This window comes from Yersinia ruckeri ATCC 29473 (genome assembly GCF_000754815.1).
Lineage (GTDB): Bacteria > Pseudomonadota > Gammaproteobacteria > Enterobacterales > Enterobacteriaceae > Yersinia > Yersinia ruckeri.
The window spans coordinates 3,957-61,015 of record NZ_KN150748.1 but is presented as its reverse complement, the minus strand read 5'-3'; the positions used below and the strand labels follow the sequence as shown (position 1 = coordinate 61,015).

Here is a 57,059-nt window from a genome sequence, read left to right as displayed (position 1 = left end):
GGCCGGACTAAGCCCATATCGAACTCATCATATCAATCGTTTTGGCCTTTCTGAGGTGAAAGAACGCTATCCAGTACCTGCCAGTTATGACATAAAATTCTGATAGAGCTTATGTGGTAAGGGCTAGAGGGCGATCTTACACATTTACGCATGAATCCTTACGCCTAGCCAGGCTCAGTGCATAAGCGAGATACCAGCGAACACACTGAGCGATAACATCAGTGGGGTAATGCAGGCGACGGAAGGCTTTTCGGATGAGAGACATGGGCAGGCAACATCGTAAAAAAAAACAGCATGTTACCTGACTACGCCTTAATGCGACAGAACCAACCGGGCAGTACTCGATCAGCGATCTGGCTGAATTATTTTCTGTTTCGCGGCCAACTGTTTATCGAACGCTTGCTCGTAAGGTAGTTGGGTAGGCGTGATTTAATGTAATTTCAGACTTAACAATCAAATTAACTACATTATTTTAGAGGTAAAAATGGATTCTCTCTTAGCGATTTTAGGTGGGGTTGGTTTAGGCGCTATTTTAAAATCAATTGTGGATTATTTTTTAAATAAAAAATCCGGAAGAAATAAAACTCAATATGCCGAAACATGTGATGCATATATCGGGATTCTTTTGGCGTTACATAAGATATCAGTCATAAAAAATCACGAGACATCTAAAGATTTCGGGCTTGCACACATGAAGGTCAAGCTATTTGGTTCAGACAAAGTTGCAAGTCTGATAAGTGAAGCTGTTTATACTGATGATGAAGCTAGGAAAAATGAAATCTTAGAGAAAGACATGATTGATGCGATGAAATATGATTTACGTAGTAAAAGGACGTAATCAAAATCCCTATCTAAAAGGTGACAAAATTTTGGCGGATTACGGCTTACAACCCTATTTCTTAAATACATTGGAAAAAGCTGGCTACCTTGTTCAGATAAGCGATCGTCAGGCTTGGAATGTGGATGTCGAGAAGTTGTAACGCTTCCAAAAAAATCTTATATAATTCAAATTGTAACCTCATATCAAAGTGGGGTTTGCAACCAAATTTGGTGTGGAGAAGGTGACTATGAGTAGACAACGGGTATCAAAAGGTAGTGTTATACCGAAAAAAGAATTCAAAATAGCAACTGTGCTATCTTCCCTTCCTGTTGGTTGTGATTTCGATTCTTTCTTTTCTGAGTTTAAACGTGTCTATCCGAAGGATTGGGAAAGAGTTAATAAGCGCTACCAGGAGCATGAGAGGTTAACAAAACCTGGTAAATCGCACCCGATGGCTCATCCTTTATCTTATATGCGAACTGCATTTCGTAGCTTCCAACAAAATTTAGTTAAAAATTCCATGTCAGCAGCAGATTACTTAGTTTCACTTGAAGAACCTAAAGATAAATATATAGAATCTGAGCCAACAGAAAAAGCAAGGAAAGAAATAATAAGAAATAAAAACATCGTATATTCATTTGAGAAAAGAATGCTGGCTGTTCATTTGCTTGGAAAATATAAATGTCAGCAGTGTATCGATACCCTGATTGATTTGATGAATAACGACCATATTTTTGATGTGAGAGAGTTAGCTTATGAAAAATTGATTCGGTTCGGGTTAGACGTCGGCCCTCAATTAAAAAAACCTTCACATCATACGGATCCTCAGATAATGCAAAAAATAGCATCGGTAGGTTTTTCCTCTGAGCAAGTGAAAACAAAAGAAGGGTGTGAGCGAGCAATCAACGAGTTCCGTAAAAAGTACCCTATTGAATACGACCTGTACACTCACTCAAAACGCAATCAGTTCAAGGCTTGGTTTAGAAAGCAGATCAGCTAACTCGGAGGGGGGGCACTATTTCCGTTCTCCAAACAGTCCCTTGGATGCGCTAGCAGTCGGGCTGAAATGGCGTAACGGAAATTTCGGCGGTTCCGGCGTAGAACCCCAGGATCAGGAGTGTGGTGATCTGATCCTAACTACGGCCAAAAGTTCGATTTATTCAACAACGCCGCGTGGAACCCCAATTATGTTGATTAATTGAATCCATTACTATCAATAAATGATTATTGGAGTAGTGACTGGTTAAGAATGCCGAGCAGTGCGCAGGCATTCCAGGAATGCGCCGAAGGCGCATAGAGGCGCCCTGAGAAGTTGACCAGAGCACAGTGGTTAATGGCGCCGTAGCCCGGCGCAGCCGGTTACGCTGTTGATAGGTTCCACCAATCCATCCCTTCCCCTACCAGACCATTTTTTTGAGGCTTGAGCTATGCGAGAGCCGTTATAACCCAGCTTACAGCAATGAAATTGTTTAATGGTCGGAGACAAAAGAAAGAATTAGCGATTGGAATTGATGTAGCCGGATTAATTTTTAGTTAAGGGGTTTGAAGCCTTACCGTACGAAAACGTACGGTAAGTACGTTTTTTGAAGGATGATGTCCGTTTGATGTGTACTTAAAACTGACAATACAGAAGGTTACGCTCTTAGCGTACGTTTCCGTTCCATTGGGCTTTGACCCCCGTTAATAGCTAATGGTTATGTGAAGTTCTTTTGCCCGGCTTTAGCCGGGAGCTACTTATTATTGTTCTTTATGCTGTATTGCCAATGAGTAATTTGCCCTGAGCGAAGCGAGGGGAGCTACTTTAGAGAGCAGGCTTTAGCCGCTCGAAAAGTACTCCTCTTTTTAGAGGCTTATTTTGTTCAGTAATAACGTTCGAAATTAATGATATTTATCTAACAGGTTACGAAATTAAGTACATCAATTCGAAGTTAATAGTACAAATATTCACCGTAATGAGAATTGCGTGACTGTCGATCATAAATTCGGGTGGATAATGAAAAATAGTCCGTTGAGTAGAGGTTAAATAACACTCAACTTCAGGGGTTCGGCCAACACAAAAACCGCGCAACGCACGGTAGGGTTCGGGATGGGGTCATCTTGGGGCTAGATTATGCCTGCTCGCTCAAGCAACAGGCGGTAGTAAGTTTCCGGGTCACTGTGGCTCAGTCCGGGTTGCTCTTTCTGTAAGGCCTGTTCTTGCATCACGACGTCTAATCTCGTGACTTTTGAACTGGTTGACCATTTTACATACGCATCATAATACGGAGTTTTGCGTTTATGCTTCGCTTTGGCCAGACTGCGGATATTTTGCTGTGTCTGGTCCAGAATAAGATCGAGACGCTGGGTATTATCACGCTCTATTTCAGCCAGTCGTCCTTCTAATAGAGCCACTTTTTCTTGCTTCTCTTTTGCCAGGTCAGGGCTGACAACCCAACGTTTGATTTGTTTCAAGCGATTCCGTAGAGAGGGTTTGTCATTTAGATCAATACCAATACGCTCAACACGCAGCAGGTGCCGTTCATACTTTTTACGTAAACTTTCAGTCAACCCGTTTTTAATCGCCCAGGTTTTGAACTGGCCAAGCCAATGACGGATCTCTTCAACGGCGATCCCCCGTGAAATGAAGAATTTTTCGGTCAGCCATAACCGCAACGGTTTATTCTGGCCACTGTCAGTATCTTTACCGTGTAGAACAATCACGTACCCGAGCTGTTCCTGTACTGACAAGGCATGTAATGGGCTGTCATAGGCTTTGCGGCCATTATCATAAACATGCAACATCCCCATCGCGGCCGCTATTTGCTCAAACGGAGCCATGATTTCAAACGGGTAGTCACTGTCTGGGTTGTAATCGCAATTGGCAGCCAGAGCCATTGACAACGCGGTCAATGCCTCACAGCTTTCAGAACGTGCTGAGATACGCATTGCCTTTGGCGTGAAGTAAGGGTCATTACGCTTGGTATATGGCACATAACCTTCCCGCCGCAGTTCAATGAGATCATGATTGCGGTGCCAATTATGGCTTTGCATACGCGCCACAACTTTAGCCGCCATGCCTCGAGGCACAGAGCAACACAACTGGGGTGTATAACGCCGATGAACTTTAGATTGTCCACGTCGCAAAGCGTTTGATTCGCCTCGCCGTGTACGTTTTAGAGGATCAGGATGTACCTGAATGGCCTGTTGGCTTTGACTATTCACCCCATCCTACACAGATGGCGGATGGGTATTGTTTTCTGAATTGCATGAGTTATAATCTCTCACAGGCCAGCGCCTGCTTTGTGACCCCCTGATATCTGCTCCCTTCCGCCAAGTTGCGAACAGATTTCGGGGGGTTTTTGCATTTAAGGCCCGCTGCTCTGGTACCTCTTACCCTAGACATTTAAGGATATGTCCCATCCAATATTCATTATGCCGCAAAAAAGCCACATAAGACTACATTCGCTTGCTGTTCAGCCCCTTACAGAACCATATCACCAGCATAAACTCTTGCAAATACTACTCGATTTTATACAGCTTGCAACTAGTGGATCGCGGGAAAACGATCCTCATCACTCAGTGAAATTTAAATAACGTTAAAAATCAATACTTAACACACCTTCTGATAAGGTTCTCTTTATTGAACGCAGAGAATTTATTTATCAACAATACTATTTCTAAGTATTCTAAATAAAAGGTCACTTATGGCCAAAATGAAAGACGTCGTTGAACAAGCCAGTGAGGGTGCTTTGGGGGTTAGTTCAAAAAAGAACCTAAACTTACAATATTGTCCAAAACCCTACCCCCTTTTTTTTCAACCTTTAATATTCATAAAATCCCCCTAAATGATTAACAATCGAACCTTGGGTAAATATTTATAAACGCTATCGAAGTTGCGTAACTGTCTAAAAATAATGTATTTCATTATGCCGGTTTATTCTAGTTTCCTTTTACTAATAGAGGAAAATTCATGTCCCGGAAGATAAATAAAAAAACCGCGCATAAAAATGAACTAGAAATACCAGTCATATTCAAGCTTTATATGGACAATCTGGACGAACCCTGCGGCATTAAAGATAAATACTCAATTTTTAGATATGCTAATAAGGCGTATCATGACCTACTAAACTTACCAAAAGGTTACAGCGTCATCGGTCGTAAGGATAACGACCTACCGGCACCAACATCTGAGTATGCTAGCTTGTTCCAAGCTCATGATCGTCTTGTAGAAAATACAGGAAAACGACGAAGCTCACTGGAGATACACCCTTTCGGTAGAGAGCAACAATTGAGCGCTTATTTCTTTGATAAAACACCTTTTCCCGATGCTTTCGGGAATATAGTCGGAACTTTTTTTCATGGACGTAAAGCAGAACATATCTCATTACGGTTTTACACATCAGAATGTCAACCTGAATCCTTATTACTCACACTTCCCAGTGATTTTTTTTCAGAAATAGAATGGATGATTATATTTTATTTACGTTCTCATTTATGCAGAAAGGAAATTGCAATGATATTGAATCGTTCTGAAGGATATATAAAAAATATAATCGCTATGATTTATGATAAAGCGGGGGTTACTAATACGCGGATGCTTATCGATTTTATTAGAGAAAAAGGCTGGCATCGATATGTGCCAGAACAACTTCTGACACATCATCACCGTATATTACCTTAGCAGAGGTCATCTAAAAAATTCTGCCTGTGCTCAGGTGTGAATCAGGGCATAACGAGCTATATTTTTGCGTGCAGCTGATGCGCAGTATTACCGGAGATGCAGAATGTATCTCCTTTTTTAACCAGGTAATGCCGTTTATTCTTCAACCCGCCCTCGACCAGATCGGCAAGGTAGATAACGCCTTCTCCATCCAGCATGGAAAACCATTCATCACCCATGCACATGCCAACTAATTTTTGTTCCTTGATCCATGCGAGTACCAAAGCTGTTCAGCGCAGTACCCTTTTGCAAAGACGCAATTCGGATGCCGGCAACAGGATCACAGATCCGCGCCACCAATCTCCTCATGAAAACCCTTTATAATATCAGTCCCTTATAAAAATTAGTAGTGCCGAGACGGCACTACTTTACCAACGCCTGTTCTCGTATGATTCACCAAGTTTAATCGATAATCGTCTCTTCTCCCCGCCAAGAGCAGAGATAAACGAACTCAGGCATATATATAGCAAGCCTGTTAACCAGTTGATTTGTTGATGAATTCTAAAAGACGCTCAACCATTTTCTTGGCTTCATCCAAGGATGTTTTGTACTTCCGAGCGTCGTCCTGAGCATCATAAAATGGATTTAAGACTGCATTATTTTTATGCCGATGGAACTGAAGGATAGCTTCCGCTACGTCGTCATCAATGGTGTAGAAATAGCTTTCCGGATAGTCCAGTGCTTTTGCAATACGGACTATAAAGTCGAAGGAGGGGGTATTGCGACCGACTTCGTAATTTGACAAGCGAGAATTGAGGCTTACACCTTCAATACCAACAAGCTCAGCTAGTTTTTCCTGTGATAATCCCGCGGCTTCACGAGCTGCCTTTAGTCGCTTGGGAACCATGTGACCTACCTCTTAGTGTCTTGGGATCATATAAAGCTCAGCAGTCACGACTATTAGAATTTGTAATATATTTACTTTCTTGTATTTTGACGTTATGATTTTTCCTGTACCCGTTCTACCGCCAAGAGAATGGAGTGCATCTGAACAAGAATAGACTGAGCGATGCCGCTGTCTGAACTGCAGAGAGCTGAGTGAGACAGCCACTGTTTCAGCGTTATCGCCCAGTGTATTCGGTCCCTGCCGGATACAATGAATGGCCCCTAAGGGGGATCGGTTCGGGCGAGAGCATGATGGATATTGAAGAACTTAACGGACAATCCTGGTACCTAGCGCAGTACATTACCGGTGGCAAAAACCGCGAAAAGCTTTTTGGCTGGCTTTGCGAGCAGCACATCACACCCTGGACGCCACTGACAGTTAGAACCATTCGGCGCACGGATAAAATCAACTGTATACGCAAGCGCATTTCACCTTTGTTCCCCGGTTATTTTTTCCTGAAAGCAAACCTGGCCACTCAGACCGTTGATAATATCCGCCGACATTCTGCCTTCTGTGGTTTTGTTATGAATGGTCCTCAAATTGCACCACTTCGCCCATTGATCGTGGAAGGTTTGATGAAATGTCATCCTGACCCCACTCTTAGCCCAGAGGCTCTGAATGAGCTGGAATCCGCGTCCCAGAAATGGCTCACAACAACACAGTACCAATATCTTCTCAGTATAGAGCAAGACTCCCGCCCGGTGTCGAGAGTGACTTTGTTAATGAAACTTGTCTTCGAACCTAGTTTGCTGGGGTTCTAATTACACTCCCGGCATTTAGCAGTTAACCCGGCCTTGTGTCGGGCTCTTTTCCCCAGATGCGTTACTACAACACTGGATGCCGGCAATGGTGTCTGAGCTGGTCCTGCCATGGACATCCCTGTCCCTTTACCGGCTGGTCATTTATGGTGTATTCCTTCTGTTGGAGGGTGATAAAAACACCATTGCCGGCATTCGATACACCAACTCAATTAAAAGGAGATAGCCTTTGTACTCCGCAGATAATACCGTTCACCATCTGCTCTGGTGCATTCTGGTTGCGCTACGTACCGCCGATCAGGAAAAAACCTTCACCTCGGAAATGGCTCGCAGACGTTTTATCGCGAACTGGCTAGATACGGCACGCGGTAATCCCAGTTTTCGTGGCATGAATGCCGAATTCACCACGCTGCGTCAGTTGTTGGAAACCAGTGATAAAGGCGTTCCGGTTGACTCAACCCTTAGCGTTCTACTGAGTCATGCCTCCGCGGTAGAACAATGCGACCTGTTCCGCTTTCGTTCCGCACTTAATATCCTGATGCAGAAAGGCTGGCACCTTGTTATTTGCCGGTTTCCAGAGAACATAACGACGGAACTAATGCAACGCCGGCAGGGCCGCCGTAAACATGCGCTTCAACTAACGTGTACGGAAAATGCATTCCAACCTGCAGGGAATATGGTACAGCCCATCACATTTCAACTTCTGTTAAATCGTACAACAGAGAACAGTGAAGATGCGGAAATGATATTCCATACAGAAGGATTTCAGGGCGTTGTGGCGAATGAAATGGAGTTGGATAACCGGCGTATCATCCGCACTCTGCACATCGGAACGCCCTCTATACCTGCCGGTGAATGGAGTCCCAGTAAGGACAATATTTGGCAACCACCGAAAAACTCAGCCCCCTTCAAGAAGGAGAGTTATCACTGAATAATAAGAGTTTCTCATTTGGTCTAAAGAAAAAACCAACATCAATACTGAGGAAAGTTCATATGTGTATCACCGTCACTGAAAAGGACCTGCGTGAATTCCATATCCGCAGGGCAGCACGGGTTATTCAGTTCAAACGAGCCTGTCGCCTAAGAGCAAGATCACCCGATAAAATGTCACTCAGTACGCTGTCCTCTCTGCGTAATTTAATCGATGAGACAGAGGAGCAAATCGCAGAATTTCAGCAAGACTATATCCGTTAGCCCTCCTCTCGTCACCCTAGCAATATCGTCCCCATATACATCAATCGATATGGCTATTCCATTACCTGATGAAACCTATGAAAATCATTCACACATCAATGCTGCTCCCCATTATATTGGGTGGCTGCAGCCTGCCGCATCGTCAACCGGCCAGCAGCGACGCCCTACAATTTGTGGATGTACAGATACAAACAAACACTCAAGTAATCTTATTGGCACAAGAAGCACTGAAGCAAGCCAGTGCTATGACACAACGGTCTCGTTCGCCAACCCCTATATCATCTTTTGGTATCAAATCATCTGCAGCACCACTGAATTCAGCACAGGATAATCCATCTTCAATTCGGGGATTAAAAAATGTGAAATCACTCGGGACTCCTGGGGCATTTACGCTTGTTAAGCGGAGCACACACAATCAATCTATTAACGCTGTTCTTCGCCAAATTATTCCACAGGGATGGTCGATTGAATATTCTGCAGACCTGAAAGGAATATCTCAGCAGCGGATTGATTTTGAAGCTAATGACCAATGGCCATTTGTTCTGGACAGATTCTTAATCCAACATCAATTAGTTGCATTGATAAACTGGCCAACACAGAGAGTCTCTATTGCACACTGGACAGCGGCATTTAATCCAGCCCTACTGGCTAAAACGGACAATAAATCAACACCGACAAAATCATCTTCACCGGTGTCACCGGGGCCACGCAACCCGTTCAGTGCATCACGCCAAGCAACAGAATCCACCGCACTCCCTAGAGGTAAAAGAACAACACCATCAGCCACGCCGGTATCGTCAATAACGCCGGCCATTAAGCCAGTGATAAAAACGGTAGCCAAGCCGAAAAACTGGCAGGCAGAGAAGGGTTCAACACTCAAAGACACCTTGTTCCTTTGGGCTGTCGGTGAAAAATGCGCTGTTCCTGGCATATCCAATTGGACCATTGCCTGGTTGACTTCGGTCAACTATCGCATTGATGCACCATTGCAGTTTGAAGGTGACTTCCGTGATGCATTGAATAGTTTGTTCACATTATATGGTGCGGCGAAAGTACCTCTGTACGCGGGGGTTCGTCAGCCTCAGTGTGTGATTTCCGTGGATGATAAGGAGGTGCGCTGATGATTTACTGGCTGCTCTCTATCTTTGTCGGATTGTTCGTCTGGAGTAATTATTCTCCCCATGATGAGGCCGGCATGCAATCTCAGGACAGCTCATTAAGTCAACGAACGATTCTGACAGTACGTTATATCAATGAAATCAATGACTGGCGCTATAACAATCCAGGACCAAAAGACGGTGTAATCCCAGACAGCAACTTTAGTTGGGTGTCTGTTCCTGGATTGCATCATGTACTGCAGACTGACCGGGTGTATGTCTACCAAATAGACCAACCAGGGTTAATGGCCGCCATGTTGGCTCAAAGTCGTCAGTCAGCGTTGGTCGGTAAAGTCGTCAGTCGCCGTTTGATTGACAGTCTCGGTAATGACATGCAGGTAAGCGTTCCTGCCACCATCCCTGATGGCAGTCTGGTATACCTCAACTAACTCCTATCTTAAGGCTTTCCATGAAAAAACAGCTTCCCCTTATTGGGCTGGCGGCGGTTCTGTGCCTACAGCTCAGTGGGTGTGCGCCCATTGAGCGTATCGATCAGCGCGATAATCAGGTTACAAAAGATGAGAAACAGGCAGATAAACACCTGAACACCCTAAAAAATGGTGCCGTAGTCCGTGATTTAACCTCGCAATGGATAAACCCTTATCCGTTGAATGCGTTGCCAGGTGGCAGCAATTCACTCCCGCCTTGTGCGGTGGCCATTAATCGTCCCGGCAGCATTACCCTGGCGGAGGTGAGCGCCTATGTCAGCAAGCGTTGTCATCTGCCAGTGGTCGTTACCCCGGACGCGCAAGCAATGCTGATCCCCTCTGGCGGCGGTAAAACTGAACAGTTGAGCGGCCCTGTCCCCCCGCCTGACCCCAATGGCATGATGCCGCTGTCCGCATTTGGGGGGGCTGCGATACGCCCTGCCGCCTTGCCTTCCAATGGTACCGCACTACGTGGATTGTTCTGGCAGGGGGAACTGAGCGGATTGCTCGATAACGTCACCACGCGCCTGGGGTTATCGTGGCGCCATGAGCAAGGGCGAATTGCTATTTTCTACCTAGATACCCGCACCTTCCCGGTAAACTTCATGGACAGTAAAGCTGGGTTTACGTCGAAGACAGTCAGCGGGACGACCTCCTCAATGGGAACGTCCGAAGGCGGATTGGGTGGTGACTCCAATACATCACAAACCACCGATATGGCAATCAAGTCCAGCCTGTATGAGGACGTGACCAATACCATCAAGTCAATGCTGACACCGGATACCGGCCGCATGAACCTCTCTGCAGGGGTTCTGACGGTGACGGATACCCCGCGCGTTCTGGAGAAAATCAGCCGTTATATCAATGAACGAAATGTTGAATTGAACCGACAAGTCGTGCTCAACGTTCAGGTCTACAGCGTAGAAAAACGGACTCAGGACCAACTGGGGATTGATTTGGACGCCGTGTTTAACAGTGGCAGTGTCGGACTGTCCCTCACCAATGCGTTTACCGGTTCGGCTTCCAATGTCCTGAGTGGTGGAGTTTCTATCCTGGACGGTAAAGGCAAAGGCTCCAAGGGCTTTATCAAAGCGTTGTCGGAACAGGCGAATGTCAGCGTGATGACTGAAGCCTCCAGTATGACCACCAATCTGTCAGCGGTACCCATTCAGGTCGCATTGCAACAGGACTACGCTTCGGGGGTCTCTACGCAGAATACTGCCAATGTCGGGTCAACCAGTACCATCACCAAATCGACGATTACCACCGGGTTCAACATGACCGTGTTGCCTTTCCTGGTGCCACAGTCACCAAAAATGCAGTTGCAGTTTGCCATTAACATCTCTGATGACCCGACCATGAGGACGTTCTCCAGTGGGGATACGTCCGTAGAATTGACGAAAACCCGCCTCAAAACGTTTACCCAGCGCGTCAATATGCAATCGGGGCAGACGCTGGTGCTGAGTGGTTATCAGTCATTGGGTAAGACCGTCGACCGTCAGGGTGTCGGCAGTTTCCGTTTCTGGGGACTCGGTGGTGGAGCCAACGGTGAAAATAACAAGACCATGTTGGTCATTCTTATCACCCCCGTCATTCTGGGGTAGCTCATCGTCCTTTAGTCTCCATCGCTATTTATCAAGCATATCGCCCATTCCCCCCTGTTTTTGCAAGGCCTACCATGAAAAGACAATTTTTCCGTTGTGTATTAACAACGTTACTCTCGTTACCCCTCGTCGCAACTGCGCAGACTTCCCTATCCCTCCCCAACAACGGGAAAAATGAGATGGACCGGCAGGTGGCTATCCATACACAGATACTGCGTGTTGAAGCGCCGAGTAATAACAAAAAAATTGACTGGAGTGCAGTCGTCAAGTCTCCCTTTACTGATACCCCCGCAGATGAGTTCAGTGGTGTTGCTATCGTGGACGAAAAACCAGGTGCTAAGGGGTTTATCAGCGCCTTGTCGACGCAAGCGACAGTCAGTGTCATCACGCAATCGACAACCTTGACCACCAATCAAGCAGTAGCTCCCTTCCAGTATCAACAAGAGTCAGGCAGTAACAATGAAGGGGTCAACATGACGGTATTACCATTATTGATGCCATCTTCTTCAAAAATGCAACTGCAGCTTAGCCTCAGTGGATATGACACCCAAATCCAACCTTTCTCCAGTGGGGGTAATACCGTGGAATTGACGAAAACCCACCTCAAAACGTTTACCCAACGCGTCAATATTCAGTCAGGGCAGACGTTGGTGTTGAGTGGAATGAGTAGCAATCAAGGAGAGCGCCATAAAACCCTCATTCTTATCACCCCGGTTATTTTGGAATAAATCATGACACGACAAACAACCCCCGGACGCTATAGCGTGCAAGTGGGAAAGGTCTGGTTGATTGCCGGACTCTACTGGCAATATTTGCCTCTGCGTGGGCGGCGCAGTATGCGCCTGAGAGCGCGGGCGGCAAAAGCCAGTCACTGGGCCGCCTTGCCGACAGAGGAGGGACAGGCTCAGGGCACACTACTCGGCACGGTCAACATAAATGATATAACAGGTCACAAACGTGGCCGTTTGCAGCAAGCCTCGATGGCACTGGCAGTTCTGCCTACGTTACCGGCTGATTGCTACGCCGTTTTTCTGTTACCGAATGGGCAATATTGGTTTGTGGCCATCAATAATGGCATGTTGTCTCCGTTTGGCGATATTGTTGGGAGTGAAACCGCAGTCCGCACAGCCGTGGACAATTTCCTGCAAATCACCGCGGTGCCGGACGGTGGTTGGACAGTCTATGCCCCAGCAGGTTTTTTCCCTGATACGGCAATACAAGCGCGAGAACTTATCCCGCAGCTCAGCAATACCTCAGGGTTACGTCGTGCCAGGCTCTATAAAACGCATGACACCCAAGCCATGTGGTTCTGGGGGGGGGCCATGGTGGCATTGTTGGGAGGGTATTTCGGGTATTCAATCTGGCAGACCCATCTGAATGACCAACGTATCGCTGTTGCACAGGCCGCACTGCTTGAAAAGCAGAACGTCCGCCAGCAGGCCCCCGCTGACAGCCTCAAGCCCTGGGGCAAGCAGCCCCTCTTCTCAGAAATGCTCAGTGGCTGCAGTACCGTGTGGAAATCTGCCCAGATATCCATTGCAGGTTGGGTATTCAATACGGCTGACTGTACGGTCAACGGCCGAATGGTGCTGCACTACACCTTGCCAAATGGCGGCACAGTGGGAGATTTCGCGGTGCGTTTGCCTGTGCTGTATGGCCAGGATATTCAGCCCGAATTCAATATTCCCGGTTCGGCTAATGATGCTTCCTTTATCTTGCCTGTCACACTGGTTAAGCCCGATCGGCCAGAAGACTTATTACCGGGGGACCAACAGATACAACATCTGACCAGTTATGCCCAACGCATCAATGCCCGTCTGCGTCTGAGTGCCGTAGACACGTCAACACAACTCACGCAGGGCGAAGCACAAAGCCTACCGTGGCGCACCTACAGCTTCGCATTCATTACGGATATCCCACCAGATCGGTTATTTGCACCGACACGTTTTAATAGCAGCGGTATTCGGGCATCAAGCATTGTGACCACGCTCAAAAATAATCGTCTGGAGTATACCATTGAGGGAGTTTTGTATGCCGAACGTTAAATTCAAGATTATCCCATGGGCGCTGTACTTGGCACTGACTGCGCCAAGTGTGTTCGCCGCCCCCGTTACTGATGTGCGCACCACCCCGACAGCAATCCCCGACACAGAAACCGTGGTGCCCGCGCCCGCATCCAGCGATATCCCGCCGACCACGGTCTTTACTCGAACGGAGGCTGGACGGGCACTCAACTTGGGGCAACTGGAATCTATTCAGGCTGAAACTGTGCTGTACGAAGCCCAATTGGCCCGAGCCAAAGCCCTGAACGAGCTGCAGAAGAACGGTTATGACCGCTCGCTGGATCAACCCTTCAATCCTGCCCCCCCGTCGCAGGATAACAGTAAAAAAGAGGTTAAAGGGGCCACAAAAGACGCGGTACTGCCACACGTCATCGAGATAACCGGCAACGGTAAGGTTTTTACAGCGTTACTGGCGCTCGGCAATGGTAATCAGGTGACCGTTCAAGTGGGGCAGCGTATCCCCGGAACGGATTTTGTTGTTAAACATGTCAGCATTAATGATGTGGTGGTCTCTGGTGCGGATCAGTCACTGGTGTCACTGTCTTTCGCGGGGTAAATCATGTCTTATGAACAAAAAGGGTCTGCCTACCTTCATCTTGATATCTCAAATTCCGCGCACCCCGTCCTGTCTATCTCCGATGCCCACAGTACCCATATATCGGTGCAATCGGAAATCGCCAGTGCGTTCAAAAAGTACCCCAGCCTGCGCATTGAACGTGTCCAGCTCGATGCACTAAAGGCTCTGCAACAAAGTCGTATCACCGAACACGCGGTCAACGGTGATTTTTCCGCCCAACAAGCAAAAGTGATCAGCTTCTTTAAACAGGCCAAGGAGAAAGGGGCCAGCGACATTCACTTGCTAATTGGCATGAACAACGTGACAACCGTGCAATTTCGGGTGCATGGCGATCTTGAAACCATTACCCAGTTAGAGCGGGCTGAGGGCATGACGTTAGCCTCGGCCATTGTGATGTCGATGTGCGATATGGCGGAGAAGAGCTTCAACCCTAACCGCTCTCAAGATGGCCGGGTACGCAAGGAGTTTTTACAAGGGCTGAGCCTCTTCGGTGCCCGTTATGCTCATGCCCCGTCAGAGTTTGGTCTGTATGTGGTCATGCGTATCTTGCCCGATGAGGGAAAATCGCCGCCCACACTGGATGAACTGGGGTATTTACCTGAGCAACAGGTCCTTATTCGTCGCATGGTGGCTCGACCTGAAGGGAATGTGACGGTGGCCGGCCCCACGGGCTCCGGGAAAAGTACGACACTTCGCACATTCAGCGCGATGTACTTGGCTTTTACGGGCAATCGCAAGCGGTTGTTGACCATCGAAGACCCCCCTGAAGGACTCATTCATGGGGCCGTCCAGATGCCAATTATTGCAGACAGAAATGACCCGGAAGCACTCAACCGCGCCTGGGTCAGGTCAATTTCAGCCTCGTTACGTCTGGATCCGGATGCGATTATTGTCGGCGAAATCCGCGATACAAACTCGGTCAAGTCGGCGCTCACTGCCGCCAAGTCAGGGCATATCGTGCTGGATACCCTGCACGCCAATGACAGTGTCGGGATACTCGACCGCCTGACCGATACCCTGGATATTCCGATGGGACAGGTGGCTGACCCCCAGGTGATGATTGGGTTAATTTCCCAGAGGCTAGTGCAATTGCTGTGCCCACACTGCAAGAAAAGCTGGCATGACGTTGAAGCTGAGATGGATCTTGAGAAAAAGGCGCTGCTGACGCGTTTCTGCCAGACCGACACGCTGGCTTTTCGCCAACATGAGGGCTGCGAGCACTGTTACAAAGGGATCACCGGCCGCAAGGTGATTGCCGAGGTTATCCGCCCGGATGCGACCTTCATGGAGTTGTTCCGTCATCAAGGAAAATTGGCTGCCCGCAGCTACTGGGTGAATGAACTGGGGGGGATCACCCGAGGGCAGCATCTGTTGCGCTATCTCCACGCGGGCCTGGTTGACCCCATTGAAGCGGATTACATCAGTCCGTTAGATGAAGACAGCCTGACATTGTTACCGAAGAAGGAAAGCGTATGACCTCACGAAAAAGTATGCGCTTACGTTTGACAGCATTATGTCAGCGGCTGCGCTTTTTGCCTGACCCACCCCGTTCGGCCCCTGCACTCAGCGATTCGCTGGGCCGCTGGCTGGCGCAAAAAACCTTTACCACCACTGACCGGTTGGCGCTGTATGAGGATTTGGCTTTTTTACTCGACAACAACCTCAAAGTGGAAAAGGCCCTGACGTCGATGATTGAGAGTTACGGGAAAAAGCGTCCACCGGTGGTGTTCTGCCTGGAAGATATGTTGAAGGCATTACGCCAGGGGCAATCAATCGATCAGGGGCTGGTTGCCTGGATACCCCGACAAGAGGCCGCCATCCTCAGCGCGAGCGTTGAGGATGGGGATCTGGCGGCGGCGTTATACCGTGCGATTACCGTCGTTCAGGGCATGGCCGATATGAAATCTGCGCTTATCTCCACGTTGGCCTACCCCATGATGTTGCTTGGCACCACGTTTGCCATGATGAAAATGGTCACCGTCTATTTTCTGCCCCGCCTGGAATCGTTGTCGAGTCGTGACAACTGGTCGGGAGCCCTGTGGTGGCTAAGTACCGTGTCAGAATTTTTTGTCAACAATGCCCCAATCCTCGGGGCGGTATTATTGCTGCTCACGGCGTTCATCATCTGGTCACTGCCAAACCTGACCGGTAAAGCACGCCAGCATGTGCTTGACCATCTGCTGCCCTGGAGTGTGTATCGGGATGTGCTCGGCGTCGGGTTCTTGCTGAATTTCAGTGCACTGATGCGCGCTCAGGTAAAGACCGAAGATGCACTAGAGATGTTGAGTCGTCACGCCCCACCCTGGTTGTTTGAGCGGCTGACCGCGACACAGGGGCAGGTCAAACAGGGTGACCATCTCGGTCTGGCGCTACGCCATGCCGGGTATGGTTTCCCCTCCCCCCGCGCTATCGACAAACTGGTCCTGTTGACCGATGGCGATAATGCGGAAGTAATTATCGAAAATTTTGCCCGATCCTGGCTGGTGCAAACCGTCAAACGGATAAAACAGACTGCCGCCTTGTTGTCTTACCTCGCATTAGGCACCAATGCGGGCTACATGATCCTCATTCTGCTGGCGACACAAAACCTCACCGATATCGTTGGCTCACATTAAGCCACGTATTTCTTATCAAACCTAAAGGACACATCCTATGAAATTGTCAAATACCTCCCTTCGCGTGGGTATCAATCAGGGTGCTATTACCCTGATCGAAGCCACGATGTATATCGTACTTGCCTTGGTGGTACTGGCTATTGCGGTCACACAAGGAGGCGGGTTGTTTAACCGAAATGATGCCAGTACCGAGTACAATAATGCTGCCGAGTTATTGACCAACACCCGCACCATGCTAAAGACCTCCGGTATTTATGATTTCTCCTCGGCAGATACGATGACGGGCGCACTTATCCAGTTTGGTGGCGCACCGGCCAACATGACGATGGTGGGCACCAAAACCTCGGGGACCGCCAAGTTGCAAAACCTGTGGGGAGGTGCGGTTACCGTGCAACCGGTCGCCACGGCGGGTGGGCAGAAGTCATCGTTCTCTCTGACGTATGCGGCCGTGCCACAGGAAGCCTGTATTACGCTGGCGACCAAAATCAGTGCGGCACCCAGTGTGGTGACCACGCTGGTCAATGGGACGACCACCAACGGTCAAATTGCCGCGAGCGCCGTCGGTGCCCAGTGCACTGCGGATAATGGGTCTGTTGGTCAAAATACCCTGACCTTTACCAGCAACACCTGATGCCCATCCTGCCGGTAGTTGTAGTGATGCTGCTGCCGGCTTCTCTCTGGAGTGCATTCACATGTTGTTTTCTTATCAACGCATGCTGTACAGCCTGGTGCTGGGCGGGACGTTACTGTTCTCTGTACCGTCACAGGCGTTCTGTTTCAATGAGGCGGGCATACGCTACAGAGTCGACCCTTTGTTACTGCGTTCGATGGCGACCGTTGAAAGCAGTCTGAACCCCCGCGCTGTCGGTATGAATCGTAATAAAAAAGGGGTTGTCACCAGCCGTGACTATGGGCTGATGCAAATCAACGACCGACATATTCCGCAGTTGCGGACACTAGGCCTGATCCAAGACGAACAGGATCTGCTGAGCAATACGTGCCTCAACGTACAGATTGGTGCTTGGATATTGGCAAAGCACCTCAAAAAATGCGGCGTCAACTGGCAGTGTCTAGGCTCTTATAATGCTGGATTTGCCGATAACAACGGTGAACGACGGATGATTTATGCGCGTAAGGTCTATGCCAAGTACCTGAAGCTTAAAGGTGGGGTGGCCTGATGTTCTCCTCATTATTGACTATCTCCCTGTTGATGCTCTTGCTGGCCATTCCGCTGGTTATCCAGGCAAAACAATTTTTACACGTACATGACGGAGAGGCGTTGACCCTGCTGCAGGTGTGTGGCGTGATGGCCAGTTTTGTTCTTGCTGGGTCTTCACTCTTGCTGTTCGGTCTGCATTCGGGGGGCTCTCCGCTGAGCATCGCCAAATACTTGACATTGTTAGCGTGGGGGATCCCCCTGGTGTTACTGGACCTGCGTCAATGCTGGTTACCTCTGCGTTTTACCTCAGGCTTCTGGGTGACCGGGGTGTTATTTACCCTTCTTCCTGGCAATACGTTGTCCTGGTGGGCAGCCTTACTCGGCAGTTGCGGCATGTTCTTGTTTCTTTATGCCTTTTATGTCGGTGCCCGGTGGTTGCGTCAAGGTGAAGACGGTTTTGGACTGGGTGACGTTCATTTGATTGCGGCACTCTGCGCTTGGCTTCCCTGGCCGTTGGCCAGTCTGCTCAGTGGCTGCGGTTTTTTGCTTTTTATCATCGGGGCGGTGCTGACACAAAAAAGGACCCAGCCTTATGCACCCTGGTTATTTGCCTTACTGGCAAGCCTTGCGGTGTGCTTCCCTCAATTAACCCTATTTGGTGCCCTATGACAGCTGAAACTGCACCTCCCCGTATCAACCGGGGGTTATCCTTGATTTCCATGGCCATCGTGCTGGGGATCGTACTGGTTGCTGCCCCCATCGGGCTTGAACGCTATTCAAACTACATGGAGGAACAAACGTGGCATGTTACAGCCACGCACCTGAGCACCGTCAGTCAGGGTGCTCGCCGCTATATAAAAGATAACTACAACGACCTGCTCACTCAAGCCAAAACGGGCACGGTGACCGTGACAGGTCAGGCACTCCGTGACACCGGTTACCTTCCGCCTGGTTTTTCCCTGACCAATAACAACGGTCAAAACTATGTGGTGGCCATTGCACTCAACCCGACACCGCCCGATAAACTGGTGGCCTTTATCCTGACCTCTGGGGGACAGCAAATCACCTTCAAGGGCCAGCGTTACATTGCACAAAACATCGCAGGTCTGGGGGGGTACATTTATCCCGAGAATATCGCTAATGGTGCCGGTGGCGGCTGGGAAGTCAATCTAACCCATTTCGGCCTCAGTGGGCAGAATGGTCACCTGGCGGCCTACCTGTCTTCGGATGTACTGGGAACGGACGCAGAGGAAAGCGATCGGCTGTACCGTTTCAAAGTTAATGGCCGCCCAGACCTTAATAAGATGCATACCGACATAGATATGGGCAATAACTCATTAAACAACACTAATGCTGTCAATGCCCAAACGGCAACAGTAGAAAATGATATCAAGAGCAGCAGCGGCTGGATCATTACCCAAAACGACAAGGGATGGCTGAATGCTACCCACGGGGGCGGGCTGACCATGACGGACGACGATTGGGTACGCAGCGTCAATAACAAAGGGATTTATACCGGAGGACAACTGCGAGGCGGAACAATACACGCCGAAGGCCGTCTGGCCACAGATGAGTTTCTGCAACTCAATAAGATTATGGTGCCTGGTCAATCCTGTGAGGCCGGTATATTAACTCGGGATGCCGAAGGTGCGCCTCTTTTCTGCCAGAAAGGAATATTGACCAGTATCGGGGGCGGTGGCATGTCGCGTGCAGGCGTCAATAATCTTGATATCGTATCAAATGGATCATACAAAGTCTTGTTGGTGACTGTATCCAGTTTATTCAATGCCGGTGATGGTTCTCACACCGGTTCCGCATCCTTTAACGTGTATGTCGATGGCGGGTTGGTTGGTATTGTTAAAACCAGCGTCCGGGTTGATAAAGGCGGTAGTAGCGGACATTACTGGGGTTATCAGAATTTTGGTATTGCTCAAAAACAAATAGCGGTCAATGTAAAATCAAACAGTCGCGTCACGGTTATGCTGGTAGGCAGTTCATATCACAACACTAGTGATGTCCGCATCGACCTAACCTCTTAATTTATTAGAGCCGTAACAGAAAATAGATTTCATGTCTGTTTCACATTATTCACTCATTCTCAATGCAGGTGATGATGAAATATAAATTAATACAAAAATACTGGCATTAATATAAAGCACTCTTTCAACGTTAAACTTAGGCGAACGGAAGAATGATATTGAAAATACCTTCAAGCAACTTCTATTAGCCTGTAGTGAACGCAATAAAGATGTCTTTTTTAAATTAAATAAGCCATTTCATTAAAGTGCCAGTTTATCAAACAACGAAATACGCTGCGGGTGGCAGGGTGTGATGAAAGCGCTCTGCATGACTTCAATACAATGATTGAATATTTGCAAAAATACTATGATTTAGCTTGGGAGGATTTTCGGTCAACTATTCTGACAGAATAGCCTAGTCAATATTATCTATGGCATTAAGATTCTGTCAGTCATAGTTATTGTTTCATTGGTTTATATATTAATGGAAAGGTAACCATACTCAATAAACCCTCAGGTTATCTCCGATATACAGGAACTATTTATATGAAATTATCGTATCTGGCCACGCTTGGCCTTTTTCTGCTGTCTGGTTGTCAGGCCCGCCAAGCCCACCCTCCAAGTCCATCGTTACAACCGGCATCAGCCAATTCCGCGCAGCTTCAAGCCATCCAACAGGAACTGTATTTAAAGGGTGCATTAAATCAGAAAGCTCCACATATACCCGCCAGTATCACAGCAAACAGCCAGCGAGTTTCCGTTGATTGGGAAGGTGATGCGATTGAACTGCTCGCCCAGCTAGCCCGTCAACGCGGACTTAATTTTGCATACAGCGGGGTTCGGCTACCGCTGCCCGTCAGCGTTCATGTCGACAATATCACGTTTGAGAACCTGCTCCGCCAGCTGGAAACTCAAATTGGCTGGCGCGCCAGCCTGAAACAGCAGTCACTGGAGTTACACCTGTACTTTGCGCTTCCAGATAAAGGAGGCCGCCTCGCATGAAACGACAGCTACTTGCAGGCTTACTGCTATTCAGCACGCTGCCCGCATTCGCCGAAGATGCCCCACCATCTGAGATGGCGGACTACCTCAGTCCGGCAGTGAATGATTTTAACGGGCTAAGCGATACCGTCTGGCAGATGCTCAACGATGCTGGCCAGACCGTGGGGTTTCAGGGAGGTAAAGCTCAGCGAGCCTGGGAACTTCGTCAGATACTGACGGCCCGCGACACCACGCTCAACAATATGTACGACTTCCGGCCGCTTATCAGCCGACAGGGCTATATGCCGCCGGTGATAGCCACCGCGACCGATATGGCACATATCACACCGGATCAGATACGCACAGCGTATCGCACCTATAACATTCTGGTTCCGGCTCGCTTTGTTAGTAACCCTCCGGGCTGGCGAACCTGGCTCCTCCCGGGGCTTGCCAGCAAACGTATTGATGCACCGGATGCCAGCGTCCGCCCCAAAAACAGCAAGGAGAAGGCCGTCTGGGAAAAAGCCGTGCGTCGTGGATGGGAGGAAGGCCGTCTCAGTGCCGATCGCACGCTGGAAGCCAATTTCAACCGTTTGACCCGTGATTACACAGGCATGCTCCGTTATTCCACGCTGCTACAGCAGGGCATTATTCAGGCACCGGATATCAAAGAGACCCAGCAGAGCGTCACCGGCACACGTGATGAACTGATGATTGGTGACAAGGTGAAACGTATTCAGGATCCGGCAGGCTTTGTCGTGGATAAAAAGCAGTGGAAACCTGTCATCCGCAAGGAGGCGCAATAATGTTACCGGCATTTGATTTCCATCAGCACGGTGGCATAACCGGCGATGCCTTGCGGTCCTTTCTTGTCCACTGTTCTCACAACAATGTTTCCGATATTTTCCTGCAGGGGGGAGGTCCGCTGGTTGTTGATTTGTATGGTCGTAAGGTCCGGGCCAGCGAGTTCCGCATTGAACCGCCTCAACTGGCTCGCTTGATGGATGATGTATTTTCTGAGCAGATTAAAGGCGACCTCAAATCAGGCAAAGGCGTCGACCGAGCCCTTCAACTGACCGGAGATATTTATAACCGTTACGGGCTCGGGCGAGGCGAACGTCTGCGCTTTCGCTGTAACTTCGTGCAGGCGACTATCGGTGACTATGACATGGTGCCAGCACTCACTCTGCGAACCATCCCAACCGTAATTCCGCAGCTCGAAAGCCTTGGACTGGAAGATGATTTATTCCCGGCGTTACTGCCTCACAAGGGCATAGGTCTGGTTGTCGGCGAAACAGGTTCGGGAAAATCCACGCTACTGGCTGCTATTTATCAGTACTGCGCCCAGCATTATCCCGATCGCAAAATTGTCACTGCGGAAGACCCGATTGAATTTCTGCTGAACTTTCCGCACGCCATCCTGATGCCGGAGCAATCGCAGATTGGTCGCGATGTGGCTTCCTTCGCTGAACACCTGCGGCTCTCACTGCGTCGCGCCCCGGGCGTGATTGGCGTGGGCGAAATACGCGATCTCGAAACTCTCTATGGTGCAGTCATGAACGGTCAGTCCGGGCACCTCTGCCTGTCTACCATGCACACCGACTCCCCGGGAGAGACCATTCCCCGCGCTTTGATGCTGGTTCCGACAGAACTTAGGGAAGCGATGGCACACAACCTGCTGAGTAATCTGCAGTACATCATTGCCCAGCGACTGTTACGGACCACCGACGGCAAACGTCAGGCGGTGAGGGAGTATCTGGTGTTTGATGATGATGTTCGTGAAGAGCTGGGGCGTCTGGATCATACCCGCTGGCGTGACTGGATCGATAACCATCTCAGTGAACGTAAAGCTCGCATGAGTGATAAGGCTTGGGCTCTTTATCAGCAGGGCCGCATCAGTCAGCACGAGGTGCTGACCGTCATTACCCGACGCGAACTGGAGCGGAGGATGTCGATGTGAATATTTGCCCCTGGCGCGATGCCGGGCGACGACTAGAAATACTGGGTATTCCGGTCGTGCTTTTTGCCCTGTATGCCGCATGGTTTCAGTGGCCGGAAACGACCACGCTGTACATTATCACCGGCATCATCCTCTTCTTTCGGCTTCTCTCCTTCTTCGGCTTCACCATCACGGTGCTCTGGCAGCGCCTCATCTATCTTCTTCGCGGACAGCGCCTGACAGGTCGTCCATGGTGGTATCGCAAGTTCTTTGAATAACAGAGGAACATGACAATGCAGAAACGTACTTATCTCACCATTATGCCGGATAACAAAAAGGACGCATTACGCGCGGCCGGGCGTCTTGCTGATGGAGATTATGCCCTTGAGTATGATCGTTCAGAAAAACTCTGGTTCGCAAAACCAGACGCCGACCTTGAGAAGGTAAAGCCCTGGGTACCTGAAAATACCGTCTCTCAACCAAACCAGACCACCACCAATAATCTGACGCCTGCAGAAGAATTTGCACAAGTGCTTCAGGATGCGGGTTTTATATTTCCCGCTGGCGATTTACCTGAATTGGATGGAAAGAAACATCGTGTATATGTTGACGGTCAAAAAAACACCTCACAACATAAAAACAAAAATGGAGATTATCCCGGAGGTTCTGGTGTTTATCAGGGATTCATGGATGGCCGACCTGCTGGATGGTACGAGAATCACCGGGCAAGCGAAGGCAAGGTGAACTGGACCTCCACCGGCTCACATACCTATGACCCAGCAGAGGCAATAAAACATCGGGCACTGGCCGCCCAAAAGCGCTGGGACCGGCAGATACAATCTCAGCTGGAATTTGCGCAGATGGGCAAAACCCTGGCGCGGCAATGGAGCAAGATGCCACCGGCACCGGATACTCACACTTACCTGGCCCGAAAAGGTGTGCCGGCAGTAGACGGGGTTCGCCTAGATAAATACGACAATCTGGTCATTCCGCTGCGCAATACCGCCGGCGAACTTCGCACGCTGCAATACATCAAGCCCGACGGTACCAAAAACCTGAAGAAGGATGCTGAGAAGACCGGTAATTACTTCGTCGTTGGCGGCGAACTAAACCCACAACTCCCCATTCTCTATGCAGAAGGATATGCCACTGCGGCAAGCCTGCATCAGGCCACCGGGACTCCGGTTGTGATGACGGTCGACGCTGGCAACATGGTGACGGTGTCACGAAACCTTAAAGCTCTTTATCCCGATGCGGCCCACATCATCCTTGGCGAAGATGACTTCACGAAAACCGATAACAAAGGACTCAATAAAGCTCGGGAGGCCGCAACGGCTATTGATGGCACCTATATCATCCCACAATTTACTGAAAGTGAACGCGCACAGGCATTCGCCGGCACCGGTTCATTCAGCGATTTCAACGACATTCATTCATCACGGGGACTCGATGCCGTACGCGATCAGCTGTCTCCAGTTCTTGACCCTTTACTCCCTGACTGGCGTCAGACCTTCACAAAGGAACATCCTATGCCAGAAACCAACCTCAGACAGGACGATCCTGAAGAGCAATTACCGGAACCTGCTGATATCGCAGAATATGCGGCTTACATGCAGCAGGAGTCTTCTTCACAGTCCCCGGAAAGTGAAGACCACCTCGTCGGGCAGAACAGCAGCGAACCGGCAGAAGCTGTATCAGCACCTACTGAAGCCACACCTGCACCATCTGATGCAGAAATACCCCCGGTTAACGCAGAAAACGAACCAGAAATAGCAATTTCACAACCATTTGATGCAGGAATTGCGTCTATTGATGCAACATTGCAACCCGGCGATACCGAATCCGCGCCAACTGAAGCCAGTCAACATCCGACAGATATCGGCGTTCTTGCTGACCCGGCAGCCGCCTTACCTGACGCGAATATTTCACCGCCAGATGCGTTGCCGACATCCCCCGAGCCATCACCACAGCAGCCGCCCGAGAGTCCTGTTGGCGTAACGCCGGATCCCGAAGTGCTACCGGTACTGAGTGACAGGGAAACGCCAGTAGTGAATACGGCTTCGCCGACCGAACCGCAGGATATACCTGCCGAAGAGAACGGCTTTAACTTCACCTTTGGTCGTCATGCCGGTGACGTTAGTCCGCAGGAAGATCCGGTACCGCGTATCAATCTCGATGAACTGCTGCAGGGTCTCAGCAGCCGACAGGAAGACCGCACGTGGGTATACGCTCTCGATGGCCAGGATGCCTTCCGTGATTACGGCGATCGCATCGTAATGGCCTCCCCTGAAGCCAGCGAGAATGACCGCATGATCCTAGCGGCTCTGCTTTCCGCAAAAGCCAATCAGCGCGGTGCAGTAGAAATTACTGGCAGCGAAGCGTTTATCCAGAGGACTATGGCGCTGATTGCAGATCACAACATTGAGGTTCACCTTAAAAACCCACAGCAACGTGAACAGTTCGAAGCACTGTTGAAAGCTCGGGCAGAGAATACTGTGCCACAGAACGGACTGGATATCGGACCCGCAAATCCCTCAGTTGAGCCAGCCCCGGCACAAGCTGCAGCTGATTCGCCGGTGATCTCCCCTTCAGCCTCAGCGGCCAGTGAAGCACCCGCCCAACCTGCTGCGCCGGAGCTGACAACGGTTGAAAAAGAGACGCTGCGCACCGGTCTCACAGGCAAGCTGCTGGATGCTGGCAAAGCACCATACCAGTTTGATAAAACCAAAACCGACAGCTTTTATCTGCAGATGCGCACCAAAGGCGGTAACAAAACCTTCTGGGGTGTCGAGCTTGAGCAGGCGTTGAAGGACAGCGGTAAGCAGCCCGGCGATATGGTGAAACTGCAATTCCTTGGTAAGAAGCCGGTCACCGTGAACGTGCCGGTGAAAGATGCCGACGGTAAGGTTACTGGGTTTGAACGGCTCGACACCCATCGCAACCACTGGACAGTCTCCCCGGTCATGGACAACCGGCTACTTGTTGAGGACAGAAACGCCGTCGCACCGGCGGAACTTGCCGCCTACGACGGTAACGCTTTCTGGAAGTTACAACAGCAGATCATTCAGGCAGCAAATCTACCACTTACCATGCCTGACGCCAGTGGCCACGGGTTGCTGTACACCGGTCCGGATGGCAAAGGTCAGCCCGCACCAGGGACACCGCCGGTTGATGCGCCGGTCCCTCCTCATTCCAAAGCGGCCGGATCCGTGGTGATGCATGCGCTCGCCGCCGATGGTGAGCTGCAGGCACATCTGGTGAAAGGGCATGGTGATTATCTTCAGGGCATTATTCGCCATGAGGGAGAACTTAGAAACGTACTGGCTCGCATTTGCACTGGCGGGAATGGCAATACGTATCTCGCGCTCAATACCGTTCAGGATAACGGTTCTGTGCACCTCATCGGGCATGCTTCAGCGGTAAATACGGTGAAAAATGGCACGGCTAATTTCGACACTTTTGCATTTCAAATGAAAGGAAAAGATGCGCCAAAATTTGCCGTACCACTGGTTACTCCGGAAAAGATCCCGCCGGCCCTGCACTGCAAACTGGGGTTCTCTCAGGCATATACACCACCGAAGGCTGAAGACCCTGTTCAGTCTCCCCGTGCGCAGGTAAAGCCGGCTATCCAACCACAGCCAATGTGAGGTCATGATGCGACGTACACTCTGTTTCACACTTTTATTCCTAGCGTGCCTTCCCGCTGCAGAGGCAACCTCCTGCCGTGCAGGTACCGCAGCTCAGGTAGGCCGCGAGACGGGCTACAATCGTGCTAAAGCTGCAGCTGAAGCCTGGTCACAACGTCAAAACAACGTTTCGGCGTCATTGGGTGACTGTCTGGGAAATATTTCCACCACAATCACCGCCCCCACATTTCCTAATCTGGCAGATATGATGAACCAGATTGGCCAGAAAATCTGCAAGGCGGCACGAGACAAAATTAATGACTATGTCCCGTCCACTATTGATCCGTGGGGAGATTTACCCTCCTCCGCCAATCTGTCGTCATATAGCTCTTACGTTCCCGCACCACAGAGTCAGTCTGTCACTTCTGCACCGATAAGTTCCGCGACCAGTGGCGGCAGTTCCTCTTTCATTTCTCTGAACTGACGGAAGTAATTCAACGATGAAAAAGAATCCAGCCTCCCCAGTAGAGGCTTCTTCGGCTGTAGCTAAAGAAAATCCTGATATCGAGTTCGATAAACATCTTGTGCCATTTATGGCAGCGCTGAAGCTGCAAAAAGAGAAAATGCTCAATGCCTCCTTTGCTCGTAAGGCGCTCCAGGTTGCACTGCTCGCCGCCACGGTGAGCCTGCTGCAGTGGCCGGTTAACGCCTGGCTGGTCTGGAAAGTAGCCAACCCGCCGACGAAATACTTCGCTACCTATAAAGGCAGCGTACTGGAGCAACACCCCACTTCAGAACCTGCATATTCTGATGATGACGTCATCGCATTTGGCGATAAGTTGATCCGCGATGCTTTCCAGCTCGATTTCAAAAACTACCGGGTACAGCTAAGCAATCAGCAACAAAAGTTATCTGAAACTGGATTTGCCAGCTACTACAGCGCCCTGACAAATTCGAATCTGTTTGAGAAAGTGGTTAAAGACAAGATGCTCATGTCAGCCAACGTCACACGCAAAGGCATAATTTACCGACGCGGTCGCGAGGGAGAAAACGGTCCCTATATGTGGGACATACAGTATCCAGTCACACTGAGTCTGGATGGTCAAACCCGCAGCCTGCCACCACAGAACTTTATTTTTACCGTGCGCGTCCAACGAACTGACGTCAACGTCAAACCGGAAGGGATTGAGGGTGCATCAATCATCACCCGCGATGCCCGCTAATTTTACTCAGGTACTCTCATGAAAAATCTCACTCTCACTGCAGTGGTTATGCTGCTGTCAGCAGTCCCGGCACTCGCGACAGATTGGGTACCAGCCCGCACGGGTAATACACCAACCACCGAGATCCCAGCGGCACCGAAACCTACAGCACCTCAAAACGAACCTGTAGTCCCTCAAACAGATATCACTGCCCTGATGCTCCAGACACCACCGCCCACCCCCCCCACTGCAGCCCAAGCATGGGCGATGAGCCAGGCCAACCCTCTGGATAATCGCCAGGGTGTTGAAATGGTAGGCAAAGTGATGGATGAAGCGAGCAGAGGGCGAGCATGGCAACCCGCCGATATTGTTCCACGCATTTCCACGCTGACCGTTAATCTTTCTCCCGGAGCCTCCCTGCCGGTCCTGCGTACCACGACGAATCAGGCTAGCACCCTGATGTTTACGGATAACACGGGAGCACCATGGCCCCTGGCAGCACCGCCCTATAACGGCAATCCGGATGGTTTTGCTGTGAGCTTTATACCGGACAGTAGCGTGATGACCGTACAGGCAAAACGCCAGTACGACCGGGGAAACGTAACGGCATATCTGAAGGGGCTGGCGGTACCGGTGATCATTGATGTCAACAGCGGCGAGGCCGGCAACGACACAGGAGCTCGAGTCATCGATAGCCGTCTGGATCTGCGTATTCCACAGCGCGGGCCTCAGGCGAAGAAAATGCCAGCCGGTCAGTCGAAGATTGGCCTCAATAATCCAACCTTGCAGGCCTTCCTTGATGGCGTTCCGCCTAAAGAGGCCCGACGACTGAAAACTCAGGGTACTTTGCCGGACACGCAAGTATGGCAGATGGGAGATGACCTTTATATCCGCTCCCGCAACGAAATTCGTGACGAATTCGAGCTGACGCAAGCCTCCGGCGACGGTACCTGGCTCTATAAATTGCCCCTGACGCCAGAAGTGGCGTTCTCTCACGCCGGAAAAACGGTGTATCTGACTATTTCACTGGAGTGACTATGTCCGCCGAAAAAGACGTCAGCCGGGACGTAAAAAAAACCGGCATCATCATCGCAACCGTGATTTTTTCGCTGATTGCCGGCGGATTTCTGCTGGTTTCGTGGATAAGCACACCACCTCCGCCAGCCTCTAGGATCAACGTAGATAAGACCGCAGGCGGCTCTGGAAAAATCGCTGCAGAAAGCCCGCAATACCGGGAAATACTTCGTGAGAATAATGCGGAAGGTGCAAAACAGGCACAGGCAGCTAACACCAGTTTCATCGCCTCTGTCGGCTCAGGAACTGTGAGACAGGTTCCACCAATATCTCAGGTGCCTTTGCCAGCGCCGCAAACACCGACACCATCCGGGTATTCTCAGCAATCACAGCCCGCCCCGACGGGTATCGATCCGGACCGTAAGAAGGCTCTGGAAGCCATGCTGAAAGAGCTAGTTATCCAGCGAGCCGCACCTGCTGGACAAATTGCCAGCATTACCGGCATGACTGGTGGTCAGGCAGGAGGTAATCCGGGAGGAACCCCGGTGAGTGTTTACGCAAGCTGGACGGAGAGCCTGGCACCGACGCTAACGTCGGCGACGCTATCAGGAAGCACGTCCAGAAATACCGACAATGTGGTGATCCCAGCAGGGAGCCGACCAGGTGGGGTTATCGATACGGCAGTCGATTCTGACAACACCAACTCTCAGGTGCTGGCTCACATCCCTGCGGGTCCCTATGCCGGAGCAACGCTGATGGCTAACGGTGTTCAGCTGGCAGGTGACGGCGTCAATATTCATTTCACCAAAATGACCTGGAATAAGGACACATGGCGCATTGATGTCTGGGCAGCAATGCCTGATACGTTGCAGTCATCGGTGGCATCCAGCGTAAATAACCGATACGGCACGCGTATTCTGCTCCCCGCGCTGGCTCACGGACTCGGGCTGGGTGGACAACTTTATGCCAGCGCTAATACGCAGATCCTGAGTAATGGCTACAACACCCTCGAAGGTCGCGTCGGCATGCCAAACGGAACAGCCGTTGCCGGTACAGTCCTCGGCGGTGCCGCTCAACAGGCTGGTCAGGTCATTGCCAGCGATGCCCAGAAGCTGCCGGTTAAGCAGGTTCTCGTCGATCGCGGCCAGAGTGTCGCCCTGCTCTTTATGACCGCAGTCAAAGAGAGCGATAAAGAAACCACCACGACGGCAGATGCCGCATCAGCAGGCCTGCGCATCCAGCCAGCCGGAACCTTTGCCCCCGCAACACACCCCTGAAGAGACACACCATGAAAGAAGACTATTTTGATCCGGACCTTGCACCGGACGCTTCCCTGTTGCCCACAGATAACACCATAACAACAGAAGAACCCGAACCCTCTGCTCCTCAGGTATCTGACGAAAAACCGAAGAAACGCCAGTTTTTCGGCTATGACCTGAGCACGCTACTGGTTGCTGGCGCGGCCCTCATTGCGCTCACTGTGTACGCCGTCTGGCCAGACTCACCGCCCTCCCGGGCATTCATCCCGGATGAGCGCGCACAGCAGGTGTCCCAGCCGGTTACACCGGCCTCTACTTCTGAGCCAATTTCGTTAGCGCACCCCCTCCCCATTTCCACACCCGCGTCGCCCGCCTTCATAGCCACTGACTCAGAGGAAATGAAGCAGTACAGCGCCGCCAACCGGGAGGCGATTACGGTACTGAATGGGCGCACAGGGAATGTAGAACAACGTCTGGCTGCACTGGAAGCTCAGCTGCACGCACTGACTGCAAAACCCGTTGCGCAATCACCGATCCCAACAACAGCCGGAAAAGTGACTCCGATTAAAAAAACCTCCCGCCCCCCATCAACACTATCCAAAACCACCGGCGTTACCGGTTGGCGAGTTAACACGGTGTATCCCGGCATGGCGTGGATAACACACAACGGTAGTACCTGGTCCGTTCAGGCTGGAGATGTTCTGCAAGGCATGACTATTCGCAGCATCGATACCCAGCGCCGGGTTGTCGTCACTGACAAAGGTGTAATTCACCAGGGGGGCTGATGGACGCCATTCAAATCCTGGTCCATGTGGCTGATGGCCTAAAGACCAGCGGGATACGACTTGTTCTTGCTCTGGGATTTATGTTCGGCCTGGGTGGTTGTATTGCCACGCTGGTATCCATAGTCCGCAATTCACGCAGCGGCAAGCCCACAAGCAGCGTGAAAGCGCTGGCCTCAGTCTGCCTAGGCGGCGCACTTATCGCCCTGCAACAGATGATGAACAAGGCCGCGCACACATTGAGCTTTGGTGATGTGTCATTCGACGCGATCGCCTATGCCCCGGACTCCATGGGGCAGGCAAAACTGGCTATTGATGCTGTCCTCACGCTGTTGCGGGCAGTTGGCGTGCTGTTCTTTTACATGGGTGTGGTTCGCGCTCGGCGTTCTCTGGTTGACGGCCATACAGGCCTGTCCGCCCGTGAAGACATCGGCACAGGCCTGGTCATGGCCATCACCGGCATCCTGCTGGCCTGTAACCCCGAATTACTGAATGCACTGCAAAAAACACTGGGTCTGACCTGGAATTAATTCAACAACAATGAGGTAGTCAAAATGCGTAATGTTTCTCTGTTTGTTTCCGTCCGTCTCTGGCTGGCACTGTCTTCCCTGCAAGTGCGTCTGACATCTGCACTCGTCGCGGGTCTGGGTACTGTGACACTGCCAGCCCATGCTGCCGACGGTATTTTCGAAATGCTGGACGGCGTAGCTGATGGTGCAGACAACTCAGGAAAAAGCCTGCTGAAACTGGCCAAATTTGGTGGCATCGGCCTCGTAATTGTAGGGGTGATCCTTTGGGTAGCTAAGAAGAAAAATCCCCAAATCTCATGGGGCTGGGTGCTGACAGCGTTTGGTGCTGGCTTCATCCTTATTGCCATCGATCAGTTCATCAAGAAAGGCCAGAGCACTATCCAGTTGAATCCGGTTGATGTGGGCTAAATCGCCATCCCCCGGTGCACCTGCACCGGGGTTTCAATCAGACAGAAGGAGTCCAAACACGTGAACCTGTTCCCGGAAAACGTGAGTGCCCTGTTCCCCGTTACGCTGGAGCCCTGTCTGCCCGGTGATGACGGCGACACAGACACCCCAGCTATCCAGCTTGATGAGCCAGATAATCTCACCCTCTGCCAGTTGCTCACACCGCTGGTCAGCCACTTTTATTACTGCAGCATGACTCGTCATGAGGCAGGTTATGACTGCGACGTTGTGCTTTTACCTCTGACACCGCTCACAGAACACCTGAAGGCAATAAAACAGAGTACCCCGCAGGTGCCGCTGACAGAACGACTCCTGAAGGCTTTTCGCCGCTGGGCTAATATCAATGTCGAACTGCTGCGTCTGACGCTGCCGCGCCGACAGCAAAATTTTGGCATTGAGCAACAAATATGGGGCCATGAAAGCGCGGTTCATTCCCCAGCAATACGTCGCAGGGCCAGAAAGCTTACCGACGACTGCTGTGACTTTTGCGGCTACACCAGTAAGCATAACGCCCTGATATTTCGAAACAGTAATCCGGAGGACACGGCAGATACCAACCTTGGCGTAGCTTGTCCGGTATGCGCCTGCAGTCGTCACCTCAATAACCTGGGTGCTAATGATGGTGTCATGGTTTACCTCCCTGAGCTTTCGCCGGCAGACATCAGTCATCTGCTCAGAACGGTGAGCATCGCCAGACAACAGGGGGATAAACGCCAGAAACAGGGTGCTACAACTATTCTCCGCTGGCTGGCAGAGCATCGCGCAGAAGCCGAAGCCTTCTGGGGGACCTGTCATCCCGGTGAGTTTGGTCAGGCGCTACTGCAGGCACGGGATCGCCTGCGCGAAGACCTACAGCAACGTCTCAGGCACATCGCACTTATCCCAAACCCTGAGCTGATTTCCGGCAATATCACCGCTGATTCGATAAAGCCATCGACCTGGCTTTCCCTGTTAAATCAGTACCGCAGTCAGAACTGACATAGTCCGAGAACAACTACCTATGAAAAATCCATTAGTCTCCGCGCTTGAATGCGTGGAAGAGGCGCTGGCTTATGCTTCCCGCTACGCGCTGGGGCAGGACTTTACGCGCTACTGCGATCTGCGTACCACAATCGGTCTCACCGACGATGACAAAAAGCGCCGCCCGGATATGGAGGCGTCTTATATCTTCGTGACTGAGGAAGGACATTATGCCAGCGTGTTCGAAGTTGAAGGGACTTACTGCCAGTTCAACGAACAACAGGCTATTACTGAAGAAGAAAAACGCGATAAGGCGCTGTTCAGTAGCTATATCGACCGGTTGCAAACGTTGCTGACCAGCGAATTTCAGACCGTTGGCCATAAACTCAGCTTTGTGTTTGAGCGTGATCCAGACAAGGCACGCGAAGAGCTGCGTAAACTGCTGGCACACCAATACCGGGGCCTCCGACGTATGGGCCTCGACCTGACTGACATTCTGGACGAGCGTATTGAGAAACTGGCACCGTTCGTCGCCCGGGAGCGTGCTTTTCTTGTGGTGTACACCTCGAAAGAAGCGCTGGCCACATCCGAACGCAGGGATGAAGAGAAACGCAGGGATGCGATACTGAAAGCAGCGCCTGGCGCGCGTTACGGCCAGAATCCGTTGTTCCATGAGCTGGAAGGCCTGAAAATCCGCCACGATACCTTCGTGACCACGCTGGAAAATCAGTTTGGCAACGGTGATTTTGGCACGCGTATTCGTCTGATGAATGCCCGCGAATTTGGCTTCCACCTGCGCGAAGAAGTTGAACGTGACAGTACCTCGCCAGACTGGAAACCTTTCCTGCCTGGCGATATAAAATGGCCACACGGGTTACCCAAAGGCCAGGACCATTCGATGCTGCTGGCCCCGCACCTTAACTATCAAATATTTAATAGTGAACCGGAGGCAGATGGCAGCTTTGTTCATCTTGATGGCCACTGGCATGCGACGCTTGCACTGTCCCTCGGCCCGCAGCAGCCGGAAACCTTCAGCGAGTTGTTCAGTAAAATGAGTCGCCGGCTTCCCTGGCGTATTCGTATGGACCTGATGCCCAATGGGCTAAAAGTTCTCGGCGGTAAAAAAATGGTACTGGGTATGGCTGCCCTTCTACCTCCGCTTCGTTCTGTCTATAACTCCGTTCAGTGGCTGGAGCATGCAGGCAAAAGCGATCCCGTGTGCGTCATGACGGTCTGTGCCAGTACGTGGGGTCGCTCAAAAGAGGTGGTTAAGCGTAACCGCACGCTGCTGCAGAAGGGTTTACAGTCCTGGGGAGTCTGCGAGGTGACCGGTACGTTTGGTGATCCCATCGGCGCATGGGTCTCAACACTCACCGGTGCCAATACGCTGAGTATTCCGTCGCTGATGTTTCCTCCGCTTTCAGCCGCGCTGGCATTACTACCCCTGCAGCGACCGGCCACCCCCTGGGCAGACGATGCCAGCATTGTGTTTGCAACACCGGACGGAAAACCTTACCCGGTGAAACTAGCAAGTAGCCTGCAAACGAAATTTACCGAAATTGTAGCTGGCGAGCCGGGTACGGGTAAGACCGTTGCACTTGGCGCGCTCAGCGAAGCCATTTTATTTTCCGGGCAAAACAATATTCCCTTCCTCTCCTATGTGGATAAAGGCTTTGGTGCACAGGGTTTGGTCAAACTGGTGCGTGATGCGCTGCCGCCCGATCGCAAACATGAGGTCGTCGGCCTGGTTCTGGAAAACAGCCGCGAGCATTGCAAAAACCCGTTCGATGTCCAGTTGGGTATGAAATACCCCCTGACACCCGAATTAGAGTTTATGGTTAATATCTGTGAAGCACTTTGCGTTGATCCAGAAACCGGTATTCCACCCAACGCGCAGGACTGCCGGCAAATCCTGACGACCGTTATCGAAACCGCATTTGACAACAACGCCGACAAGGACCCGGTACGTTATGCCCCGACGATAGAGCCCCTCGTCGATACGGCACTGGAGAAGACAGGGCTGAATCATGAGTATGATGCACATTGGTGGCAGAAGACGACCTGGTTTGAAGTCCGGGATTTGCTGTTTGAAAAAGGTGAGTTGAAGGCCGCCTCACGGGCGCACTATCAGGCCATGCCTGAGCTGAGCGACCTGCAGCTTTACCTTAATGATGCCGACGTGCTTTCCAGATATGGAACCATTACCCGCCACGGCAGCGGTGAGTCTTTGCTGAGCTACATTGAACGCTGTCTGTCTGATGCGCTGCGCACGTATAAAATGCTGGCTGGCCGCACAGTCTTCGAGCTCAACCCGGATACCCGTGTGATTGCCATCGATCTGAACAACGTGGTCGGTGGCAAAACCCGCGCCGGTCAGGTGAAAACCGGGCTGATGTACCTTTATGCAGGGCAACTGGCCGCTGGACACTTTGAGTTACCGCAGTACCGTAACGAACTGATGAGCCACCTACCAGAAATGTACCGCCCTTTCCATCACGAACGCCTGACGCAGCTGGCACAGGAGGTTAAAACCAAAATCTATGATGAGCTTCATAACGCAAAGGATATTCCTTTTATTATGAGCAAACTGGTCACTCAGGATCTGGAAAACCGTAAATTCTTTATCCGTACCGTCCTCAGTTCACAGTATCTCAACCACTTCCCGCATGAGATCCTGAAGTCCGCTAATAGCCTGTATCTGATGCAAATCAGCCATGAAGACTTGCCGCTTCTGACGGAGCATTTTGGCGTGCCGATGCACACCGCGCTGGCATTCCGCCATATTGGCTCCGGCGCATCACCCGACGGAAGCGGCACTCACTTCCTGGCGTGTTTCCGTCTGAAAACGGGCCGGGTGGTGCAAATTCTCAAAAACACATTGGGCCCGAAAGAACTCTGGGCGCTGAACTCCACCCCGAAAGATGCCGCGCTGCGCGATCAGCTGTATGACCTGCTCGACGGACGAACAGCCCGTGCCATTCTGGCCGAATCTTTCCCGACCGGCAGCGCAGAAAAACTGATTAACCTTCGCCAAAAAGAAGCCAAAGAAACTGACCACGGCAACGTGATTAACCGTCTGGCCAGCGAGCTTATCGCTGCTCGCGGCCTGCAAATCTAATACAGAGACTCCCATGAAAAAACTCATACTGGCTGCCTGCATAGGCGGTGTGATGCTGCCTGTGTCTCAGGCGTTCGCCTATCCCGTTGAAGTCATTACCAGCAAACCGATAACACTGGAGGTTGTTCCCCAGTTATCGACCGCAAACGGCACGCTCGGCAGCATTCTCAGCACCAATCAGCAGATTGGGGGCGCTGTCAGCTCCGGAAACGACAAAATTGCAGCCATGATCCAGCAGTCCACAGAGAACATGCAGCAATATGCTACTTACGCACAGCAGGTGCAGAACCTGGAGGAAGCGCGACGCAGCTACACCGTTCCGGAGTCAATCTGCAGTGAATCAGCGTCCGGACAAGCTTCGCAGATAGCACGACAGGCAGGAGCGAAGCAAAACAGTCTGGCCAGTGGCGGTGGTGTCAGCAACGCGGCAATTAAAAAAGTGTTGTCATCAAAACCTGCAGCACCGGAACAGAGCCAGTTTGCCACAGCTGATATTCATCGTAATTACTGCACACAGGAAGATGCGGATGCCTGGGGGGAACTCTGCAACGGAGTTTCCGATCTCCCCGGCGGTGACAAGCAGGTTCGTTCCCTACTCGCCGGTGCCGGTGCTGAAGATAAAGCCCCGGAACTGACGTTCAGCCAGGAACAGACCGACGCGGCCATGATGTACCTGAAGAATTCATCGCGGCGCGATGTGGGGCGAGCGCTGAAGAAAGGAGAGGTCAAGACAGACAGCGGTCGCCAGTACATCGGCATGATGACCGAGCATGACGCCATTCAGAGCGCGGCAGAGCAGCCACAGCTGGCGATGGTTGCCGCCAGTCAGCCCAATGAGGCAACCAAAGACGTACTGGCTGAAACCCTGCAAACCCCGTCCAGCAACGCATGGTATGACCAGAACGCCTCCGCTGAAGCCAAACGCGCCGGCATGATGTCCCTGCGCGAATTTGAGTCGTTTGAAGTGAATCGCCGCTATGCCAACACTGACTATCAAACGGACCTGCAAAATATGGACGGTGATAACCTGATGCGCGAATCCATCCGCGTTCAGAGCCAGCAGAACGCCCTTCTTTTGGGCATTAAACAGCAGCTGCAGGAGAACGCCATTCTGTCTGGCCAGCAACTGAGTCTGAGCAGCGCACAGTATTATGAACCCCGCCTGGCACAGAAACTTCAACAGGCCTCTGCAGGAGCAACCCGCTGATGAAAAATATTATGAAAGCAGCCTGGCATGCAGCCAGTGTATTGTTTCCGTTGTCAGAACCAGCGCGCAAGCCTCAAAAAGAGCAAAGTGAAAACAGGCAGAGGTTCACCAAGGCAACTTACCGTGCCGCCAATGTGTTACTTCCTCTATCTGAAACAGCCCGCATACTGCGGGCTATGAAATATTCGGGCGGTAAGCTGGCAGAACAAGCCCGCCGTCTGAAACAGGTAAAGGATGAATCGACAACCGAACTCTTGTCATTTGATGATGCAGTCAGGGCGAGTGGCCAGACCCGTGAAGTGCTTTTAAGCCGTTACCTTCGTAGTAAGCGCATTTGGCTTTTGCTTTTTGGCGGTGCGGCACTGCTTGCCCTGTTCCTGCCAGTCGCGATGCTCATCTCTGGCATACCTTTCACAGGCATGCTTTTCGGCCGGACCCTCAGCATGTCGTTCATGCTGGCAGGATTTAGCGGCCTGATGTTCGTTCGGGCACTGAAAAATCAATACCACTTGTGGCAGTTGCAGACCCGCCAGCTTGGAACTTTCTCGGAATGGAAAGCCGCTGGCAACTGGCTACGGGACATTTTCAGCTGGCAGCAACGTTGATCTAAATCTCGCATTGCCTTACTCCCTCCCCGGGAACTACACCTGTCCGTATTACGGAAACTCCCCATGAAAAAAATCCTTCTCTTTATGTCAGCCATCGCGCTGGCCTGTATTGCGCTGCCAGCATTTGCTGACGGCGTTACTTTTGACACAATAAACTCTGCAGCTACGCGCAGCTCAGATTTGTCCCGTCAGTTGTTAGTCATGGTGTTTGGTGATGTGGTGAATAATCCGCTTCAACCTGCGAACATCAGCTTTATTGGTCAACTTTACGGGGTGTTCAACGGCATCATCGCCGGACTCGCTTTTATCTGGTTTATGGGGGTCACACTTAGGGCTACCGTCCTGACGGGCAACCGGGGAAAGGTTTTTGGTCGTGGTACCACAATGATGGCCCCCGTATCCTCCCTGGCCGGTTTCATGGCTTTGGTGCCGACCCCATCCGGCTGGTCGATTTCCAATCTGGCATTTTTATGGATGGCTTCGATTATGGGCGTCGGGAGCGCTAATCTTCTCACTGATAAAGCTGCCGATACGATCATGGACGGTCAGTCAATGATTATGCAGCCTGTCGCCGGTGAAACTATCACCGCCGCCCGGGGCATCTTTGATATGTATCTCTGTAAGGTTGCATTAAATACTGAGCAGTCACAAATGCATCAGAACGGCAGCAGCAACACACCGCAAATGTCTGTTCAACACTCGACTGATGGGAAAGAAATTAGAATAACGAATGGCAGTGCAATCTGTGGCAGTGCGAGACTGCCTGAAACAACAGAGAATAGTTCTGGGTTCTCATTTAGTGTTCCAATCAACTCAGGCCCACTGGAAAATGCACAGAACACCGCTTTTACCGCGATCAATAGTACGCTTTCAGCCAGTGCGGAAAACTTTGTTAATGCCTGGCTCAGCTATCAGGATGGCGTGCAATCCCAGCTTCCCGATGTTGAATCAGAAATCCAGCAGGCAGCAAGGCAATATGAAGACACCATCAACGCTGCAACCTCAGCCGTAAATAATGAAGGAACTATCAGGGGAGCGCTCGCTAATTATCTCAAACAAAGCGGCTGGATATCTCTCGGTGCCTGGTATCAATCCTTTGCTACCGCTAACCAGAAAGTAAATGATGTAGCTCATCAGAGCCCAATAGTGACCGGGCCGTCAAGTATCGGAGAAGTAGGCGTCGGCCGACTACAAGAGGAAATAAAAACAGCACTGTTGGCACAAAGGAAAAACTCAACGTTTACACCGCCGCTTGGGTCAGCAAATATGCCGGGGAACGATAACCTCGATGATGTGCAATCGGCTAATTCAGCAATAATTAAAGTAATGCCAAAAATGCAACAATTTACTGCTTGGATTGCCAATACAGTTATGACAGGCGGGAATCAGGATAGCTCAGAGCAAGTAAACCCATTATTGAAAATGAAAGCCATAGGTGATTATACGCTGGGGATTGCTGAAACCACATTTTCAGCATTCACTATCGCTAAAACCATTGTTGATTGGGGAAATGGAACCGGCGTAGGGAAATTGGTTAATGCTGTTTCAGGTGCGGGTTATATAGCCAAAAGTATCATTGGGTCCATAGCACCAGTTGTCTACTTCATCCTGTTTATACTGCTGAGTGTCGGATTTTCCCTCTCTATATTTCTTCCATTCATACCTCTGATTTACTGGATTACGGCTTGTACGTCATGGCTAGGAAGCGTCTTAATTGGTACAACTGCTGGTTCGCTATGGGCTGCAACACATATAGGCACAGAGGAAGATAAAGGTAGTCGCTCAAACTACGGTTACATATTTTTGATTGATGCTGCTATCCGCCCTTCCCTGATGGTGTTTGGGTTTTTCTTTGCCAGCCTGGTTGTCGTTGCTATTGGTACCTTGCTGAATATTCTACTTCTTCCAGCACTAGCTAATGTCCAAGCAGACTCCATCACCGGATTAGTCAGCATCATAGGAATTCTGATGATTTACGCACGAATTTGTACGACGCTGGTTTCGTCAGCATTCAGCCTTCAGGTATATCTACCTGATTACGTCATTGCATGGTTGGGAGGTCGTGAGGCTGCGCAAATGATGAAAGGTGCAGTAGAGTCTACCCGTAACATGTTTGCAGGCTTTGGGGGCAAAGCAGGCCACACACCAGGCATCAAAAAAATGGAACAGAGCCAATCACCTAGTAATGCTGATGGTTTTAAGTAATGTGACATCGCCTACATCTATGAGATAAAACCTATTAAAGGCCTTGTTAACTGGTCTCTATTCAGCATAAAATTAAACCAGTTAACAGGTCTCAGATTGGAAAATATGCCAAACATCATTCATAGTCATGTGACTGCCAGTGTCAGTGAACTCAAAAAGAATCCTATGGCTACTGTCAGTGCCGGTGACGGCTACCCGGTGGTAATCTTGAATCGCAACCAGCCAGCATTCTACTGTGTACCCGCAGATCTGTATGAACAGATGCTGGAACACATTGGTGATCAGGGGTTGGTTGAGCTGATCAAACAGAAATTGGTCAGATAACAAAGTATCAGGATGATATTTATGACAGTAAAATATACAGATACATATTCAAAAAAGTGGTCAGTAGCGCTTGCTGGCACATTATCAGGGATGTATTTATTTTTCATACTCCCGTTTCATTTCATCTTTGCAAGTTGGCTATACGTATACCGCAATGATGTGGACTATGGTATTCGCCAACAAGATATACCGTTGGTTTGGTTTATCTGGGCATCACTATTAGTAGTTATTTCGTTAACTACATATGCCATATACCGCCAGAACAAAAACATCAAAGCGTTTACCTCTTATTTTAGTGAAAAACACTTCAACGAGGCGTCTCCATCCAACACAGCTAAAAGCTGGACCGGGTTAAGTTATCTGGCTCTTGATACTAAAAATGGGACCCTGCTGTACATCAATCACCCTGACACTACTATCTTCAACTTCTTTTCCCCTAAAGATGTACGTGTCATGGGCTTTGGTATGTACGACTGGAAATCTATTGAAGTGGAAGGTAATACCTTAAAAATTTATACCGGCATACCTGAGCTACCGTCTGTCGCTATATCTACTGGTAAAGCCAGTCAGCTATATGAAAAAATCAATGCCATGCGTAACCAAACCTGGACATATGAAAACAATGTACCCGGTTACGTTGAACATCAGGCAAAACGTATCGCCGACGAGCAGGGGCTTAACCTGATCCTGCCGCCAAACTAATTCCCCTTCTGCAGTAACCCACAGTACCGACTCTGGGGCACCCTTTTCAGGGTGCCTCTTCTTTTGCATTCGCAAAATATTTATAGGTCTCCTCTATGGCGCAACCCATTCGCAATGATGTCCAGTCAGGCAATGACTGGACAATGGCCGCTGTCGGCCTGTTTATTACTCTGATGGTCGCAGCCCTGTTTTTCCGGCAGCTCACTATTGAATGCACCACCACCTTGCTCTACTGGTTGTGGAGTCTGGCTGATTTCCCCCGCTTCCATGCTGACGCTGCCTGGCGTATTAATCTTCTGGCTTCAACCCACAACAATGCGGAGGCAGTATCCTGGTCTGAATTCTTCTCGGTGATGGATGTAACAGCGGGTATCCTGCTGATTGCCCTGTTCCCACTTGCTGTTATCGGCACCATCTCCGTTCGCCGCCACCAGATAAGCCGGACCCGCCGGGATATTTCCATTCACTCGCTTCCCCGCATCATGGCGTCATTTTCTCCGGCCATCGTGCCGGCTCTGACCTATGGCGATAAGAAGACGCAGCTGCTGAATGTGGATCCGGAAGAACACCGCAGCGCACAGTCTCCCGATGAATTTGCAATCGAGTACAAACTGGTAGTTAACAGCCGCCTTCGCCGGGAGCTGGCTGAGCAGAAATTTATTGCTCAACTTGGTGAACGATTGCCTCATGAGAATGGCGATGTTGTGAAACAGGGCCAGTTAATCCCTGAATTTAAGCACTTCAGTGACCATGAGCGTGCCATGTTCGCCATCTTTGGCCTGCAGCACTTTCTGGACAAACGCAAAGAGGCAGAGCTGCTGCTGGATGCACTAAACCGCTCTACACTTAAATCAGACCGCAAGTACCGAAACAAAATCGGCTATCCCAACCTGTCACTGGCAGACAAAGCATTTCGAAAAGTGGCCGCAACGCCAGCCGCGCAAGCCTGGATAAAACAATACGGTTATGTCCGCACCGCTATCGCTGCATTGCATGATAACGACCTCCACCTTCCTATCCGCCGATACCGCTGGCTGAAAGGACTCGACCGCACGCTCTGGTACGCCCTGGCATCCACCGGTCGTCCCTGGCCGTTCGTTGAAGGTGCCGGGGTGATCAGTCAGTCCCACTGGGAAAAACTGGCCGCCCGTTATCGCGTCAAACTGAGCAAACCCATTATGTCACTCGCGCTTGATGGGCTTGAAACAGACCTGAAAAATATCGGTGCAGTGGTCGATGACTCGCCCCCGGCCATGCGTCCTTTTAATGATGAAGAAGAGGACGATGACGACGAAGACAACCCGATGCAATCGGGTACCCACTCTGATGAGCAACACGTTCACCGCCACGTACATTCCTTTCGCCCTAAAATGAGATAATCCCATGTCAGAACAGACTGTTAACGAAACCTCAATCGAAATTCATGGACAGCACCTACAGGTACGACTGAACGGTCGCAGCCTGTTTAATCTGAATCGTCCTTTAGACGATCGCTATCAACTGACGCTTGAGCAGGATGCGGGTCAGTACACTATCTGGATGCGGCAATCCTGCAACGGCTTCGCCAAGCTCTTTACTACCGACGACCCTGAGCTTGCCAACAACATAATGAACACCACAGCCGATGCGTTGCAGCGTATGGCCATGAACGAAACCAGAGTGAAACCGCTATACAAAAGAGGAGGCCACTGGCTCATTCCTGGCGTCATTTTTCTCTTTCTGGCGGGTGCATGGGCGTCGTGGCTCATTAACCCCCCTCATCCGACACGGCCACCGGTTCCCGTGCCCGCGTTTCAGTCTCCAGTGAAAACCACAGAATCAGCAGCAAGTACACTTCTGCCGCCGTCTGTAGTGATGCCAGCCCGAACCGAATCCGTCAGCACATCTTCAGCAGCTGCAGTGAATACGCCAGCGCAACGAGTTTCGCTATCTCCCGAAGAAGCGGCCGAAGCCCGCCACATGCTGGCCACACGTCTGAAGAACGGTGCCGCAAAACAGGAATTCACCATCCAGTTATCCTCTGGCCATCCGAGAACCCTTTATATCTTTTCTGATCCTGAATGCCCTAACTGCAGGATATTCGAGCCGACCGTGCAGGCCCTCTCCGCGCAATACAATGTGGAAATATTTCCGGTCACACTGATAGGAAAAGCCCGCACAGCAGAGCAAGTGATCCCATTACTGTGCGCACCGGCAGCAAAACGCGCCGATATGTGGCGCAGCATTTTTGATATTGGTGCCGGTATGCTGAACCCGACCGCTAAATCAGAACCGAAGCCAGCTTCCTGCGAAGCAGGGCAGAACGCTTTGGCGCGTAATGATATGGCCTTTGAGCTCTACCATCTCCCGGGCACGCCGACCGTTATCAGCGATGACGGCCGTATGATCCCGTTGCAGGCAATGACCAGCGATGCCGCACTGCAGGCCTTCCTTAACAACGCCCAGTAAGGAGCTAGCAATGGATTTAAAAGGACGTCACGGGCCGGTAGGAAATCAGCTCATAAGCCGACAGGTACAGGGCAGACTGGCTGAACGGTTAATGCTGGCACCGTTTACTGTGCAGTTTTTATTGGTATCTTCCCTCTTGTTCGGCGTGATATGGCCGGCAACCCTCCTGCTATCCCTGCCCTTCAATATTATCCTGCTGGTCGCGTTCAGCGATCAGCGCTTTCGTTTACCGCTGCGTATCCCGATGGACGTGGGTGGGTTTGATTTGTCTACAGAACGCGAATTGAGCTGGAACATACCGCTGCTGAACCTGAATCTGCCTAAGATTGTCCGTGGGGAAGCGGCCGGTACACTGTGTCTCGGCGTTGGCCGTGGTCGTGACCGGGGAAAAGAACTGTGGCTTGAAACCTCTGATGCTATGCGTCACATACAAATCATGGCCACCACCGGCGGTGGTAAAACAGAAACGCTCTACTCTCTTTACCTGAACTCACTGTGCATGACCCGTGGCTGTTGTATTTCCGACGGGAAGGCACAGATTGATCTCGCAGTAGCCACCTGGTCAATGGCACGGCGTTTCGGTCAGGAAGACGACTGGCATGTGCTGAGCTTCATCACCGGCAATGATGACCGGTTTAAAAAACTGATGCTCGGAGATAAGTCCCGCCCCCAGTCAAACAGCACTAATCCGTTTGCTTACGGTAGTCCGACATTCATCATTCAGCTGATGGAATCACTGTTGCCGGCGGGGAACGGCAGCGATGAAGGCTGGAAAGACAAAGCGCGCGCCATGATGAATGCCCTGGTTTATGCCCTGTGTTATAAGCGCGCCCGCGATAACATTATGCTGACACAGGCAGTTATCCAGTCTTACCTGCCACTGGTGAAATTCGTTGGCTTGTATCGGGAAGCACTGAACGACGGGTGGCATGAAGAAGGTTACAAGCCGATGGAGAACTATCTGGCTAACCTCGCCGGCTTTGACATGAAGCTCATAAATCGTCCATCCGACTGGGCGCAAGGCGCACTGGATCAGCATGGCTACCTTATCCAGCAGTTCACCCGCATGCTCAGCATGTTTAACGACACGTATGGCCACGTTTTTCCGAAAGGCGGCGGCGACATCGATATGCAGGATATTCTGCACAACGATCGCACTCTGGTGGTACTTATTCCCGCCCTGGAACTCTCTGACAACGAAGCAGCCACGCTGGGAAAGCTATATATCTCCGATATCCAGATGAATATAGCCAAAGACCTGGGGAACAAGATTGATGGTTCTCCGGAACACACGCTGACGGTGAAAAAATTTGCCAGCAAATTTCCCTTCATGATCATCTGCGATGAGGTGGGTTATTACTTTGCCCCGGGTCTGGCCAAGCTGGCCGCACAAATGCGAAGCCTGCGTTACATGTTGGTTATCCTGGCACAGGATATTCAGGCCATGCTTAAACACGGTAAAGAGGTACATTCCGTGAATGCCAACCTGGGCACCAAACACTTCATGAAAACCGAAGATACGGAGGACACGTTGAAGATGATCCGAGCCGTCGGTGGTACAGGCCAGTATGCTGAGCAAAGAACGATGGATCGCACAGGTATGGGGAGCTATCAGGACGTCGATAGAGTGGAATTCCGCGATAGGGACAATATCCAACTGTCGGAACTAAAGGCTTTAAAATCCGGCGAAGGCATCATCGTATTTGAAGACCAGCAGATACGTAGCAATTCGATATACATCCCTGATGATGAAAAAATCTCAAAGCTGAATGTGAAAATTAACCGGTATGTACCTATTCGGCGTCCCGACTTCAGTGACCTTTGCCGTGAACTGCCTGCAGCTGCACGCCGGCGTCCCATCTCTCAGGAACGTGTCTCTCATATCCTGGATATCTGCCGCTCTACCGTTCCTGGGGAGTGGAACAGCCAGCTGAATGCCCGCATAGCTGACAAAACCCTGATGGCTCTCACCACTCTGGCTGCCGATCTCGATAACCGCGATGACGTGATCTACTCCCCTGAAGAACGGGGGATTTTGTTGTTTGAAACCGCCATCGATGCGCTGAAAGAAACGGGAGGACGCTATCGCTGGCTGAAAGAGCAGGAAAATATCCGCATATCGAAGAAACGGATTGAAGAAGCACACCAGAATAATACCAGCGTGCAGGGAGTCCCCGAATCTAGCCAACTACAAAGGGCAGCATCCCCCCCAACGGCACATTACGATACTCAAGATGCTTATTATGAAAACCTGGCAGACCAGTCCTTTGCTGATGATTTTGATAACACAACCGAACATCTTACCTACTGAAATAAATACTTCCCCGCCAGCTCCTCCAACCGTTGACTAAACCATTAGCTCAATAAGCTCAATTTTTTAATCATTAAGGAATGAAAATGACTATCCGTACATTACGGTCAATTACTTTGGCCGGCGTTCTACTTTTGGCTGTCAGTTCTGCCGTTGCAGCCCCGACGATCGAGGCGGATTTCTCACCAGAAGGCAGTGCATTACGACTGGTACTAGGGACCATCGATGATGCCCGGCAGAGTATTCGGCTGATGGGCTATTCCTTTACGTCACCCGAAGTAGTTAAAGCGCTAACGGATGCGAAGCGCCGTGGCGTTGATGTAAAGGTGGTACTCGATGAGAAAGGCAATAGCAGCAAAGCCAGTGTGGCAGCAATGAACCTGCTGGTTAATGCCGATATTCCTGTCAGGACAGTTAATCGGTTTAAAATTATGCACGATAAATTTTTAATTGTTGATAATCATACTGTTGAAGTAGGCAGCTTTAATTATAGCAGGGCAGCGGCACGGTCCAATTCAGAGAATGCTCTGGTTGTGCGCGAGATGCCCGCACTGGCTCAGACGTACCTGACACACTGGCAGTCTCGCTGGGATTTGGGAAGCGACTGGCAGTCTTCGTACTAATCCAAAGAATTGCCGTTACTGTACAAGAAAAGGAAACCCAAAATGATATACAAACGCAGATGAATGATGGACAGCCGGTGCTGCCCATCATCGGAAAACGCTAGAGAACTGGTCTCAGCAGACCGTATTTACGTTCACGCTGTTCAAAAGCAAGATGTCCACCTTCCAGCACGTTGCAGATGGCCTGACGCATGGTGTTTCCGTGCGCCAGCTCTCCTGCTTCCAGGGCCCCACAGCGATAGGTAATAACCTCATCATTGTTGCTGGCCACCAAAACCTGCTCAGCGTCGCAGTTCACTACCAGATTGGCATTGTGAGTCACAATGATGACCTGTCGGTACTTTTTTATCTTACGGAACAGCGGGACGAGATGGTGCATGATAAAGTCATTATCAAGGTCGTCCTCGGGCTGGTCGAACACAAAAGGTGAACCAAACGGATCGGTAGCGAGCTTAAGGCAGACATAGAACGTCCCTCTCTGACCAGCAGAAAGCTTTTCGACGGTCTTTCCTTTATAGGTAAACTGCGCCTTGACGCCCAGATAGGCGGAGATCCTGTCCGGGCTGAACAGGTGGGCCAGAAGCTCATGAGGCCCCGCACTGTTAAAATATTCCTGCTTCCACAACAGATTATTCAGAGAGATATCTGTCATTGCCTGTTTATCGTCGTGAACCTTAAGGATATTTTCATTGCTGACCAGGCGGGTGTAATCTTCAACGGTGTGAACGTTGAAAAGTACCGCAAGTTTGTCGGTCTGAGTTTCTCCCTCCCTTGAGGCACGAAATTTCCCACCGTTCATGCATTTCAGGACGCCCGCATAAAACGCATTCTGGTCAAACGTCACCTCACCATAAATCCCGATATCCTGCAGGATTTCCGCCACAAGGGTCTGCTGATCAGCAGTATAATGCTCTTTAGCTTCAGTAAGGGCATTGAACGCCGCATCCACCGTTTCCTTTTCCTGCCGGATATGTGATAGAACACGATTAATCAGCTCTTTTCGGCTCTCCTGATTTTTCTTGCCCACCGCCAGTCTGCGTTGCGACTCTTCACGCTCAAGTTCAGCACGGTTAATCATCTGCTGATATTCGGTAACTTTATCGAGAAGACCGGAAATGTCCTGTTCTATTCCCTGCTGGCGGAACTGATTAATAATATCCTGATTTACCGCTCCCATTTTTTCAGATTCAGACTTAGCCAGTTTGATTTTATTATTGATAACACCACGCTGCGGTTCGAAGTTGACATGGGGTATGACGTGTTCTTCAGTTCCCTTCGCATTGATGAAGTCAATCTGGTCGTTTAATTCGCTTTCTTTATCTGATAATTGTTTTAGGAATTCATTTAACCAGTTTAGTTGAGAGTTAATATCCGCAAGGCTTTTACCATTCCCCTGAAATGTTTTAATCAGTTCACGGTTTTTCTCGCTAGTCAGCGTATCAATATGTTTCTGTACAGCAGAAATTGTCGAAGTGTGATATTCCTCTCGATTTATAAACTGACCTTTATCATTCTTCATATTGAAGAATTCGAACAAACTGCGGAATTCATTCAGGTTCGATTCCAGCTCGTTTCTGAGCGGCACAGGGAAGGACTGGGGAGGAAGACGGAGCATTTTCTTTATCTCATCGCTGATTTTTTCAGGCTCCTGGCACAGATCCTTAATTTCACCCTGAGAAACGTGAAGATAGCTGTAAGAGTTATCAATGCCGTCAAACTCCTTATACTCTCCGTCTGTTTTACTGAGCTGGACAGAAAGCCGTTGCGGCGATACAGGACGTGCGCGTACGTTTTCAGGACGTGACGGCGTAAAGCGCGACTGCAGGCCATCCAGTATTAGGCTCTTACCAGTACCCCGGCCGCCGATAATAGCGACCATGTCCTCATTAAGCGGAATTGAAAGCTTTTTGAATCGGATTTCCTGACCGTCAAAAATCTTCCCCTCTACCTCTATTCTGCTGAAGTGCACTTTCGCAGTGCGCTGCTGCGGCCAGTCTTCTTCGAGTTTCAGGCGGGCCTCTGGCTCTAGCAGAGTCTGGCGGAGACCTTCAAAAGTTGGCTTTGCTTTTACCCAACTAAATATCGTTCCAGTTTTCTCAAGGCCATGTGCATCTGAACACCTGAACACCGGCTTTTTATTAGCGCCGGGATAGCGATCAGTCATTAAGAAAAATTCCCTAACAGGTAGAGAGTCCTGAGAGCTGTCGAGAATTATGTGCCCCTCGCGATCTATCTGTGTTGCCACCTCTTTGGATCGCCCCTCACCGTTTGGCCTGTAGCCACCATAGCCATTTGGACAGACTGCAATAATGGCATCGCGGAAGAGTTCAAAATGGGAAGAAATATGTTCGCAAAGAGCTTCGAAGTTGACAGTGATTTCGGAAATATTTTTTCCACTTTCTTTCAGGCTCAACTCTGAACAATAAACAGGTCTACCTGCAGCAGTTTTCGTTGCTATCGTCATGTTTGACAACACCTGGTTTATCTTAGCAGTCGGGATTTTTTCAGAGAATAAGCAGTGGATATTTATCCAGTCTCCCTGTTTGTTTGGTTGTGCGAGACGGAATTCAACATTCGGCAAAACAGTAATATTAAATCCCTGCCTGTCTATTTCCTCACGTATAATCTCAATCTCGTTTTCCGCCAGGAAGAAATAATTTGTTAGGCCAATAAGCGATATTCCTGACTCTCCCAGTTTTTTTATAAATTCAGGAATACTTTCCGGACCTTTAAATGTACTCGCCATCCACGTCATGGGACTGTGAATATGCAAATCCCATTTACTCCACTCAGAGCCTTTCATTTTTTATTCTCCGTATCCTGCGGTTACCTGCTGTGTGTGCGCTCAATCATAAGCCAGCCTTAACAGGCGCACCACAGTAACGTCACGGCTTTGTGGGGCATTTCAAACGAAGCTTGGGATGCCCCACAAAGCCGGTGTTCCTAAAAAAGGAAAGCCGCCCCGAAGGACGGCTACCAAGCTTACTTGCCCGCAGCGTTGATAGTCACAGAAATCGAGTTGTTGGAGATACTCCAGCCCCTTCCCCATGAGACAACAATGCATGAGCAAACGTTTCATTGCGCGGTTCTGGCTTAGACCATGCTATTGCAGTATTGAAAAGCAAGTTGCTTACCTAATGAGCACAAAAAACCGCCAAATTATCGGCGCTTTTTTATACAATTCACAATCGCGTTACGTTTTTAGCGTTGGGATACCTGGCAGCCGAGATTTGCGGATAAAAATGAACCCTGGCACCCATGGTATATGCAGTCATATCTCCATCAACATCAGCTTGGATGCAGTGAAACACAACCTTATCCTTCTCGCTTTTTATCATGATAGCGGTCGCGGAGATCACCGCTACAACTTCACCGGTATGTGCAGTATCTAATTTAACACTATCAGCCCACGCAAGATTCATCGGTAATGTTACCAGACCTGCCGGAAGCTGTTTGTTTTTCCACAGGGCATGTAGATTACAAAGCCCGGCCATCTTACGATTATTATCTATAAGCTCTAACAGCTTCAGATTAGAAGGGTTAATCCAGTTAATGACTTTCAGGCAGCGGTCGTAATGTTCTATAACCTTATTGATAATTTCCTCCACCTGATAAGCCGAATTATTACGCCACAGTGGCTCATGATGGGATAACCTGTTGCGGATTTTGTTAATTTCCTTCAGTTCATTACCAATGCTGTTTATAGAAAGTGGATTACGGGTATTTGTATCTACTGCGTTAGGGAAAACTTCAGCGCGGAGGTCGGGCCAAAGCGTTAAATAGGTAGCCCGGCGCGTGTCATAATCATTTTTGACGAGCGATACCCAAAATCCGAAAGTGAGTTTTGCGATAATATTTTCAGGAGTATGTGGCTTTCTATCTATAGTCAGCTGCCGTTTAGCAGCTTCGATATTTCTGTTAGCTTCGCGGTTATTTATCGGAGTGAACACGTTAATAAACCAGCTTTTAGCCGCTTCTTTTCTAGCTGCCCAAGTGGGTTGCGGAAAACTTTTTTCGATTTCTGCTTCCTGCGCGGCAACATATGACTGATGAATCGCATTTCTCAGCGAGATTTCGACAATCTGAAGAACGGGTAAAAAGGCGCTGGCGAGTTGTTTGTTCCAAAGGTACATTCCCAGACACTGTTCCGGGGAGGTACCTCCCAAAATCGGCAACTGGTAAGTCGCAAAACGCGGTGTAGAAAGTGACTGCGTGATAGCCGTGATAGTCATCGTTTTTAATCCTCATTATGTGACTAAAAGTATACCGATGACCGCACAACTTTAAAGCCCCGCTAGTAGAATCAGTACTCTGGAAAGGAATTGACATGCCTCTGAATGTGGCGTAGATTCCCCATCCAGAGGCAACTCTACTTGTGTAAGCACCCGCCCCACTCGAAGAAGTGCGGAATGCGAAAAAATATTTTTGAAGAAGGCTCCCGTAAAACGGAGCCTTTTTTGATCGCAACGTAGCCGTTTACAGCCAAATCCGCTCTGAGAAACGGCCATGAGTCCCAATAGAAATACCGTCAGCGTGGTTTTGGTGGCGTAAAACGGTTGGGTGTACTCGATGGTGACACGGGAGCATTATCCCGCATCTGTGGCACTACGTCATAACCAGCCTGGCGACGCTGAGCCGGGTGCGTTAATGGTACAGTTTTTCCTGACGACGCATTGAAATGAGGTATGTACTGCATAGTTCCCTGAACAAAAGACTTATCGCCCCGAACTTCAACCTTCTCGCCGCTTTTCTGGGCCGAAATATGCAAAGCCATCGCCAGATTTTTACCCTTCTCTGCCGGCACATCGGCAACCTCAATAAACAATCCTCGATCAAGAAGCACAGGTTTACCACCCGACGAATACACTACTGCACCATCGCGGTTCACATGCGTATCATAGCCGCGAATTTGCGAAGGTTTGATATCATCAGCAACTGCATAAAGAATGAAGTTATTGGAGATTGTCGCCGTGCGGTTCTTACGCTTTTCGCGATAAGCCCAGCCACGCAGCTGCGAGATGGCTGCAGCATCATACTGCGTTGCCTGCACTTCCACCCAGGCACGATATGACAGCGGACGGGCATCTGGTCTCTCTTTCAGAGCCTTTCTCTCATCACGAAGCTGGAGACGCAGCGCAGCCATATCTTTCATTTTCTCAACTTCCAGCGCACGGAACATCAGTTTACGCAGCAGTGGATCACGTTCATTCAGGCGGACATTATTTTTACGAATGCGATAACTGGCCGACAGTTCACGGAATCGGGTCCGGGATTCATCAGCAGAAATTCCCGGCCGGACAAAACTGGTTTTGTATGCCTTGTAGCGGGAAATTAAATCCTGTCTTGCCTCTGCACGCGCATTACGACGTTCAGCTCTCGCCCCGTTATCGCGACGGTGAAGGCGGTTGTCATACTGCGAATCAATGTTCACTGTACTCAGCAGTACATCTTTACCATCCTTGTTAACTTCACGAACAATGGATGCTGGATTAAATTTCCCGAGCAATTCCTGCTGACAGCTCAGCGTCAGTTCCGGATGTAGATCGCTGGCCTTAACTGAACATTGCTCATCATTGGCAACGTCATAGATAGCGAGGCCCTCACCTTTCTTACGTAGCTCAAGCCCGGCAGCGATCAGAATGTCATGCACTTCATCCCAGCTGTAATCACTTTGCATAAACAAAGAATTCAGCTTCTCCCTGCAATTATCTACGGCATAAGAGAACAGACTTTCCTTGTCGCCAAAGTGCTCCATCTGTCGTGCAGCGGAAGGTGCTGATTTGTAAAACTTACGGTTCCGGGAAATCGCACCGTCGCCATTAACCATGTAAGGTCCATTGTCATGCTTCCAGCCATTTTTAAGCTCCAGCTCACGACAGCAACGGTCAAGGGTAAAATAATCATTGTAGGGGGCGGCGACTTTGTAACTGGCCGGATTGACACGATTCACGGTCAGGTGGCAGTGCACATTATCAGTGTCATCATGTATGGCGAAAACATACTGATGATCTTCCATTCCCAGACGCTTAAGACAATACCTTGCTGACTCAAAAATCTGGTCAGGCGTCGGCCGTTCTGAGGTCGGCCAGGACAGGATGGCGTGGTAGACAGGGTCATTGCAGCGCGTGTTTTGCATGGCCACCATGTCCATTTCCGTAGACGAAGTCTCCAGTGAAAAACAGTTAGTTTCGCAGATGACTTTATCGCAACGCACCTGCTGGCGTCCGTCCGGGAACGTTGCGATAATATCCTGCGAATCAGGCAGCGCATTACGCGTCGCGTACCCAACGAGGTCATTGAAAATTTTATCTTCCGCCCGGGACTTACGAACAAACGGTTTTTCTGGCGACAACGTTTCGCTCATCTCCACATCATCACGCAGGATGGTGTAAGAGATAAGTTGTACGAAACTGGATTTACCGTCACGCCTTCTTTCAGCGACTACCGCAAGCATCTTAGTCCTCAGTATTGTTCAGGCTGTCAGCTCTGAACTTCATCAAAGCAACCTTTGTCGCAATCAGAGCGTCAGAAAAGTCTTTGCTTCTTTCCGTCGTCATAACACCGTCTTTCTTCATCTCACTGTAGAGATGCTTCAACAATCCTCCCAGCTTCAGTATCTCATTCATCTGCCGTGTGTCGCCTTTAGCCACAATACGACGACCAAGAGCTGAACGCCGAAGAAACTCACCGGTAGACAGACCGGCTGATTTGGCACTGGCCTGTATCTGTTCTTTCTCTTCAGGGAAGCATCGCACGCTGCCCAGCAAAGCCGTTCTCTGGCGTTTTTCACTCTTGCTCATCTTCAATCCTGCTTAACCGCTGAGGCGGACACTGCAAGTAGGGTGTCGGGACGGAGTCCTGACCAGGTCGTTTTGTGGGACCGACTGCGTGCAGGCGGTGCTACAAAACATACCCTGTCCCACGTTTTAATCCAATATGCGCCATTATGGCCGATTTTCTTTGTAAAGTCATTACGCCAGATGTGGAATGGGGTACCTTTGATTCATGAGTGAATACAAGGGTATAATTGGAAAGTTAACTCTGCACAAAGCACAGAAGGATATGAGGATGGCCGCAAACAGTTTTTACACGCAGGAACAGCTAGAACTTGCAAAAATTCAGCTCGCTGAATTACCTGATTTGAATGCATCACGCATGAAAGGAAAGGATGTACTTTCACACCTCAGAGAACAGTTGATTGAACTGTCTGTGAAAAAAGGTTATTCGGTGGCTGAGATAAAATCAGCGCTTGATTTGGCTGGGATAACTGTCAGCATAAAAGCGATAAAAGAGGCGATTGATACCGGTACGACCAAAAGTCGCAAGAAACCGGTTGTTGAGAAATCAGCAAATTCAAAAATTTCTGAGCAGGCAGAATCAAAATCATCCTGATGGCGATATTGCTGCTAATGTGATGTGTGTTATTTCACCGCAAAGGGGTCAACCCCCTGCGTGGTGAAATGCGCTGAAAATGGTGATCGGTTTTTTTAAATAATCACATACAGCCCGACATATTATCGTCAGGCTGTGAACAAAAATCACCACTCGAAAAATTCTTCCCCCTCAATAGCATCACCATCACGATCGAACTCAATCATATGGACATGATGTTTTTGTATCATCTTCAGAATGAATTTCCGCAAGGACTTGGACATACCAAAATCTTTCAGACGAAGAAGCGTTCTCTTTCCGTTGTACAATGAAATCATCAAACCATAATCATATTCTGCAACTCAACTGGCCGTTTCCCATGAACGTCCTTTCAGAATGATTGAATCTGCCAGCGTCATATGCCCGATACTACATACCAGACATTTTTTAAACTCAGGAGAGGTACTGCACATATCGATACCCTGTATTAAGAATGACGTTAAAAAATTATCGTGCTCTTTGATAACCAGCCGGTTTAACGGCTGGTTATCGGCTGTGATTAACTTTTCAGATTCTTGAAGTTTTCCGCCATTTCCCACAGGGCGCGATTAAGTTTGACGTCCCCTGCAATGCCATTAACGCCACGGGTCGTTGAGCGTTTGCCTTTCGCAGTGCGTCCGCTCAGTCCGCCTTTAATAAGGTTTTCCTGAACTTTTTGGTAGGTTGTCCACAAATCAGGGCTGCGGTCTTCGTGACGGCGTGTGAGCAATACATCTTCAGCGGCCACCGGTATATGTGCGCCGTCATATTTGTAGTTCAGTGCAGTAGTCGCCAGCAGGTGCTGCTCATCCGGTCGCAACGTGATAGCTTTCATTTCTTCACGGGATTCAGCAACGCTGTCAAAGATATTGAGCACCTCGTAAGCACCCTCAATGACCTGACCAACGACGTCTCCTTTATGCGGGACACGAATATCACCGAACGTATCGCCACACACTAAACCATTCATACACACGAAACGAAACATGCCAGGGATCATCTGGTAACTGCTTGAGCCATCGTGACTGTTGAGCAAAATAATTTCAGGGACTTCTTTACCGGCGATCTGCCCTTCCCTGCGCAGCCGAAGCATATGTTTTGTATGCTCACGCTTTCCCTGATCGCGCACGCGCGTCTGGCACCCAAAGAAAGGCTGAAAGCCTTCACTGCGCAGTTTATCAAGTAGTGTGATGGTCGGAATGTAGGTGTAGCGTTCACTGCGCGACTCATGTTTTTCTTCCGAAAATACACTTGGAACACAGCGGGCAAGCTCATCATTGGTCAGTGGTCGGTCACGGCGGATCATATTGGCATTGCCAAAACGGGAAGCTAAACGCATAGATATTTCTCCTCTCAGATACGATTGCCTTACGGCTTCTTTCCGGTGTCTCCCCTTTGTTGTGATGAAGGCGGGGAGCCCGTTGCTGTGACAAAAGACCGGCGCGGGGTATCAACTGAACGAACAAGGGAGATGGCGGGCTTTAGCCTTCACCCTTGTGAGGTCAGTGCCCCGTGCAAGTGTCTGTCACTGCAAAAGGGAAACCGCTAACGGCAAAGGTGAGGCTGACACCAGAAAGAAGCCGGACAGCATGGACGGCATCCTTAGCGGCCACGGAAGTGGCCAGTAAGAGCGGCGCACCCTGTGGGCGCTGCAAGCGGGCTGTTGTATTTCGTCGCCCTGGGCGTGTTCAAAGCGCGGCCAGGGCGAACGCGCATAAAAAAGCCGCTTCGATAAGCGGCATCAAAAGTGCAATAATTACACTTTATTTGCTCTAAAGCGTTCGTAAAGCGTCTATAACAGCTGGGTCACGCTCTATCATCATCAACAACTTTAGAGATGAACCTGATGGAATACGACGATGCTGTTCCCAGCTCTGGAGCAGAGAAGCAGAAACCCCCACTACATCCGCAAATTCATTTTGCTTAAGACCGCTCGCTTCACGCATTGATTTTACATCTGGAAGTCGATGACGATGGATGTTTTCCGCTGGAACAGAGAGCGTACCTTTCTCAATAGCAACCATCTGTTGCATACTTTCAACGAGATCATTAAACAGTTCAGTTTTCATTATTCCCCCTCTCAGGTAGATAATGCCCCGCAGTGCGGGGGCTTGTTATTCGATTTGCTGACTTATCGATTTCAGGACAGCTTTTTCGGCTTCAGTCAGATCGTCTTTTTCGTTTTTGGGATAGACCAGTAGCAGATAAAGGCGTCCCGATTTGGTTATGACGTAATAAATAACTCTTACTCCCCCCCGCTTCCCCATGCCTTCGCGACTCCAGCGGATTTTCTTACATCCACCTGTTTTACTGATTGTGTCGCCAAGATCATGGTTTTTAAGAAGATGCTCCTGTAAAGCTCTGAAGTCATCATCTGGCAGCAGTTCAGCTCTTCGCCTGCTAAATACGGGGGTCTCAATGAATTCTAGATACTCCATTAACGCTCGTCCCTTGCTGACCGTAAGATTATTATATTCGTACTCAGTACGAATATCAATATTTATTCGTACTGAGTACGAACAAACAAAGGTATACGCTCGCTAAATAAAAATATAAAATAGTGCAATAATTGCACTTTTTGAGATGATTATGACAGGTTATGAATTGCGTTTGTGGCGTAAAGGGATGGGTTGGGATCAGGAACGCGCAGCGGAAGAGCTTGGTAAATGCCTGCGAACGTACAAAGCCTACGAGAAATCACCGGCTATCGACCGCATTGTCGAACTCGCCACCCGTTCGCTGACACTTTCTTCATTGCTTCCCGCGCTGTCAGGTAAAAACAGCGCGGAAATCTGTGCGGTTCTCGACACACTGCTGGACTAACAGTCCGTTACGATGCCATCAAAAAACCGTCAAAATTAAAAACGTCATTGACGGCAACCGGCCACCCTCCAGCAATCCACACCATGACCCAGCTTTCAGACTCCTCACAGCGATACAGCATTCCCTGCGCCCCAGCGGGCAATTCTGAGGGTTCAAAATGGTTACAGCGATTTCCATTACACACGATGTAACTCAGTAAATCCTCAAGCTGTGCAGCCGTCATAATGGTTTCAGCACTTCTGGCCTGAACAGAGACAGCCTCGATTGTCCGCTCTTTTCCCTCACCATAATATTGATAGGTAGCATCCAGCGGGTGATCGGACGACATAAACGGCGTGGTATCAATGCGGCTAAAGTCGCTTTTTTCCGCAATACGATTCACTACTTCAAAAGGCTGCTGAGAGGTGGCTTCGCATTCGGTTGTGTCGCGTTAACGGAGGAAAGACGAAAAAACTAGGGCTGTCTATTTTTCAGGCGGCCAACAGATAAAATTGTTCTGCCGGTGATAAATGCTCCCCGACTGGATGCTGAAGTTGTCCTTTGCGTATCATATGCACTAACT

54 protein-coding genes and 4 pseudogenes are annotated in these 57,059 nt (G+C 50.0%); 44 read left to right on the top strand and 14 right to left on the bottom strand.

The genetic code is table 11. The features are described from left to right. Positions 1-169: 169 nt before the first annotated feature. Positions 170-265 (bottom strand): annotated as a pseudogene (locus DJ39_RS18085) (IS6 family transposase); the annotation flags it as partial. A 64-nt stretch (positions 266-329) separates the two neighbouring features. Here DJ39_RS18085 and DJ39_RS18080 point away from each other — a divergent pair. From DJ39_RS18080 to DJ39_RS18185, 3 genes and pseudogenes are all read left to right on the top strand, one after another. Next, positions 330-422 (top strand): annotated as a pseudogene (locus tag DJ39_RS18080) (helix-turn-helix domain-containing protein); the annotation flags it as partial. 62 nt (positions 423-484) lie between these two features. Further along, positions 485-838: a hypothetical protein gene (locus tag DJ39_RS16880; RefSeq protein ID WP_038251884.1), complete on the top strand. Its 354-nt coding sequence runs from the start codon at positions 485-487 to the stop codon at positions 836-838. 229 nt (positions 839-1,067) lie between these two features. After that, positions 1,068-1,820 carry a HEAT repeat domain-containing protein gene (locus DJ39_RS18185; RefSeq protein ID WP_069971731.1) on the top strand — a complete coding sequence of 251 codons (753 nt, stop codon included), beginning with the start codon at positions 1,068-1,070 and terminating at the stop codon, positions 1,818-1,820. Between the two features lie 1,103 nt (positions 1,821-2,923). Here the strand turns inward: DJ39_RS18185 and DJ39_RS16870 are convergent. After that, on the bottom strand, positions 2,924-4,021 hold the full coding sequence (locus DJ39_RS16870) for a Replication protein (RefSeq protein ID WP_230596536.1): 1,098 nt from the start codon (positions 4,019-4,021) through the stop codon (positions 2,924-2,926). Between the two features lie 748 nt (positions 4,022-4,769). Between DJ39_RS16870 and DJ39_RS16865 the strand changes: the two genes are divergently transcribed. Beyond that, positions 4,770-5,480 (top strand): PAS domain-containing protein, encoded by a 711-nt coding sequence (locus DJ39_RS16865; RefSeq protein ID WP_004720782.1) that lies wholly within the window; start codon positions 4,770-4,772, stop codon positions 5,478-5,480. Positions 5,481-5,536: 56 nt separating this feature from the next. On the opposite strand, the gene DJ39_RS18075 is transcribed toward DJ39_RS16865, so the two are convergent. Together DJ39_RS18075 and DJ39_RS16855 are read right to left on the bottom strand one after the other, a co-directional pair. Then, positions 5,537-5,698, bottom strand: a complete 162-nt coding sequence (locus tag DJ39_RS18075) for a hypothetical protein (protein WP_004720783.1) — start codon at positions 5,696-5,698, stop codon at positions 5,537-5,539. 296 nt (positions 5,699-5,994) lie between these two features. After that, positions 5,995-6,366, bottom strand: a complete 372-nt coding sequence (locus DJ39_RS16855; RefSeq protein WP_004720785.1) for a helix-turn-helix domain-containing protein — start codon at positions 6,364-6,366, stop codon at positions 5,995-5,997. 287 nt (positions 6,367-6,653) lie between these two features. Here DJ39_RS16855 and DJ39_RS16850 point away from each other — a divergent pair, with 287 nt between their 5' ends. The 38 genes from DJ39_RS16850 to DJ39_RS16665 all read left to right on the top strand — a co-directional run bounded on the left by DJ39_RS16850 (position 6,654) and on the right by DJ39_RS16665 (position 46,264). Continuing rightward, positions 6,654-7,166 carry a transcription termination/antitermination NusG family protein gene (locus tag DJ39_RS16850; protein WP_370273427.1) on the top strand — a complete coding sequence of 171 codons (513 nt, stop codon included), beginning with the start codon at positions 6,654-6,656 and terminating at the stop codon, positions 7,164-7,166. A gap of 226 nt (positions 7,167-7,392) precedes the next feature. Further along, on the top strand, positions 7,393-8,094 hold the full coding sequence (locus DJ39_RS16845) for a DUF2913 family protein (protein WP_004720789.1): 702 nt from the start codon (positions 7,393-7,395) through the stop codon (positions 8,092-8,094). A 62-nt stretch (positions 8,095-8,156) separates the two neighbouring features. Beyond that, positions 8,157-8,357, top strand: a complete 201-nt coding sequence (locus DJ39_RS16840) for a hypothetical protein (protein ID WP_004720790.1) — start codon at positions 8,157-8,159, stop codon at positions 8,355-8,357. A 77-nt stretch (positions 8,358-8,434) separates the two neighbouring features. Next, a complete protein-coding gene (locus tag DJ39_RS17650) occupies positions 8,435-9,478 on the top strand; it encodes a toxin co-regulated pilus biosynthesis Q family protein (protein WP_072012918.1) in 1,044 nt (347 codons plus the stop codon). Continuing rightward, positions 9,478-9,903: a type IV pilus biogenesis protein PilM gene (gene pilM / locus DJ39_RS17165; protein WP_049688159.1), complete on the top strand. Its 426-nt coding sequence runs from the start codon at positions 9,478-9,480 to the stop codon at positions 9,901-9,903. Before DJ39_RS17650 ends, pilM begins: the two co-directional genes overlap by 1 nt. 20 nt (positions 9,904-9,923) lie before the next feature. Continuing rightward, positions 9,924-11,546, top strand: coding sequence for a PilN family type IVB pilus formation outer membrane protein (gene pilN / locus DJ39_RS16825; protein WP_004720794.1), 1,623 nt, complete (start codon positions 9,924-9,926; stop codon positions 11,544-11,546). Between the two features lie 74 nt (positions 11,547-11,620). After that, positions 11,621-12,274 carry a hypothetical protein gene (locus DJ39_RS16820; RefSeq protein WP_143715016.1) on the top strand — a complete coding sequence of 218 codons (654 nt, stop codon included), beginning with the start codon at positions 11,621-11,623 and terminating at the stop codon, positions 12,272-12,274. Positions 12,275-12,277: 3 nt separating this feature from the next. Then, positions 12,278-13,591: a type 4b pilus protein PilO2 gene (gene pilO2 / locus DJ39_RS16815; protein WP_038251882.1), complete on the top strand. Its 1,314-nt coding sequence runs from the start codon at positions 12,278-12,280 to the stop codon at positions 13,589-13,591. Further along, entirely contained in the window at positions 13,578-14,165 is a 588-nt protein-coding gene (gene pilP, locus DJ39_RS16810) for a type IV pilus biogenesis protein PilP (protein ID WP_049688157.1), read from the top strand. Before pilO2 ends, pilP begins: the two co-directional genes overlap by 14 nt. Before the next feature lie 3 nt (positions 14,166-14,168). After that, on the top strand, positions 14,169-15,662 hold the full coding sequence (locus DJ39_RS16805; RefSeq protein ID WP_069971730.1) for a GspE/PulE family protein: 1,494 nt from the start codon (positions 14,169-14,171) through the stop codon (positions 15,660-15,662). Further along, complete coding sequence (locus DJ39_RS16800; RefSeq protein WP_230596535.1) at positions 15,659-16,801, top strand: type II secretion system F family protein; 1,143 nt, start codon at positions 15,659-15,661, stop codon at positions 16,799-16,801. The genes DJ39_RS16805 and DJ39_RS16800 overlap by 4 nt, the downstream gene beginning before the upstream one ends. Before the next feature lie 37 nt (positions 16,802-16,838). After that, positions 16,839-17,432, top strand: coding sequence for a type 4 pilus major pilin (locus DJ39_RS16795; RefSeq protein WP_038251880.1), 594 nt, complete (start codon positions 16,839-16,841; stop codon positions 17,430-17,432). Positions 17,433-17,493: 61 nt separating this feature from the next. After that, positions 17,494-17,979 carry a lytic transglycosylase domain-containing protein gene (locus DJ39_RS16790; RefSeq protein ID WP_004720806.1) on the top strand — a complete coding sequence of 162 codons (486 nt, stop codon included), beginning with the start codon at positions 17,494-17,496 and terminating at the stop codon, positions 17,977-17,979. Continuing rightward, positions 17,979-18,629 (top strand): prepilin peptidase, encoded by a 651-nt coding sequence (locus tag DJ39_RS16785; protein ID WP_038251878.1) that lies wholly within the window; start codon positions 17,979-17,981, stop codon positions 18,627-18,629. Before DJ39_RS16790 ends, DJ39_RS16785 begins: the two co-directional genes overlap by 1 nt. Next, positions 18,626-19,999, top strand: a complete 1,374-nt coding sequence (pilV, locus tag DJ39_RS16780; protein ID WP_099511713.1) for a shufflon system plasmid conjugative transfer pilus tip adhesin PilV — start codon at positions 18,626-18,628, stop codon at positions 19,997-19,999. The genes DJ39_RS16785 and pilV overlap by 4 nt, the downstream gene beginning before the upstream one ends. A 525-nt stretch (positions 20,000-20,524) precedes the next feature. Next, positions 20,525-20,980 (top strand): DotD/TraH family lipoprotein, encoded by a 456-nt coding sequence (locus tag DJ39_RS16775; RefSeq protein ID WP_004720812.1) that lies wholly within the window; start codon positions 20,525-20,527, stop codon positions 20,978-20,980. Next, complete coding sequence (locus DJ39_RS16770; protein ID WP_038251876.1) at positions 20,977-21,765, top strand: type IV secretory system conjugative DNA transfer family protein; 789 nt, start codon at positions 20,977-20,979, stop codon at positions 21,763-21,765. Before DJ39_RS16775 ends, DJ39_RS16770 begins: the two co-directional genes overlap by 4 nt. Continuing rightward, the gene (traJ, locus tag DJ39_RS16765) at positions 21,765-22,919 is read left to right on the top strand and encodes a plasmid transfer ATPase TraJ (RefSeq protein WP_004720814.1); all 1,155 of its coding nucleotides are present in this window, start codon (positions 21,765-21,767) and stop codon (positions 22,917-22,919) included. The genes DJ39_RS16770 and traJ overlap by 1 nt, the downstream gene beginning before the upstream one ends. Beyond that, complete coding sequence (gene icmT / locus DJ39_RS16760; RefSeq protein ID WP_038251874.1) at positions 22,916-23,176, top strand: IcmT/TraK family protein; 261 nt, start codon at positions 22,916-22,918, stop codon at positions 23,174-23,176. The genes traJ and icmT overlap by 4 nt, the downstream gene beginning before the upstream one ends. Before the next feature lie 15 nt (positions 23,177-23,191). Beyond that, positions 23,192-26,545 (top strand): LPD7 domain-containing protein, encoded by a 3,354-nt coding sequence (locus DJ39_RS16755; RefSeq protein WP_004720815.1) that lies wholly within the window; start codon positions 23,192-23,194, stop codon positions 26,543-26,545. A gap of 4 nt (positions 26,546-26,549) precedes the next feature. Then, the gene (locus DJ39_RS16750; protein ID WP_049688154.1) at positions 26,550-27,008 is read left to right on the top strand and encodes a hypothetical protein; all 459 of its coding nucleotides are present in this window, start codon (positions 26,550-26,552) and stop codon (positions 27,006-27,008) included. A gap of 16 nt (positions 27,009-27,024) precedes the next feature. Next, on the top strand, positions 27,025-27,747 hold the full coding sequence (locus tag DJ39_RS16745) for a DotI/IcmL/TraM family protein (RefSeq protein ID WP_004720818.1): 723 nt from the start codon (positions 27,025-27,027) through the stop codon (positions 27,745-27,747). 18 nt (positions 27,748-27,765) lie between these two features. Next, entirely contained in the window at positions 27,766-28,761 is a 996-nt protein-coding gene (locus DJ39_RS16740; protein ID WP_038251870.1) for a DotH/IcmK family type IV secretion protein, read from the top strand. A gap of 2 nt (positions 28,762-28,763) precedes the next feature. Further along, entirely contained in the window at positions 28,764-30,017 is a 1,254-nt protein-coding gene (gene traO, locus DJ39_RS16735) for a conjugal transfer protein TraO (protein WP_004720823.1), read from the top strand. Positions 30,018-30,076: 59 nt separating this feature from the next. After that, positions 30,077-30,784, top strand: a complete 708-nt coding sequence (locus tag DJ39_RS16730) for a hypothetical protein (RefSeq protein ID WP_155115565.1) — start codon at positions 30,077-30,079, stop codon at positions 30,782-30,784. After that, positions 30,784-31,311, top strand: a complete 528-nt coding sequence (gene traQ, locus DJ39_RS16725; RefSeq protein ID WP_038251868.1) for a conjugal transfer protein TraQ — start codon at positions 30,784-30,786, stop codon at positions 31,309-31,311. Before DJ39_RS16730 ends, traQ begins: the two co-directional genes overlap by 1 nt. A 24-nt stretch (positions 31,312-31,335) precedes the next feature. After that, positions 31,336-31,719 carry a DUF6750 family protein gene (locus tag DJ39_RS16720; protein ID WP_004720828.1) on the top strand — a complete coding sequence of 128 codons (384 nt, stop codon included), beginning with the start codon at positions 31,336-31,338 and terminating at the stop codon, positions 31,717-31,719. A gap of 60 nt (positions 31,720-31,779) precedes the next feature. Beyond that, positions 31,780-32,736, top strand: coding sequence for a hypothetical protein (locus DJ39_RS16715; RefSeq protein WP_004720829.1), 957 nt, complete (start codon positions 31,780-31,782; stop codon positions 32,734-32,736). A gap of 22 nt (positions 32,737-32,758) precedes the next feature. After that, the gene (locus DJ39_RS16710; RefSeq protein ID WP_038251865.1) at positions 32,759-35,836 is read left to right on the top strand and encodes a conjugal transfer protein; all 3,078 of its coding nucleotides are present in this window, start codon (positions 32,759-32,761) and stop codon (positions 35,834-35,836) included. A 13-nt stretch (positions 35,837-35,849) separates the two neighbouring features. Then, entirely contained in the window at positions 35,850-37,043 is a 1,194-nt protein-coding gene (traW, locus tag DJ39_RS16705; protein WP_004720831.1) for a conjugal transfer protein TraW, read from the top strand. After that, entirely contained in the window at positions 37,043-37,648 is a 606-nt protein-coding gene (traX, locus tag DJ39_RS16700) for a conjugal transfer protein TraX (RefSeq protein ID WP_038251864.1), read from the top strand. The genes traW and traX overlap by 1 nt, the downstream gene beginning before the upstream one ends. 66 nt (positions 37,649-37,714) lie before the next feature. Then, complete coding sequence (locus DJ39_RS16695; RefSeq protein ID WP_004720832.1) at positions 37,715-39,856, top strand: DotA/TraY family protein; 2,142 nt, start codon at positions 37,715-37,717, stop codon at positions 39,854-39,856. A 105-nt stretch (positions 39,857-39,961) separates the two neighbouring features. After that, complete coding sequence (locus tag DJ39_RS16690) at positions 39,962-40,180, top strand: type II toxin-antitoxin system Phd/YefM family antitoxin (RefSeq protein ID WP_038251862.1); 219 nt, start codon at positions 39,962-39,964, stop codon at positions 40,178-40,180. Positions 40,181-40,201: 21 nt separating this feature from the next. Continuing rightward, positions 40,202-40,882: a plasmid IncI1-type surface exclusion protein ExcA gene (excA, locus tag DJ39_RS16685; protein WP_038251860.1), complete on the top strand. Its 681-nt coding sequence runs from the start codon at positions 40,202-40,204 to the stop codon at positions 40,880-40,882. 95 nt (positions 40,883-40,977) lie between these two features. Beyond that, positions 40,978-42,261: a secretion/conjugation apparatus DotM-related subunit gene (locus tag DJ39_RS16680; protein ID WP_004720838.1), complete on the top strand. Its 1,284-nt coding sequence runs from the start codon at positions 40,978-40,980 to the stop codon at positions 42,259-42,261. A 4-nt stretch (positions 42,262-42,265) separates the two neighbouring features. Beyond that, positions 42,266-43,330 (top strand): DsbC family protein, encoded by a 1,065-nt coding sequence (locus DJ39_RS17160; protein WP_004720840.1) that lies wholly within the window; start codon positions 42,266-42,268, stop codon positions 43,328-43,330. A gap of 10 nt (positions 43,331-43,340) precedes the next feature. Beyond that, complete coding sequence (trbC, locus tag DJ39_RS16670) at positions 43,341-45,641, top strand: F-type conjugative transfer protein TrbC (protein WP_004720841.1); 2,301 nt, start codon at positions 43,341-43,343, stop codon at positions 45,639-45,641. An 86-nt stretch (positions 45,642-45,727) separates the two neighbouring features. After that, the gene (locus DJ39_RS16665) at positions 45,728-46,264 is read left to right on the top strand and encodes a phospholipase D family nuclease (protein ID WP_038251858.1); all 537 of its coding nucleotides are present in this window, start codon (positions 45,728-45,730) and stop codon (positions 46,262-46,264) included. A gap of 100 nt (positions 46,265-46,364) precedes the next feature. Here the strand turns inward: DJ39_RS16665 and DJ39_RS16660 are convergent, their stop codons facing one another. The 4 genes from DJ39_RS16660 to mobA all read right to left on the bottom strand — a co-directional run bounded on the left by DJ39_RS16660 (position 46,365) and on the right by mobA (position 53,064). After that, positions 46,365-49,067 (bottom strand): TrlF family AAA-like ATPase, encoded by a 2,703-nt coding sequence (locus DJ39_RS16660; RefSeq protein WP_004720844.1) that lies wholly within the window; start codon positions 49,065-49,067, stop codon positions 46,365-46,367. Between the two features lie 379 nt (positions 49,068-49,446). Further along, positions 49,447-50,496: an Abi family protein gene (locus tag DJ39_RS16655; protein ID WP_038251856.1), complete on the bottom strand. Its 1,050-nt coding sequence runs from the start codon at positions 50,494-50,496 to the stop codon at positions 49,447-49,449. Positions 50,497-50,792: 296 nt separating this feature from the next. Next, the gene (gene traI / locus DJ39_RS16650) at positions 50,793-52,718 is read right to left on the bottom strand and encodes a TraI/MobA(P) family conjugative relaxase (protein WP_004720847.1); all 1,926 of its coding nucleotides are present in this window, start codon (positions 52,716-52,718) and stop codon (positions 50,793-50,795) included. 1 nt (position 52,719) lies between these two features. Continuing rightward, positions 52,720-53,064, bottom strand: a complete 345-nt coding sequence (mobA, locus tag DJ39_RS16645; protein ID WP_004720848.1) for a plasmid mobilization protein MobA — start codon at positions 53,062-53,064, stop codon at positions 52,720-52,722. A 268-nt stretch (positions 53,065-53,332) separates the two neighbouring features. On the opposite strand from mobA, the gene DJ39_RS16640 reads away from it, so the two are divergent. After that, positions 53,333-53,656 (top strand): hypothetical protein, encoded by a 324-nt coding sequence (locus DJ39_RS16640; protein WP_004720850.1) that lies wholly within the window; start codon positions 53,333-53,335, stop codon positions 53,654-53,656. Between the two features lie 146 nt (positions 53,657-53,802). Here DJ39_RS16640 and DJ39_RS18505 read toward each other — a convergent pair. The 4 genes and pseudogenes from DJ39_RS18505 to DJ39_RS16625 form a co-directional block, all read right to left on the bottom strand. Continuing rightward, positions 53,803-53,985, bottom strand: a pseudogene (locus DJ39_RS18505) (DUF5983 family protein); the annotation flags it as partial. Positions 53,986-54,194: 209 nt separating this feature from the next. Then, positions 54,195-55,013 (bottom strand): DUF932 domain-containing protein, encoded by an 819-nt coding sequence (locus tag DJ39_RS16635; protein WP_004720855.1) that lies wholly within the window; start codon positions 55,011-55,013, stop codon positions 54,195-54,197. Between the two features lie 433 nt (positions 55,014-55,446). Further along, complete coding sequence (gene nadS / locus DJ39_RS16630; protein ID WP_004720859.1) at positions 55,447-55,743, bottom strand: NadS family protein; 297 nt, start codon at positions 55,741-55,743, stop codon at positions 55,447-55,449. A gap of 45 nt (positions 55,744-55,788) precedes the next feature. Continuing rightward, on the bottom strand, positions 55,789-56,112 hold the full coding sequence (locus tag DJ39_RS16625; protein ID WP_038251855.1) for a type II toxin-antitoxin system RelE/ParE family toxin: 324 nt from the start codon (positions 56,110-56,112) through the stop codon (positions 55,789-55,791). Between the two features lie 151 nt (positions 56,113-56,263). Between DJ39_RS16625 and DJ39_RS16620 the strand changes: the two genes are divergently transcribed. After that, positions 56,264-56,497, top strand: a complete 234-nt coding sequence (locus tag DJ39_RS16620; protein WP_038251853.1) for a helix-turn-helix domain-containing protein — start codon at positions 56,264-56,266, stop codon at positions 56,495-56,497. 7 nt (positions 56,498-56,504) lie between these two features. Here DJ39_RS16620 and DJ39_RS16615 read toward each other — a convergent pair whose 3' ends face one another. Both DJ39_RS16615 and DJ39_RS18070 read right to left on the bottom strand, forming a co-directional pair. Then, complete coding sequence (locus DJ39_RS16615; protein WP_004720865.1) at positions 56,505-56,879, bottom strand: hypothetical protein; 375 nt, start codon at positions 56,877-56,879, stop codon at positions 56,505-56,507. An 88-nt stretch (positions 56,880-56,967) separates the two neighbouring features. Then, a pseudogene (locus tag DJ39_RS18070) lies at positions 56,968-57,059 on the bottom strand (IS6 family transposase); the annotation flags it as partial.

What these genes read in the sequence shown, in the direction of transcription:
- DJ39_RS16880 (WP_038251884.1), top strand. Translation starts at nt 485, where the DNA reads ATGGATTCTCTCTTAGCGATTTTAGGTGGGGTTGGTTTAGGCGCTATT.
- DJ39_RS18185 (WP_069971731.1), top strand. Translation starts at nt 1,068, where the DNA reads ATGAGTAGACAACGGGTATCAAAAGGTAGTGTTATACCGAAAAAAGAA.
- DJ39_RS16865 (WP_004720782.1), top strand. Translation starts at nt 4,770, where the DNA reads ATGTCCCGGAAGATAAATAAAAAAACCGCGCATAAAAATGAACTAGAA.
- DJ39_RS18075 (WP_004720783.1), bottom strand. Translation starts at nt 5,698, where the DNA reads ATGGGTGATGAATGGTTTTCCATGCTGGATGGAGAAGGCGTTATCTAC.
- DJ39_RS16855 (WP_004720785.1), bottom strand. Translation starts at nt 6,366, where the DNA reads ATGGTTCCCAAGCGACTAAAGGCAGCTCGTGAAGCCGCGGGATTATCA.
- DJ39_RS16850 (WP_370273427.1), top strand. Translation starts at nt 6,654, where the DNA reads ATGATGGATATTGAAGAACTTAACGGACAATCCTGGTACCTAGCGCAG.
- DJ39_RS16840 (WP_004720790.1), top strand. Translation starts at nt 8,157, where the DNA reads ATGTGTATCACCGTCACTGAAAAGGACCTGCGTGAATTCCATATCCGC.
- DJ39_RS17650 (WP_072012918.1), top strand. Translation starts at nt 8,435, where the DNA reads ATGAAAATCATTCACACATCAATGCTGCTCCCCATTATATTGGGTGGC.
- pilM (WP_049688159.1), top strand. Translation starts at nt 9,478, where the DNA reads ATGATTTACTGGCTGCTCTCTATCTTTGTCGGATTGTTCGTCTGGAGT.
- pilN (WP_004720794.1), top strand. Translation starts at nt 9,924, where the DNA reads ATGAAAAAACAGCTTCCCCTTATTGGGCTGGCGGCGGTTCTGTGCCTA.
- DJ39_RS16820 (WP_143715016.1), top strand. Translation starts at nt 11,621, where the DNA reads ATGAAAAGACAATTTTTCCGTTGTGTATTAACAACGTTACTCTCGTTA.
- pilO2 (WP_038251882.1), top strand. Translation starts at nt 12,278, where the DNA reads ATGACACGACAAACAACCCCCGGACGCTATAGCGTGCAAGTGGGAAAG.
- pilP (WP_049688157.1), top strand. Translation starts at nt 13,578, where the DNA reads ATGCCGAACGTTAAATTCAAGATTATCCCATGGGCGCTGTACTTGGCA.
- DJ39_RS16805 (WP_069971730.1), top strand. Translation starts at nt 14,169, where the DNA reads ATGTCTTATGAACAAAAAGGGTCTGCCTACCTTCATCTTGATATCTCA.
- DJ39_RS16800 (WP_230596535.1), top strand. Translation starts at nt 15,659, where the DNA reads ATGACCTCACGAAAAAGTATGCGCTTACGTTTGACAGCATTATGTCAG.
- DJ39_RS16795 (WP_038251880.1), top strand. Translation starts at nt 16,839, where the DNA reads ATGAAATTGTCAAATACCTCCCTTCGCGTGGGTATCAATCAGGGTGCT.
- DJ39_RS16790 (WP_004720806.1), top strand. Translation starts at nt 17,494, where the DNA reads ATGTTGTTTTCTTATCAACGCATGCTGTACAGCCTGGTGCTGGGCGGG.
- DJ39_RS16785 (WP_038251878.1), top strand. Translation starts at nt 17,979, where the DNA reads ATGTTCTCCTCATTATTGACTATCTCCCTGTTGATGCTCTTGCTGGCC.
- pilV (WP_099511713.1), top strand. Translation starts at nt 18,626, where the DNA reads ATGACAGCTGAAACTGCACCTCCCCGTATCAACCGGGGGTTATCCTTG.
- DJ39_RS16775 (WP_004720812.1), top strand. Translation starts at nt 20,525, where the DNA reads ATGAAATTATCGTATCTGGCCACGCTTGGCCTTTTTCTGCTGTCTGGT.
- DJ39_RS16770 (WP_038251876.1), top strand. Translation starts at nt 20,977, where the DNA reads ATGAAACGACAGCTACTTGCAGGCTTACTGCTATTCAGCACGCTGCCC.
- traJ (WP_004720814.1), top strand. Translation starts at nt 21,765, where the DNA reads ATGTTACCGGCATTTGATTTCCATCAGCACGGTGGCATAACCGGCGAT.
- DJ39_RS16755 (WP_004720815.1), top strand. Translation starts at nt 23,192, where the DNA reads ATGCAGAAACGTACTTATCTCACCATTATGCCGGATAACAAAAAGGAC.
- DJ39_RS16750 (WP_049688154.1), top strand. Translation starts at nt 26,550, where the DNA reads ATGATGCGACGTACACTCTGTTTCACACTTTTATTCCTAGCGTGCCTT.
- DJ39_RS16745 (WP_004720818.1), top strand. Translation starts at nt 27,025, where the DNA reads ATGAAAAAGAATCCAGCCTCCCCAGTAGAGGCTTCTTCGGCTGTAGCT.
- DJ39_RS16740 (WP_038251870.1), top strand. Translation starts at nt 27,766, where the DNA reads ATGAAAAATCTCACTCTCACTGCAGTGGTTATGCTGCTGTCAGCAGTC.
- traO (WP_004720823.1), top strand. Translation starts at nt 28,764, where the DNA reads ATGTCCGCCGAAAAAGACGTCAGCCGGGACGTAAAAAAAACCGGCATC.
- traQ (WP_038251868.1), top strand. Translation starts at nt 30,784, where the DNA reads ATGGACGCCATTCAAATCCTGGTCCATGTGGCTGATGGCCTAAAGACC.
- DJ39_RS16720 (WP_004720828.1), top strand. Translation starts at nt 31,336, where the DNA reads ATGCGTAATGTTTCTCTGTTTGTTTCCGTCCGTCTCTGGCTGGCACTG.
- DJ39_RS16710 (WP_038251865.1), top strand. Translation starts at nt 32,759, where the DNA reads ATGAAAAATCCATTAGTCTCCGCGCTTGAATGCGTGGAAGAGGCGCTG.
- traW (WP_004720831.1), top strand. Translation starts at nt 35,850, where the DNA reads ATGAAAAAACTCATACTGGCTGCCTGCATAGGCGGTGTGATGCTGCCT.
- traX (WP_038251864.1), top strand. Translation starts at nt 37,043, where the DNA reads ATGAAAAATATTATGAAAGCAGCCTGGCATGCAGCCAGTGTATTGTTT.
- DJ39_RS16695 (WP_004720832.1), top strand. Translation starts at nt 37,715, where the DNA reads ATGAAAAAAATCCTTCTCTTTATGTCAGCCATCGCGCTGGCCTGTATT.
- DJ39_RS16690 (WP_038251862.1), top strand. Translation starts at nt 39,962, where the DNA reads ATGCCAAACATCATTCATAGTCATGTGACTGCCAGTGTCAGTGAACTC.
- excA (WP_038251860.1), top strand. Translation starts at nt 40,202, where the DNA reads ATGACAGTAAAATATACAGATACATATTCAAAAAAGTGGTCAGTAGCG.
- DJ39_RS16680 (WP_004720838.1), top strand. Translation starts at nt 40,978, where the DNA reads ATGGCGCAACCCATTCGCAATGATGTCCAGTCAGGCAATGACTGGACA.
- DJ39_RS17160 (WP_004720840.1), top strand. Translation starts at nt 42,266, where the DNA reads ATGTCAGAACAGACTGTTAACGAAACCTCAATCGAAATTCATGGACAG.
- trbC (WP_004720841.1), top strand. Translation starts at nt 43,341, where the DNA reads ATGGATTTAAAAGGACGTCACGGGCCGGTAGGAAATCAGCTCATAAGC.
- DJ39_RS16665 (WP_038251858.1), top strand. Translation starts at nt 45,728, where the DNA reads ATGACTATCCGTACATTACGGTCAATTACTTTGGCCGGCGTTCTACTT.
- DJ39_RS16660 (WP_004720844.1), bottom strand. Translation starts at nt 49,067, where the DNA reads ATGAAAGGCTCTGAGTGGAGTAAATGGGATTTGCATATTCACAGTCCC.
- DJ39_RS16655 (WP_038251856.1), bottom strand. Translation starts at nt 50,496, where the DNA reads ATGACTATCACGGCTATCACGCAGTCACTTTCTACACCGCGTTTTGCG.
- traI (WP_004720847.1), bottom strand. Translation starts at nt 52,718, where the DNA reads ATGCTTGCGGTAGTCGCTGAAAGAAGGCGTGACGGTAAATCCAGTTTC.
- mobA (WP_004720848.1), bottom strand. Translation starts at nt 53,064, where the DNA reads ATGAGCAAGAGTGAAAAACGCCAGAGAACGGCTTTGCTGGGCAGCGTG.
- DJ39_RS16640 (WP_004720850.1), top strand. Translation starts at nt 53,333, where the DNA reads ATGGCCGCAAACAGTTTTTACACGCAGGAACAGCTAGAACTTGCAAAA.
- DJ39_RS16635 (WP_004720855.1), bottom strand. Translation starts at nt 55,013, where the DNA reads ATGCGTTTAGCTTCCCGTTTTGGCAATGCCAATATGATCCGCCGTGAC.
- nadS (WP_004720859.1), bottom strand. Translation starts at nt 55,743, where the DNA reads ATGAAAACTGAACTGTTTAATGATCTCGTTGAAAGTATGCAACAGATG.
- DJ39_RS16625 (WP_038251855.1), bottom strand. Translation starts at nt 56,112, where the DNA reads ATGGAGTATCTAGAATTCATTGAGACCCCCGTATTTAGCAGGCGAAGA.
- DJ39_RS16620 (WP_038251853.1), top strand. Translation starts at nt 56,264, where the DNA reads ATGACAGGTTATGAATTGCGTTTGTGGCGTAAAGGGATGGGTTGGGAT.